Source organism: Sphingomonas desiccabilis, assembly GCF_004135605.1.
GTDB lineage: Bacteria > Pseudomonadota > Alphaproteobacteria > Sphingomonadales > Sphingomonadaceae > Sphingomonas > Sphingomonas desiccabilis.
Window position 1 is genome coordinate 1,069,547 of the sequence record NZ_SDPT01000002.1, and the last position, 56,005, is coordinate 1,125,551.

Here is a 56,005-nt window from a genome sequence, read left to right on the forward strand (position 1 = left end):
TCGTCACCCCGCTCAAGCCGCTGGAGGCGATGGCGCAGCGCCGGCTGGTTGCGGCTTCCGACGTCGGCGGCCACCGCGAGTTGATCCGGGACGGCGATACCGGCACGCTGTTCCCGGCGGACAATCCGCAGGCGCTTGCCGCACGGGTCGCCGCGCTGTTCCAAGACCGGGGAGGGTGGGACGCGATGCGCACCCGTGCCCGCGCCTTTGTCGAGCGCGAGCGTAACTGGTCGTCAAATGTTTCGCGCTACGAACCCGTATACCACGCGCTTGTCAGAGGCTTCGCAACGGACGCACCATGGACGCCACAGTCGCTCCCAGACGCTTGAGCCTGCCCGCCGCCACCGCTGCCGCCGTTCTCGGCGGGGGCGCGGTCGCGCTGATCCTGCTGCTGCTGCCCACCGCGCTCCTGGAAAGGCAGGTCGCGGCAAGCGGGCTGCCGGCCATCCTCGCCGCCGCCGCGCCGCCGCTGGGCATGACGGCGCGGCTCGCCCTGATGCTGCTCCTGGGGGGCATCGCCGCGGGGTTGATGTGGGGACTGGGCCGGATCGCGTTCGGCAAGCTGCCCCTGGTGCTGACGCTTCCGGCCGTCCGGCGGCCGGGCCGCGCCGCACCGCGGGAGATCGCTGCCATTCCCGTCCTGCGCCGCGGCGATGCGCATCCGGACGCCCCGGCGCGGGCGCCGGTGCTGGCGATGCGCGACCTCGGCACGCCCTTTTTGGAGGTGACGGCTGCGAGCACGGCCGCCGCGGTTCCGGCCGAACCGGTCGAGCAGGCGCTGCCCGAAGATCTCGACCTCCCGCTCGCCGCCTTCGACCCGGACGCCATACCGGTGCCGGTCGAGCCGCCCCGGCCGCTGTTCCACGTCGATGCGGCATCGGAGGAGCGTGCCGACGCGGTGCTGCTGACCCGCCAGATCCGGGCCGGTTTCGCCGCACCGCCCGAGCCCGAGCCCCAGCCGCCCGTTGAGGAAAGCTCGACCCGTGCCTTGCTGGTCCGTCTCGAGCGCGGGCTCGCGCGGCGCGAACGCGGGGAGGGCGCGCCCCAGCTCGCCCGCGGCAGCAGCGGAGACGAGTCGCTGCAGGCGACGCTCGCCTCGCTGCGGCGCTGGGCCACCAGCGCCTGAGGTTCAGCGTTCCTCCACCGTCAGCACTTCGATCTCGGCGCGAAGCCGCTCCCCGTCGGCCTCGCTCGACAGCATCGCCAGATCGGCGACCAGGTGCCCGCGCAGCGGCAGCTCCGCCTCGGGCAGCGTCTGAAGCCACGCCCGTAGTTCCGCTGTCGCCTTTCCCGCCAGCCTGACCCGGTGGCGCGCGCCGTTGAAGGTCGCGCTTGCCCAAGGAGTGCTTTCGATCCCGTCGATCGTGATCCCGTGCCCGCCCGCCTGGCCGGCCAGCAGCAGCCGGCGTTCCAGCAACGTCGTTGCGTCCGGCCCGCGGCTCATGCGCGACCCTCCTGCTCGGCGATATAGGTCTCGATCCGCGCCACCGTGTCGGGCCGCGGCTCGCGTCCGTTGCGCAGGTCGCCGACCAGCCGCGGGTCGTGCACCGCGTTCCGCCCGAACAGCGTCGGCGGCATGCCGCTCGCGTGCAGGAACCGGTCGATCTTCTGCAGAATTGTCACCTGACAATCTCCTGATTCGCGTCTTTCCGTTCCCGTTCTGTTCTTGCAAATCCAACTTGTCTAGGAAGATTCCTACGGCTAGGGAGGGGCGTGGAACCGGAGCAGCAACGCACGGTGCTCGCCGCTCTTGCGGCAGAGCGGGGCGAGAGCCTGGCTGCGCTGTCGCGGCTGCTCGGACGCAACGCCGCCTATCTCCAGCAATATCTGGAGCGCGGCAGCCCGCGCATGCTGCGGGAGGAGGACCGCGAGAAGCTGGCCCGCTACTTCGGCGTTCCGGAGGCGCGCCTGGGAGGTCCGGCGGTGCCGCACAGCGTCGCGGTCCCGCGCCTGGACCTTGCGGCCTCTGCCGGCCCCGGCGCCCTGGTCGAACGGGAATCCGCCGCGCCGCTGCGCCTGGACGGTGAGTTCGTCCGGCGGCTCGGCGTGCGGCCGGAGGTGCTGTCAATGATCGCCGTGCGCGGCGACTCGATGGCGCCGACGCTGGAGGATGGCGATTCGATTCTGGTCGACACCGGCGCGCGCGACGGCGGGGAGGGCGTCCAGGTCGTCCGGCACGAGGGCGTCCTGCTGGTGAAGCGCCTGCGCAAGACGAAGGAAGGCACCGCTCTCGTCAGCGACAATCCCGGATACCCGCCCATCCCGGTGCGTACGGGGGACCGGCTGGAGATCGTGGGTCGCGTCGTCTGGCTAGCCCGGCGCCTGCGTTGATCGTCAGCGGCGGTCGAGCAGCCACACCGCCAGCGCGATCGCGACGCCCGCCGCCGCTCCGACAAGAAAGCCGATCGTCGGCTGGTGGAAGCCGGCGGCCCCGAGGATCGTTCCGCCGAGCACGCCGGCCGCGATGGCGAAGCCGCCGGCAGCGGCGTTGCGGGAGGGGCGCGGTTCCATTCCCTGCCTCTGCCATGTCGCCGCGATGTGCGCCAGCCATGCGGCACCATCCGAACGGATCGCCTCGCGCGTGCGGCGCATCACCGGCCGCCGTGCCTAAACGATTGGCGAGTGCCGTGAAGTCGGTCTAGGGAACCACTATGTCGTGGCCCTCCCGCCGGCTCGTCCTGCTCGCTGCCGCCGGGTGCGTCACCGCACTCGCGCCCGCAGGCGCGCGTGCGCAGCAGGCACCTGCTGCGCCGGCCTCGCCCGACGACCTCGGCTCGACGCTCGATCCCGCCTCGCCGCTGTCCCCCATGCCCGACATCGGCGTCGACTGGCCCGACCTGTCGCCGGATCCTGCCGAGGCGGCCGCCGCCACGGACCAGGCCGTCGACCTTGCGACGGTGGAGCGCCGCTACGGCTATCGCATCGCCGGTATCGACAATATCGGCGGCGACCTGTTCCGCCAGCGCTTCGAGGAACTCTCGACGCTGCGCGCCAACGAGGCGCATCCGGCCAATGCCGCGCAGATCGATCGCCGCGCGCGCGAGGACGCAGCGCTCCTCAACGACCTGTTGCGCAACGAAGGCTATTTCGACGCGCGGGTGACGACCTCGACCGCGGCGGAGGAGGGCAGGCTGCTCGTCACGCTGCTGGTCGAGCCCGGGCCGCTCTACCGCTTCCAGCAGGTGACGCTGCCGGGCGCCGAGGACGCGGGCGCCAAGGCGCCGGCGATTGAGACTGCCCTGCGCGTGAGGCCACAGGACCCGGTGAACGGCGACGCGATCGAAGCCGGCGAGGATCGGGTGCGCACGGCGGTAGGGAGGGAGGGATTCCCCTTCGCGCGGGTGCGTCCGCCCGTCGTGGTGGTGGATCATGCGACGCGCACCGCCACGCTGGAGATGCCCGTCACCCCCGGCGGCGAGCGGCGCTTCGGCCGGATCACGACGCCCGACGCGCGCGTGTTCGACGGCGAGCATGTGCAGGAGATCGCCCGCTTCGATCCCGGCGACCCCTATGACGCGGCCGAGGTCGACGATCTGCGCCGCGCGATCGTCCAGACCGGGCTCGTCTCCTCGGTCCGCGTGCGCGAGGTGGAGGGCGTTGCCCCCGGCACGGTCGATCTCAACGTCGCGCTCGAACCCGCGCCCCCTCGCACCATCGCGGGCGAGCTCGGCTACGGCACGGGCGAGGGCGCGCGCGCAGAGGTCAGCTGGACACACCGCAATCTCTTCCCGCCCGAAGGGGCGCTGACGGTGCGCGGCGTGCTCGGCACGCGCGAGCAACTGGGCGCGCTCACCTTCCGCCGCAACAACTTCCGCGGACGCGACCGGGTGCTCACGGGCCAGATCTCGGCCTCGCACCTCGAGCGCGACGCCTATGAGGCGGATACCTTCTCCGTCTCGGGCGCGCTGGAGCGGCAGACCAACATCTTCTTCCAGAAGACCTGGACCTGGTCGCTCGGTGCCGAGTTGGTCGCCACCGACGAGCGCGACGTGATCGTCTCCACCGGTGAGCCGCGGCGGCGGACCTATTTCATCGCGGCTGCCCCCACGTCGCTCAACTACGACGGGTCGGACGACCTGCTCAATCCGACCCGCGGCTTTCGGCTGGGGGCCCGGGTGAGCCCGGAGCTGTCGCTGTCGGGCAAGGCGTTCGGCTATACCCGCGCGCAGATCGACGCCAGCGCCTACCAGCCGGTCCGCGACGGGGTGGTAGTGGCGGGCCGGGTCCGGCTGGGCTCGATCCTGGGTGCGCCGCGCGACGCGGTGGCGCCGTCCCGCCGTTTCTATGCCGGTGGCGGCGCGTCGGTGCGGGGCTATGGCTATCAGGACATCGGCCCGCGCGACCCGAACAACGACCCCATCGGCGGGCGCAGCCTCGCGGAGTTCTCGCTTGAGGCACGCGTGCGCGCCTTCGGCAATTTCGGCGTGGTGCCGTTCCTCGACGGCGGCAACATCTACACCTCGACGCTGCCGGACTTCTCCGGCTTCCGCTACGGCGCGGGGCTGGGCGTGCGCTACTATTCCAGCTTCGGGCCGATCCGCATCGACGTGGGAACGCCGCTCAACCCGCAAAAGGGAGACCCGCGCGTCGCCGTCTATGTCTCGCTGGGGCAGGCATTTTGAGCGACGAGGAAACGCCCGAAGCGCCGGCGGTCACCGTGCGTCGGCGCGGGCGCTGGGCGCGGCGGATCGCGGGCGCCCTGCTGCTGGTGCTGGGCGCGATCGCCGCGCTCCTCCTGCTGCTCGACACCGGTCCCGGCCATCGGCTGATCGCCAGCCGGGTGGCGGCGCTCCAGCCCAAGGACGGCATGCGCTACCGGATCGGCCGCATCGAGGGCTCGATCTACGGCCGCGCGCGGCTGATCGACGTGCGCGTCTACGATCCCAAGGGGCTGGTCTTCCGCGCACCCGTCGCCAACCTCGACTGGAGCCCTTTCGCCTGGTTCTCGAACCGGCTCGACATCACCCGCCTGGTCGTCCCGCGCGGCATCCTCGCGAAGCTGCCGCAGCCGCGCCCGACCGGGCGCAAGGGTCCCATCCTTCCCGGCTTCGACATCCGGATCGGTGCGCTCCGCATCGATCGGCTTGAGGTGGGGCCGGCGGTTACGGGCGTGGCGCGCGTCGGCAGGCTACAGGGCCGCGCCGACATCCGTTCCGGCCGCGCGCTGGTCGATCTCGCCGCGCGCGTCGACGGCAGCGATCTGTTGCGGGTCCATCTGGATGCGGAACCGGATCGGGATCGCTTCGACGTCGCCACCCGCGCGATCGGCCGCGCCGACGGCGTGCTTGCCCAGCTCTCGGGCATCCGGCGCCCGCTGACCCTGCGCATCGACGGCGACGGCACCTGGACCCGCTGGCAGGGCAGTGCGCTCGGGATCGCCGGCGACACGCGCGTCCTCGACCTCACTCTCGGGAACCGCGCCGGCGCCTACACGCTCGGCGGCACGCTGGCGCCGGCATCGTTGCTCAACGGCAAGCTCCAGCGGCTGTCCTCGCCGCGGGTCCTCGTCGACGGCGCCGCGACGCTTGCCAATCGCCGGCTGGAGGGAAGGCTGGGGCTTCGCTCCGGCGCGCTCGCGCTGGAGGCGGAGGGCGGACTCGACCTGGCGCGCCGCGCCTATCGCGACCTGCGCCTGCGTGCGCGACTGCTTCGGCCCGCCGCGCTGTTTCCCAACATGTCGGGCCGCAACATCGAGCTGCGGGCGATCCTGGAGGGGGAGTTCTCGACCGCGGCGTTCGACTATCGCCTCACCGCCGATCGCCTCGCGTTCGACGACACGGGCTTCGAAGTCGCCCGGGCGAGCGGCAAGGGCAGGCTTTCGCCAGCGCCCGTGACGGTGCCGATCCGAGTGACTGCTCAGCGCGTGACCGGCGTCGGCGACGTCGCGGGCGGCATCCTTCGCAACCTGTCGGTCGACGGCGCGCTGAAGGTTACGGCGCGCACGCTGACGGGCACGAATCTCCGGCTGCGCTCGGACAAGCTCAACGGCACGATCATGCTGGTGCTCGATCTGCGGAACGGCCGCTATGAAGTCGGGCTGACGGGCGGTCTCCGGCGCTATCTGATCCCGGGCCTCGGCATCGTCGACGTCCAGTCCCGCCTGACGGTGGTGCCGGGGCCGAACGGCCGGGGAACGCGGATCTTCGGGCGGGGCGCCGCGCAGATGGTGCGGCTCGACAACGGCTTCTTCCGCTCGCTCACCGAAGGCCTGCCCCGCATCACCACCGGGCTGGAGCGGGGCTCCGATGGCGTGCTCTACTTCCGCAACCTCGTGCTGACCTCGCCGGGGCTGACGCTCAGCGGCAATGGCTTGCGGCGGCGCGACGGCACCTTCCGCTTCGTCGGGCAGGGACGCCAGCGGACCTATGGCCCGGTCTCGCTCGTGCTCGACGGCCGTATCGAGAAGCCGACGCTCGACCTGCGCTTCCAGCGGCCGAACGACGCGCTGGGACTCAGCGACGTGACCGCACACCTCGATCCGACCGCCGAGGGCTTCGCCTTCACCGCACAGGGCGGCTCGCGGCTCGGCCCCTTCGCGGGCGCCGGGCGCATCCTGCTCCCACGCGGGCAGGACGCGAGCATCGCGGTCGATCGCCTGGACGTGAGCGGCACCCGCGCGAGCGGCGCGATCGCGATCGTCGAGGGCGGGTTCGACGGCCGGCTGGCATTCGGGGGCGGCGGCCTCTCGGGAGAAGTTCGCTTCGTGCCCCAGGCCGGGATCCAGCGGATCGACATCACCGCCGACGCCCGCAATTCCCAGTTGGGCGGGCAGGGGCGCGTGCGCACCGGCCGACTGGAAGCGAGCCTGCTGCTCGATCCGGACGGGACCACGATCGACGCCACCCTGACGGCGCAAGGCCTGCGGCGTGGCGCGCTCTCGATCGCGCGGCTTGCCGCCAACGCCAAGCTGCGCGATGGCGAGGGCGAGGTGCGGGCGTCCATCGCCGGGTCGCAGGGGCGCGCCTTCGCCATCCAGTCGGTCACCCGGGTCACTGCCGACGAATACCGCGTCCAGGCCCAGGGTACCCTGGACGGCCGTACGCTCCGCCTGGAGTCGGCCGCGGTGGTCCGGCGCGACCCGAACGGCGGGTGGCGGATCGCGCCGACCCGCTTCACCTTCGCCGGTGGGGAAGCGCAGGCCTCGGGACGCTTCGGTGGCGGCGACACGCAAGTTGCGCTGCAACTCACCCGCATGCCGCTGTCCGTGCTGGACATCGGCTACCCGGGCCTTGGCCTCAGCGGAAACGCATCCGGCAAGCTCGACTATGCGCTGCACGACGGCGTGCCGAGCGGACGGGTCAACATGACGGTGCGCGGCCTCTCGCGCGCCGGCCTGGTGCTCGCGTCGCGGCCGATCGACATCGGGCTCGCGGCCGTGCTCGATTCCGACAAGGTCGGCGCGCGGGCGCTGCTGGCCAGCGGCGGCAAGATTATCGGCCGCGCCCAGGCCCGGCTCGCGCCGCTGAGGGGCGGCGGGACGCTGGCGAGCCGCATCGCCAACGCCCCGCTCGCGGCGCAGCTGCGATACGACGGCCCGGCCGATACGCTGTGGCGGATCACCGGCATCGAACTGTTCGACCTTTCCGGGCCGCTGGCGATCGGCGCCGACATCGGCGGCCGGCTGGCCGACCCGCAGATCCGCGGATCGCTCCGCGCGACCAACGCCCGGATCGAAAGCGGTGCCACCGGCACGGTCCTGACGCAGGTGAACGCACAGGGGCGCTTTGGTGGATCGCGGCTGGTGATCGATCGCTTCTCGGCCAGCGACGGCCGTTCGGGGCAGGTGAGCGGCACCGGCACCTTCGATCTCGCCGCCGTCCGCGGCTTCGGCATCGACCTCGCGCTGGAGGCGCAGCGCGCCCGGCTCATCAACACCGACACGCTGGCGGCCACAGTCACCGGCCCCATCACCATCCGTTCGGACGGTTCGGGCGGCATCATCGGCGGCGAAGTGCGCCTGAACGAAGGCCGCTACCAGCTCGGCAAGGCGTCCGCGAGTGCGCCGCTGCCGCGCATCGCCATCCGCGAGATCAACCTGCCGGGCGGCGACGAGCAGGACGAGGTTCCGCGTCGTCCGTGGCGGCTGAACCTGCAGGCGCGCGCCACCAAGGGGCTTATGGTATCCGGCCTCGGCCTCACCAGCGAATGGTCCGCCGATCTCACCATCCGCGGCGAGCCCACCAATCCGTCGATCCGCGGACGTGCCGACCTCGTCCAGGGCGATGTCGAGTTCGCGGGCCGCGAGTTCGAGCTGGAGCGCGGGAACATCCGCTTCGACGGGTCGGTGCCCGCGAATCCCGCCCTCGACATCTCCGCCGATGCGGACGCCGAGGGACTGAACGCCACCATTCGCGTGACCGGCACGGCGCTGAAGCCGGAGATCGACTTTACCAGCACGCCCGCGCTGCCGCAGGACGAACTGCTATCGCGCCTGCTGTTCGGCACCTCCATCACCAACCTGTCGGCGCCCGAGGCGCTGCAGCTCGCGGCCGCGGTGGCGGCACTGCAGGATGGGGATACCGGCCTCAACCCGATCAATGCGGTGCGCCGCGCGACCGGGCTCGACCGCCTGCGCATCCTGCCGGCCGATCCGCAGACGGGCCAGGGCACGTCCGTCGCCGCAGGCAAATATCTGACGCGGCGGCTCTATGCTGAGATCGTCACCGACGGGCAGGGCTATTCGGCGACCAACGTCGAGTTCCGCGTCACCCGCTGGCTCTCGCTGCTTTCCTCCATCTCCACCATCGGCCGCCAGAGCGCTAACCTTCGCGTTTCGCGAGACTATTGATCGGCACCTCCGCCCGGGTCGGGCGTTGAGCACAGCGGAAACTGGTGCTGGGGGAATCGCTTTCGCATGACAACGCCGCAAATCCTGTCCGTCTGCGTGCTGACGGGCATGATGCTGCTCTTCATCTGGGGGAAGTTCCGCTACGACGTCACGGCGGTCATCGCCCTGCTCGCGGCGATCGCCCTGGGCCTGGTGAAGCCGGAAGACGCCTTCAGCGGCTTCTCCGACGATATCGTCGTGATCGTCGCCTCCGCCCTGGTCATCAGCGGCGCGGTGCAGCGCTCCGGCGTGATCGAACGGATGCTCCGGGTGGTGCAGAAATATGTGACCCGGCTTCCTTCTCAGCTCATGGTGCTGTGCGCCTCGGTGGGGTTCGCCTCCGCGCTGGTGAAGAACATCGGTGCGCTCGCCATGCTGATGCCCGCCGCCTTCCAGATGGCGAAGCGCTCCAAGAGCTCGCCTTCCGCGCTGCTGATGCCGATGTCGTTCGCGTCGCTGCTGGGCGGCCTCATGACCCTAGTCGGCACCTCGCCGAACATCATCGTCAGCCGCGTGCGCGAGGACATGACCGGCACGCCGTTCCGCATGTTCGACTATCTGCCGGTGGGGCTCGGCCTGACCGTGATGGGGCTGCTGTTCCTGCGCTTCGGCTACCGCCTGCTGCCGGGCGACCGCCGCGCCGCCCCGACGATGGGTGAGGCGCTCGACATCCAGGACTATGTGACCGAGGCACGCGTCGCCGAGCGGTCCGAGGCGGTGGGGGAGACCATCGCCGCCTTTGTCGCGCGCCACGGCCATGACGTCACGGTCACGCAGGTGCTGCGCGCCGGTATCCGCACGACGCCCTGGCGCGAGCTCGAGCTCCGCGCCGGCGATGTCCTCATCCTAGGCGGCGCGCCCGACACGCTCGAACAGGTCATCGCGGGTGACGGACTGGAGCTGGAGGGGCACGACCGCGCCCAGCCGCAGGGCAGCGAGCACGACGAGGTCGGCGTGATCGAAGCGGTGCTGGGCGTCGACTCGGTGCTCGTCGGCCAGACGGCCGGACGCATGCTGCTCCAGGCGCGCTATGGCGTGAACCTGATCGCGATCTCGCGCCGGGGCGAACGGCTGACGCGCCGCCTCGCCAACACCGTGCTCTGCCCCGGCGACGTGGTGGTGCTGCAGGGGCCGCTCGGGCTGCTGCCGGAGCGACTTCGCATGCTGGGCTGCCTGCCGCTCGCCGAACGCTCGCTGCGGCTGGGCAACGCGCGCAAGGGGCTTCTGCCGCTGGCGGTGCTGGCGGTCGCGATGGCCGCAACGGCCAGCGGTCTCGTCCCGGTTGCGGTCGCCTTCTTCGCTGCTGCGGCCATCGTGATCCTGACGGGATCGCTGCCGGTGCGGGACGCCTATAGCCACATAGAATGGCCGATCCTGGTGATGCTGGGCGCGCTGATCCCGGTCAGCGACACGCTGCGCACGACGGGCATGAGCGACATCATCGGCGTCTGGCTCGCGCAGACCGCTGCGTCGCTCCCCGTCTGGGGCGCGGTGGGCCTGATCCTGGTCGCCGCGATGGCGGTCACCCCGTTCCTAAACAACGCGGCCACCGTGCTAGTGATGGCGCCGATCGCCGCGACCTTCGCAGGCGATCTGGGGTATCGGCCGGAGGCGTTCCTGATGGCGACGGCGGTGGGCGCGGGCTGCGACTTCCTCACCCCGATCGGTCACCAGTGCAACACGCTGGTGATGGGCCCGGGCGGCTATCGCTTCGGCGACTATGCGCGGCTGGGTGCGCCGCTGTCGCTGCTCGTCCTGCTGCTCGGGACGCCCCTGATCCTGTGGGTGTGGCCGGTCCACTGATCCGGCGCTGCAACTGCGTCGGCGCGTCGGCCGATGGCCCGTGCGATCCTTGAAGGGCGAGGCGCACCATGGGCGCCGAAGTGCGCTCGCACAGGGGAGCGACAAGGGCTCGGAGGACGGAAAATTCTCGCGAGCGACGGGTTCAGCCGCGCATCCGCCGCGCGATCAGGATCGCGACCAATCCCGCGACGGCGGTGACGGTGCCGGTCAGCACCCAGTTGTACTGGTCGATCATGAAGCTGGAGGCCGGCCAGCGGACGATGCCCGTCCCCTGGCCGATCCAGAACAGCCCGACGATCGCGGCGATCGCGCCGGCGATCATCAGCAATCGTCGGGCGGGGCGCATCAGCGCTGGCCGATCGCGACATAGTCGCGCTGCGTCGGGCCCGTGTAGAGCTGACGCGGACGGCCGATCTTCTGGGCCGGATCCGAGATCATCTCGTTCCACTGCGCAACCCAGCCGACGGTGCGGGCGAGGGCGAACAGCACGGTGAACATTTCGGTCGGGAAGCCGATCGCCGACAGGATCACGCCCGAATAGAAGTCCACGTTCGGGTAGAGCTTCTTGTCGATGAAATACTGGTCCTTGAGCGCGATCTGCTCGAGCTCGCGGGCGGTATCCAGCACCGGATCGTTGATGCCCAGCTTGTCCAGCACCTCGGTTGCGGCCTTCGACAGCACCTTCGCGCGCGGGTCGAAGTTCTTGTAGACGCGGTGGCCGAAGCCCATCAGGCGGAACGGATCGTCCTTGTTCTTCGCGCGTGCGATATACTCGGGGATGCGATCCGGGGTGCCGATCTCGCGCAGCATGTTGAGCGCCGCTTCGTTGGCGCCGCCATGTGCCGGGCCCCAAAGGCAGGCGATGCCGGCCGCGATGCACGCGAACGGATTGGCGCCCGACGAACCCGCGAGACGCACGGTCGAGGTCGATGCGTTCTGCTCGTGATCGGCGTGGAGGATGAAGATCTTGTCCATCGCCGATTCGATGATCGGATCGACCTCATATTCCTCGGCCGGCACGCCAAAGGTCATGCGCAGGAAGTTGCCGGTGTAGGACAGCTTGTTGTCCGGGTAGAGGAACGGCTGGCCCACGGAATATTTGTACGCCATCGCCGCGATCGTCGGCATCTTGGCGATCAGGCGGTGGCTGGCGATCTGCCGCTGGACCGGATCGGTGATGTCGGTCGAGTCGTGGTAGAAGGCGGAAAGCGCGCCGACCACGCCGCACAGGATTGCCATCGGGTGGGCGTCGCGACGGAAGCCGCGATAGAAGTTCGCCAGCTGCTCGTGCACCATGGTGTGGCGCGTGATGGTGTTGGTGAACTTGTCGAGCTCGCCCTGGTTCGGCAGCTCGCCGTTCAGCAGCAGATAGCTGACTTCCATGAAGCTGGAGTTTTCGGCGAGCTGGTCGATCGGGTAGCCGCGGTGGAGCAGCACGCCCTGGTCGCCGTCGATGTAGGTCAGGCCCGACTCGCAGCTCGCGGTCGAGGTGAAGCCCGGATCGTAGGTGAAGGCGCCGGTCTGCGCATAGAGCTTGCGGATGTCGATGACGTCCGGTCCGACCGTGCCCGAAAGCACCGGATAGTCACCGTCCTTGCCCGCTACCTGCAACTTGGCGGTCTCGCTCATCGGGTGTCTTCCTTTCGTTCAGTGGTTGGCCGGAACGGCCATCTGGTCGGCGATGCGGCCGAGGCTTTCCTCGCGTCCGAGCAGTTCGAGCACGTCGAAGATGCCGGGGGAGGTGCGGCGACCGGTCAGTGCGGCGCGAAGCGGCTGTGCGACTGCACCCAGCTTCACTCCGGCTGCGTCCGCCACGCTGCGTACCGCATGTTCTGTGGTCTCCGTATCCCACCGCTCGACCGCGTCAAGCGCCGTGTGCAACTGCGAAAGCAGCGCGGGCGCATCGCCGGCCAGCAGGGGCGCGGCCGACTCTTCGATCGGCAGCGGCCGGGTGGCGAAAAGGAAGGCGGTGTTGTCTGCGAGTTCGTTCAGGTCGGCCGCGCGCGGCTTCAACGCCGGCATGGCGCGGCGCAGCAGATCGAGCCCGGCTGCGTCGGGAGCCTGGGGCAGGCGACCCGCGACAAGGCCGGCGAGTCGCGCGTCATCCGCCTCGCGGATGTAGTGGCCGTTGACGTGCGCGAGCTTCTTGAGATCGAAGCGCGCCGGCGAGCGGCCGACGCCGGCGAGGTCGAAAACCTCCACCGCGCGATCGCGGCTGAGGATCTCCTCGTCGCCATGGCCCCAGCCCAGGCGCAGCAGATAGTTGTTGAGCGCCTCGGGCAGGATGCCGAGCTCGTCGCGATAGGCGTCGACGCCCAGTGCGCCGTGGCGCTTCGACAGCTTGGCGCCGTCGGCACCGTGGATCAGCGGGACGTGCGCATAGACCGGGTCCGGCCAGCCACCCTCCACCGTATCCATCGCGCGGATCAGCGCCAGCTGGCGGAAGGCGTTGTTGAGGTGGTCGTCCCCGCGAATGACATGGGTGACGCCCATGTCATGGTCGTCGACCACCACCGCCAGCATGTAGGTGGGGGTGCCATCGGAGCGCAGCAGCACGAAATCGTCGAGCTCGGCATTGGCGACGGTGACGTCGCCCTGGACCCGGTCGGAGATCGTGACGGCGCCGTCCTTGGGTGCCTTCAGCCGCACCACGTAAGGCGCGCCTTGCGGCGCGGTGGCGGGATCGCAGTCGCGCCAGCGGCCGTCGTAGCGGATCGGCTTGCCCTCCGCCCGCTGCTGCTCGCGCAGTGCTGCGAGTTCCTCTGCCGTGGCGTAGCATTTGTACGCATGGCCGGCGGCGAGCAGCTGATGCGCGACTTCGGCGTGGCGATCGGCGCGGGAGAACTGGAACACGGCGTCGCCGTCCCAGTCCAGGCCCAGCCAGCGCATGCCGTCCAGGATCGCCTCGATCGCCGGCTCGGTCGAGCGGGCGCGGTCGGTGTCCTCGATGCGTAGCAGGAACTTGCCGCCATGGTGGCGGGCATAGAGCCAGTTGAACAGTGCGGTGCGCGCACCGCCGATGTGCAGGAACCCCGTGGGGGAAGGGGCGAAGCGGGTGACGACTACGCCTTCAGGCGAGGTTCCGGTATCCATACTTGCGCGCAACTGCGCCTGCTCCCAAGCTCGAACAATCATGGCCACATCAGCCGCGCCCGCCCCTAGCACGGCCCCTCCGAGGCTTCAAATCAACCGGCGGGTGTATTTTCTGCATGTGGTCGAGCGGTGGCTGGAAGCCGAGCGGGACCAGTTGCCGCTGTGGATGCCGGTGGCCCTGGGCACCGGCATCGCCGCCTGGTTCGTCCTCCCCAACGTTTCCTCGTGGATGGCGTTCCTGCTGGGCGCGCTCGGGGTCGGTGCGTCCGGCATCGCCTTTCCCCCCGCCGGGCGCCTGGGCCGGATCGTGGCGGGCGCCGGGCTGCTTGCCGCGCTCGGCTGCGCGCTGGTGTGGTGGCGGGCCGAGCGCGTCGCGGCGCCGGTGTTGGCGCGGGCGGGCGTTTTTGCCTTCACCGCGCGCGTGGAGCGGGTGGAGCCCTTGCCCGCACGCGAACTGGTTCGGCTCCGGCTCGCGCCCGTCGGCGCCTCCACGCTGCCGCCGCTCGTTCGGGTCAACGTGCCGCAGGATGCGGTTCCGGCCGGTGCGGGCCCCGGTGCCGTCTTGCGGCTGCGCGCGCGACTCGTGCCCCCGCCGCCGCCTGCCGTACCCGGCGCTTATGACTTCACTCGTGTCGCGTGGTTCGACCGCGTGGGCGCGACAGGCCGCGGCTTCGCGCCGATCGAGGTGCTGAGACCGGCGATTAAGGCCGGCGCCGGGCTGCGCAACCGCCTGACCGCCCACATCCAGCAGCGGGTGCCGGGCAGCGAGGGCGGAGTCGCGGCCGCGCTGGTGACTGGAGACCGCGGCGCCATCGGCGAGGCCGCGGACGAGGCGATGCGCCGCGCGGGACTGGCGCACCTCCTGTCGATCAGCGGCCTGCACGTGACGGCGGTGGTGGGCGCGACCATGTTGCTCCTGCTCCGGGTGCTGGCGCTGGTGCCGGCGCTCGCCCTCCGCGTGCGCCTGCCGCTGGTGGCGGCTTCCGGCGCCGCACTGGCGGCGATCGGCTACACCTGGCTTTCGGGCGCCGAGGTTCCGACGATCCGTTCCTGCGTCGCGGCGCTGCTGGTGCTGGCGGCGCTGGCGATGGGTCGGGAGGCGATCACCTTGCGGCTGGTCGCGACCGGGGCTTTCCTGGTCCTGCTCGTTCTCCCGGAGTCGTTGAGCGACCCCAGTTTCCAGCTGAGCTTTGCCGCCGTCACCGCGATCGTCGCCCTCCACGAGCACCCGCGGGTCCGCCGCTGGTTCCAGGCGCGCGACGAGGGGCTGCCGTGGCGGTTGCTGCGGAACCTCGGATCCCTGCTCCTCACCGGCGTCGCGGTCGAGGCCGTGCTGATGCCGATCGGCCTGTTCCACTTCCACAAGGCCGGGCTCTACGGGGCGCTCGCCAACATCGTCGCGATCCCGCTCACCACCTTTGTCGTCATGCCGGCCGAGGCGCTGGGGCTGCTGCTCGATCTCCTTGGCCTCGGCGCGCCGGCCTGGTGGGTGGTCGAGCACGCCCTGTCGCTGCTGCTGTGGCTCGCGCGCACGGTTGCGGCCGCCCCGGGTTCTGTCGCGGCATTGCCGTCGATGCCGGGCGCGGCGTTCGGGCTGATGGTCGCAGGCGGCCTGTGGCTGGCGCTCTGGCGCACGCGGGCCCGGCTGCTGGGACTGGCGCCGTTCACGGCCGGCGCGCTGTGGGCGCTCGCCACGCCCGCGCCCGACCTGCTCGTCACCAGCGACGGCCGGCACCTGGCGATCCGCACGCCCGAGGGAGGCATGGCGATCCTGCGCGACCGGGCCGGCGACTATGTGCGGGATACGCTGGGGGAGGGCGGCGGCGTCGAAGGCGAGCTGCCGCCCCTCGCCGGGCAGGCCAACGCCCGCTGCACCGCCGACGTCTGCCTGGTGGACGTCGCCGCCAGCGACCGGGTCTGGCGCGTCGTCGCGACCCGCAGCGGCTATCTGCTTCCGGTGCGCGACCTGATCGCCGCATGCCGCGACGCCGACATCGTGGTCAGCGAACGCCGCCTCCCGCGGGGCTGTACCCCACGCTGGCTGCGGCTCGACCGCCCTGTGCTGGCGCGTACCGGCGGCGTCGCTGTCCGCTTCGACCCGCCCGAGGCGCGGCGGGTGCGCGCCGCGGGGGACCAGCACCCGTGGATCGCGCCGCCGACGACGGTGCCGGTGATGGATCCCCGGCCGCGGCGCGGGAAGGGCGGCCCGCGCCGCCTCGATTCCTGACGCTTTCCTGCCGCAGCTTCTCGATCCCCCACTTTCTGCCGTCGCCCTTCTAGCGACAGTCAGCTTCTTTGCGGCTCCGACGGATTGGCTACGCAGGCTCCTGCGAAGGCAGGAGCCCAGAGTTGCGGCTGTCGCTCGTCCTCTTGCTGCTTGGCCCTAGGCCGCGGCCCCGCGGGAACATGGGATATCCGGACCTCTGCGATGATCGCGAGGGTCCCGCATGCGCGGGGTTGAGGACGGAGCGCGCGGCAGGGGCGGCGCAGCAGGGCGTGTTCACACGGGCCAGGGCCATGGCTCGTCGCACCGCCTCATCGTCTCGCCCGCAGGCGCAGCGAAGACGGGCAGGAGCCGGGTCCCGACAGACTGTTGGACGGGAGTCCCGCTAACCGAAGACCCGGCGCCTTCAGTAGCGGCGCAGCAGCCCGGCAAGCTTCCCCTGCACCCGCACCTGGTCCGGCCGATAGCGCTGCGGGTCATAGCTGCGGTTGGCCGGGTCGAGGCGGATCATCGCGCCCTCGCGGCGGAAATACTTCAGCGTCGCCTCGTTCTCGTCGATCAGCGCGACCACGATCTCGCCATCCCGCGCCGCGTCGGTGCGGCGGACCAGGGCATAGTCGCCGTCGAGGATGCCCGCCTCGACCATCGAGTCCCCCGCGACCTCCAGGGCATAATGCTCGCCCGAGCCCAGCAGCGCGGCCGGCACCGGCAGCATCTGCTGGCCTTCCATCGCCTCGATCGGGACGCCGGCGGCGATGCGGCCGTGCAGCGGGATCTCGATCACGTCGTTGGCGGGAGCGGGCGGGGCGACCGGCGCGCTCCTGGGGGCCGCCGTCTTGGCCGCAGCCTTCTTCGCCGTCTCGGGCCGGTCGGGCATCCGCAGCACTTCCAGCGCGCGGGCGCGGTTCGGCAGACGGCGGATGAACTGGCGTTCCTCCAGCGCGCTGATCAGGCGGTGCACCCCGGACTTCGACTTGAGGTCGAGCGCTTCCTTCATCTCCTCGAACGAGGGGGATACGCCGGTTTCCTTCAACCGGTCGTCGATGAAGCAGATCAGCTCGTGCTGCTTGCGCGTGAGCATGCGGTCCTCCGTCGGAACAGATATGGAACCTTTAGGAAACGGAGCCGCCCCCTGTCAACCGATATCCAGGATTTCCACCGAGTCGCCCGCTTTTGCCGCGGCCGCATGGGGCGGACGCACGATCAGGCAGTCGGCCCGGGCGAGGGTGCGCAGCATCGAACTGTCCTGCGCGGGGGCGGGGAAGGCGAGCCCGTCGCGCAGCGCCGCGCGCAGATGGTCGGCGCGCCGGTCGTTGGCGGCCAGCGGCGCGCCGAGCGGCACCAGGCGCCTGCGCGGCAGCGGATCGGCCGCGCCCGCGAGCCTGCGCACCAGCGGCAGCAGGAACAGCGTCGCCGTCACGAATGCCGACACCGGATTGCCCGGCAGGCCCAGCACGACGGCACCGCCGAGCGTGCCCGCCATCATCGGCTTGCCGGGCCGCATCGCGATGCGCCAGAAATCGATCGTGCCGCCTGCCGCCTCCAGCGCCGGCCGGACCAGATCGTGGTCGCCGACGGAGGCGCCCCCGGTCGTCACCAGCACGTCGGCATCTACCGCGGCAAAGGCGGCGGTGAGGGTAGGCAGGTCGTCCGGCAGGATGCCGAGGTCGATCCGCTCGACCGGAAGCCCGTCGAGCAGCCCGGCGAGCAGCACGCCGTTGGATTCCGGCAGTCCCGCCTCGGGCGGCGAGCCCGGCGGCACCAGCTCGTCGCCGGTGGCCGCGATCGCCACCCGCACCGGCCGCCGGACGGGGATCACGCCGTGCCCGCCGACTGCGAGCAACGCCGCCGCCGCCGGCGTGATCGGCGCGCCGGCCGGCAGTAGCCGCTCGCCCGCGGTGAAGTCCAGACCCGCGGCCCGCACACTGCTTCCCGGGCGAGGCGGGCCTTCGCCCGCAAGCGTCAGCCGGGTGCCCTCGCGCGCGGCCTCTTCCTGCACCAGCACCGTGTCGGCGCCCTCGGGCAGCGCGGCCCCCGTGAAGATGCGCGCCGCCCGTCGCGGCCCGACGCGACCGCCGAACGGCCGCCCGGCCGCGGACTCGCCGATCACCTCCCACGGTCCCGGCAGGTCGTCGAAGCGGATCGCATACCCGTCCATCGACGACAGCGCGCGCTCGGGCTGGGTCCGCAGCGCCGCCAGGTCGGCCGCCGCCCAGCGGCCGATGGCGTCGCGGATCGGCACCGTTTCCACGCCCACGGGCGGCGCGAGCCGCAATACCCGCGCCTGCGCCTCGTCGAGCGGCAGCAGGCTCACGCCTGCCAGTCTCCGGACTTCCCGCCCGACTTGGCGAGCAGGCGCACGCCCTCGATCACCATGCCGCGGTCCAGCGCCTTGGCCATGTCGTAGACGGTGAGCAGCGCGACGGAGACCGCCGTCAGCGCCTCCATCTCCACGCCGGTCTTGCCGTCCGTCGCGCAGGTCGCGGTCGCGGCGATGCCGTCGGCCTCGATCGCGAGGTCCAGCACCACGCGGGTGAGTGGCAGGGGATGGCACAGCGGCACCAGGTCGCTGGTGCGCTTGGCCGCCATGATCCCGGCGACTCGCGCCACGGCGAGCACATCGCCCTTCTTCACCAGCCCGTCCCGGATCGCCGCCAGCGCTTCGGCCGACATGGTGATCCGGCCGGTGGCGGTCGCCTGCCGCGCCGTCACCGCCTTGTCGCCCACGTCGACCATGCGGGCATGGCCCTCGGCGTCGAGGTGGGTCAGGACGCTCATCGGGTCAGCGCGCGCGTCGCCGCCTCAACATCGTCCTGCCGCATCAGCGCCTCGCCGATCAGGAAGCAGTGGATGCCGTGCTCCGCCATCGCATCCAGGTCCGCGCGGCCGGTCAGCCCGCTCTCGGCGACGAAGGTGCAGCCGGCCGGCGCATGCGAGACCAGCTCATAGGTGCGATCGAAGTTCACGGAGAAGTCGCGCAGGTCGCGATTGTTCACGCCGATCAGCCGCGTCTTGAGCTTCAGCGCCCGCTCCAGCTCGGGAAAGTCGTGCACTTCCACCAGCACGTCGAGCCTGCGCTCCAGCGCCGCCGCCTCGATTTCCGCCATCTGCCGGTCCTCCAGCGCCGCGACGATCAGCAGGATCGCGTCCGCACCCAATGCGCGCGTCTCCGCCGCCTGCCAGGGATCGATGACGAAGTCCTTGCGCAGCACCGGCAGGTCGCAGGCCGCACGTGCGGCGACCAGATAGTCGTCGGAACCCTGGAAATATTCCTCGTCGGTCAGCACCGACAGGCAGGCGGCACCGCCGGCCTGATAGGCGCGGGCATGGGCGGGCGGGTCGAAGTCGGCGCGGATCAGGCCTTTCGACGGGCTGGCCTTCTTGATCTCGGCGATGATCGCATGCCCCTGCTTGGCATCGAGCGCGGCCCGAAAGCCTCGCGGCGGCGTCTGCAGGCTCGCACGACGGTCGAGTTCCTGCACCCCCGCCAGGCTCTTGCGGGCGGCGACCTCGGTGCGCTTCGTGTCGAGGATCTTTGAAAGCATCGTGCTCATGCGTAGGCAATCCATGCGTCGAGGAGGCGCCGGGCGGCGCCGGAATCGATCGTGTTGGCGGCAAGCACCGCGCCGTCGGCCAGGTCGCTCACCTTGTCGGCGATCACCAGCGCGGCTGCCGCGTTCAGCAGCACCGCGTCGCGATAGGCGCTTTCCTCGCCCGCCAACAATCGTCGCAGGGCAAGCGCATTGTGCGCCGGATCACCCCCGCGGATGGAATCCAGCGGGCTCGCCGGCAGGCGAGCGTCGGCGGGCGTGATCCGGTCGGGCAGGGCGACAGAGCCGATGCGCACCACGCGGGTGGGGCCGGCGATCGAGATCTCGTCGAGTTCCTCCTCGCCCGAAATCACCGCCGCCGCGGTCGCGCCCAGGCTTTCCAGCGCCTCAGCATAAAGCGGCGCATAGTCTGGGCGGGCGATGCCAATCAGCTGCCGTTCGACATGCGCCGGGTTGGCGAGCGGACCCATCAGGTTGAAGATCGTGCGCCGGCCGATCTTCTGGCGGATCGGGTGGATCCGCCGGATTGCGGGATGGTGGTTGCCCGCGAAGAGGAAGGCGATGCCGATGTCCGCCAGCGTCTGCTCGGCCATCGCCCCTGCGCGCGCCATGTCCAGGCCCAGCGCTTCCAAGGTGTCGGCGGCGCCCGCCTTGCTCGATGCAGCGCGGTTGCCGTGCTTGGCGACCGGCACGCCCGCGGCCGCGACCACCAGGCTGACGGCGGTCGACACGTTGAGCGTGTGGTGCCCGTCGCCGCCGGTCCCGCAGACATCGATCGCCCCCGCCGGTGCGTCGATCGGCACCATCCGGTGGCGCATCGCGCGCGCGGCCTCGGCGATCTCGATACTGGTTTCGCCGCGTTCCGTCAGCCCGATCAGGAAGGTGATGATCGCCTCTTCGGACGCCTTGCCGTCGAGGATCGCCTCGAACGCCTCGGCCGCACTCTCATGCGACAGCGGGGACTCAGTCGACGGGAGCAAGACGGCGGTGGTCATGCGGCGCGCTGCTTCGGCGTGATCCCGGTCGTCGCCAGCCAGTTTGCCAGCATCGCATGGCCATGCTCGGTGGCGATGCTCTCCGGGTGGAACTGCACTCCATGGATCGGCAGGCTGGCGTGGCGGACGCCCATGACGCTGGCATCGCCCGCCGTGCAGTTCACCACCAGCGACTCGGGCACTTCGGTCACGATCAGCGAGTGGTAGCGGGTCGCGGTGAAGGGGCTGGGGAGCCCTTTGAACAATCCGGTGCCGTCGTGTTCCACGGGGCAGGTCTTGCCGTGCATCAGCCCGCCGCGCACCACCTTGCCGCCGAAATGCTGGCCGATCGCCTGATGGCCCAGGCACACGCCCAAGAGCGGCCGCCCGGCCTCCGCACAGGCGGCGACCAGGTCCAGCGAGACACCCGCCTCGTTCGGCGTGCAGGGGCCCGGCGAAATCAGGAAGCCGGCAGCATTGCTCGCCAGCGCCTCTGCGGCGGTGAGCGAGTCATTACGCACGACCTTCACCGGCGCGCCGAGCTCCATGAGGTAATGGACCAGGTTCCAGGTGAAGCTGTCGTAATTGTCGATGACAAGGATCATGGCTTTGCCATAGCGCCGCCGCAGTCTGGCGCAACGCTGCGCTGGACCCGATCGTTGGTCGGCCGTGTGTTTTGCGTTGAGGAGGTTGGCATGGTGCGTTGGATTCTCGTGGCGGCGCTGGCCGCGTCCCCGGCCATGGCCCAGGAAGCCGAGAAGACCAGCAACGCGCCGCCGCAGCGCACCCGCAGCGTCACCGTCTACGGCAAGGAGGAATGTCCCAAGCCTGAGACGGAGAATGAAGTCGTGGTCTGCGCCCGCAAGGACGAGAGCGAGCGCTTCCGCATTCCGAGCGAATTGCGCAACCCGCCGTCGCAGGAGGCCGCCGCGCAAAGCTGGGCGAATCGCGCCGAGACGATGATGGAGGTCAACCGCGTCGGCCTGCCCGACAGCTGCTCCCCGGTCGGCACCGGCGGCCAGACCGGCTGCAACCAGCAGCTGCTGCGTCAGTGGTACCAGCAGCGCAAGGCCCAGCAGCAGGCGGAGCAGTTCCCCCGCGCCGGGGACTGATTGCGCGACCTTTCGCTTCTTCCAATCCGTACCCCGGCGGAGGCCGGGGTCCAGTTGCGGTGACTTGGCGGTCCTCGCTGACAGGCGGCGCCGTGCCTGACTGACCTGGCGTTTGCCGGCCCTCTCCCAATCCCCTGCCGTGCTCCCGCGAAGGCGGGAGCCCAGGGTTCCGAAAGCCAGCCGTCGCTGTCCAGCTAAACTCTGGATCCCGCCTTCGCGCGGATACGAGGTGGGGGAAGGGCACCCGCTTTTCCGGCGTCCTCTGCCGGAGCGGGCGGGGATCCCGCCCCGTCTACTGCCCGAAGCGGGGGATGCTCGCCTGGGCGATCGCCTCGCGCGCGGCCGCGAGCAGCGCGCTCGCCTTGGCCTCGCACTCGCGCTGCTCATAGTCCGGGTTGCTGTCCGCGACGATGCCGGCACCGGCCTGGACGTGCATGGTGCCGTCCTTGACCACCGCGGTCCGCAGCACGATGCACGAGTCCATCGATCCGTCGGGTGAGAAATAACCGACGCCGCCCGCATAGGCGCCGCGCGTTTCCTGCTCCAGCTCGGCGATCACCTGGCAGGCGCGCACCTTGGGTGCGCCGCTGACCGTGCCCGCCGGGAAACCCGCGAACAGCGCATCCAGCGCGTCGTGATCCGGCGAGAGCCGGCCGACCACGTTCGACACGATGTGCATCACATGGCTGTAGAACTCGATGCCGTAGCTGTCGGTCACCCGCACGCTGCCCGCCTCGGCCACCCGGCCGACGTCGTTGCGGCCCAGGTCCAGCAGCATCAGATGCTCGGCGCGCTCCTTGGGATCGGCGAGCAGGCTCGCGCGGTTCTCCGCGTCCTGCACCGCCGTGCTCCCACGCGGACGGGTACCGGCGATCGGACGGATCGTGACTTCGCCGTCGCGCACCCGGACCAGGATCTCCGGGCTCGACCCGATCAGCGCAAAGCCCGGCAGGTCGAGGTGGTAGAGGAACGGCGACGGGTTGATCCGCCGCAGCGCGCGATAGAGCTCGAACGGCGGCAGCGTGAACGGCGCGGTGAAGCGCTGCGCCAGCACCACCTGAAAAATGTCGCCGGCGCTGATATATTCCTTCGCGCTTGCGACCATCTCGGCATAGCGGCCGGGCGCCAGCGCGGGGGCGAGGGCGATCTCCTGCGCCTCCTGCCGGGCGGGCTCCGGAAGTGGCGTGCGGGCGAGCCGTGCGGCCACGTCGTCGATCCGCCCGGCGGCGGCTTCGATCGCCGCACCGGCATCGCTCGCTCCCGGCCACACCGGCGCGACCAGGAACAGCGCGTCCGAAAGGCGATCGAACACCATCAGCAGCGTCGGCCGCACGAACACCATGTCGGGCAGGTCGAGCGGATTGGCCGGCGGCCGGTCGAGCGTCTCGACCAGGCCGATCGTCTCGTAGCCGAAATAGCCGACCAGGCAGGCGAGCGCGCGCGGCAGCACCTCGGGCACGTCCATCCGGCACGACGCGACAAGGGTACGCAGCGCTTCCAGCGACGGCTCGGCGCACGGCTCGAACGCCTCGCGGTCGGAAAGCCAGCTGCGGTTGATCGCCGCCTCGGCGCCGGTCGCGCGGAACACCAGGTCCGGCGCGAGCCCGATCAGGCTGTGGCGCCCGCGCACCGATCCGCCCTCGACCGATTCGAGCAGGAAGTCGCCGCGGCCGGGTTCGATAAGCTTGAGCGCGGCGGCAACGGGCGTCTCGGTATCCGCCACCAGCCGCTGCCACAGCAGTGCCGGCTTGCCGGCGGCAAGCGCTGCCTGCGCGCCCTCGCGTCCCTCGATCACGGCCTCGGTCCCCAGCGTCAGTTGGTCGCGCCGCCCTGGCCGGCCAGCGTCGAGCGGACGCGGGCGACGGCGGCGTCGTTCTTGGTCACGCCCACGTTGCGGCGGACCGCCTCGGCGAACTGCTCGGCATATTCCTGGCCGACGACCTGGCCCAGGCCGCCGCGGGTGGAGGCGACGGCGCGCTTGTCCCCGCTCGCGTCGCCGGGCGTGATGCTGTCCAGGTACACGACGAACCAGCCGCCGTTCCCCGGCGCCGCGATCAGCCGGGCCTTCTTCGGCGCCATGGCGAACATCAGCTCAACCGGCGGCGGCACGTTGCCCTGCTGGGCGGCGAGTTGCGCACGGGTGGCGGTCAGCGGCGTCGGCGCCGGCACCTTCAGCCCCGACGCGGCCACCGCCTGGGCGAGCGGCGTGCCGCCGTTCACCTTGGCGAGGATCGCCGCCGCGGTCTTGCGGGCCTCCTGCTGCGCGCGCTCAGCGACGAACGCCTTCTGCACCGTCTCGCGGACCTGCGCGAGCGGGCGGGGGGCCGCCGGCAATACCCGGTCGAGGCCGACCACGGCGAAGCTGCCATCCTCTTCGATCTGCACGATCTGCGGCGCGTCGCCCTGCTCGGCGCCGAAGCCGGCCTCGATCACGCGAGCCAGCGCCGGGTCGGCCGGGGTGTTCGGCTGGTCCGGGTTGGTGCCGGCGCTGGTGACGGGGGCGGTGCTCTGCGGGGAGAGCTTGGCCTCGCTCACAACTTCCTCGAAGGTTGCGCCGTCGTTGATCGCGCCGTCGATGCGCTCCTGCACCGCGTTGATCGCGCCCGCCGCCTTGCTGCGGCTCAGTTCCGCGACCAGCTCGGGGCGGGCCTGCTCCAGCGTCTTGCCGGCCACCTTGCTGACCTTCTCGACGCGCAGCACGTGCCAGCCGAGCGGCGAGCGGACCGGGCCGACGACGGCGCCTTCGCCTGCCGCAAAGGCGGCGGCGGCGATCGCCTGCGATGTCTGTGCGCCGAGCGCCGCCTTGTCGAGGTCGCTGAAGCTTGCCGCCTCCAGCCCGGCCGCGCGGGCGGCGGCATCGATCGCGGTGCCGCCCTTTACCTTGGCGGCGAGCTGGTTCGCAGCGTTCTGGTCGGCCAGCACCACCTGGCGGACCGTGCGGCGCTCGGTGGCGGCGAAGCGGCTGCCGGCCGCGCGGTACGCCTGGGCAATTTCCGCCTCGGTCGGCGCCGCCTGCGCGGCGACGCTGTCGGCACGCACCAGGGCATAGCGGATCACGCGCCGCTCCGGCACGGTGTAGCGCGCGCGGTTCTTGGCGTAGAAGGCGGTCAGTTCCGCGTCCGTCGGCGGATTGCCCTGCGGCACCGCGGCAGACGGAATCAGCACGATCTGTCCCGCCCGCTTCTCCAGCATCAGCGAGGCATAGGGCAGCGCGATCTGCTCGGGGAGCTGGGTCGCGCCCACGGTCGGGCTCACCAGCCACTGGGCGAGCATGTCGCGGCCGATCGCCTCGCGCAGGCCCGCAGGGGTCATGCCGCGCTGCGCGATCGCCCGCTCGAACGTCGCCTGATCGAACTTCCCGTCAAAGCCCTGAAAGGCGGGGATGCTCGCGATCTGCCCGTCGACCAGCTTGTTGTTCACGGCCATGCCGACCTTGTTCGCGAACTTCTCCAGCGCGATCGAGGTGACGAGCCGCTCAAGGATGTTCTCCACGCCGCCGGCTGCGATCAGCTGCGGCATGTCGAGATTGGGGTTGCGCTGCCGGGCGCCTTCGAGCTCCTGCTGCACCTGCTTGGTCACTTCGGTGTCATGCACCTTGTGGCCGCCGACCTTCGCGACCACGTCGCTCGAGGCGCCGCCTGGGCGCAGGCCGCTGATGTCGCCCGCGGCGAACGCCAGGGCGATCACGACCAGGAACGCGAGCGCGATCCCCTTGCCGAGAGTCGAGTGGAGAAATCGCCTGACGAATGCGAGCATCGAAGAGCTACCGATCCTGCCGGAAGAAAAGAACGGGTCGCTTTAGGGCGCACACTGCGCGGCTTCAAGCTTGTGCCGGCAGCAGGGCTTGGTATCGCCATCGCCAGACACAAAGGAGACGGGCGTGACGCGACGCAAGCTGGTGGCCGGCAACTGGAAGATGCACGGGCTGCGTGCCCAGTTGAAGGAGATCGCCGCGATCGAGGCCGCCGCCGCTGCGCATCCGCACGTCGACGTAGCCCTGTGCGTGCCCACGACGCTGATCGCCGCCGCCGTCGATCATGCGCGAGCCGTGCGGATCGGGGCACAGGACGTCCATGAGAACGAGCACGGGCCCCACACCGGATGCGTCTCCGCGGCGATGCTGGTCGAGGTGGGGGCCCAGACGGTGATCGTCGGCCATTCGGAACGCCGCGCCGACCAGAACGAGACCAGCCACGACGCCTGGGCCAAGGCCGCGGCTGCGCGCAAGCAGGGCATGGGGGTGATCCTCTGCGTCGGCGAGACCGAAGCCGAGCGCAACGCCGGGCGCGCCGAGCGGGTCGTCCAGGCTCAGATCGAGAAGTCCGTGCCGGAGGATGCCGATGGCGACTGGTTCACGCTTTCCTACGAACCCCGCTGGGCGATCGGTACCGGCCGCACTCCCACGACCGAGGAGATCGCGTCGATCCACGCAATCGCCCGCGCCAAGCTGCGCATGATGGTGAGCGATGCCGCCGATCGTATCCGCATCCTGTACGGCGGCTCCGTCACCGGGGACAACGCGGCCAAGATCCTGGCGGTGGAGAATGTCGACGGCGCGCTGGTGGGCGGTGCCAGCTTAACTGCGGAGAAGTTCGTGCCGATCATCGAGGCCGCCGCCGCGGCCTGAGCGGCGCGCGGGGTTGCCGACGTCAGGTCCCGGGCAAACAACCAGCTAATTCCGCACCCGCACCTCAGCGAAGGCTGGGGTTCAGTGCCAAATACCCCGGCGAGGCCGGGGCCCAGTTGGGATGACGGCTGAAGAGCGCGCGTTGGCGAGGCAATGCCGCGCCCTCCGCTAGAGTGCGAGGCACGTACCGCCTCCACCTCAGTCCGTATCCTCGCGAAGGCGGGGATCCAGGGCCAAGCAGAGCAACGACTTACGGTTTCGGGAACCCTGAACTCCCGCCTTCGCGGGAGCACGGTGGGATTTGGAGCGAGTGTTTGTCCGACGCGCAAAGAGCGCCAGCAAAACGGCAGAGGGCTAACCGGGCCCCGGCATTCACCGTGGTACTGGCTTCCCGTTAAAGCCGACCGGTGCCGATTAGCTTCGGCCGACCCCGGCTCCTCCCAGACTTACGCCGCAACCCCCCGCCGGCGCCGCAGCAGCAGGGCCACCAGTCCCAGCCCCGCCAGCATCAGCGCCCAGGTGCCGGGCTCGGGCACCGGCTTCGGGCCGCCGGGATCGGTCGGCGTCGTGGGCGTATAGCCGCCGGTATAGGTGCCCAGGTGGAACTCGCCGTTCTGCACCAGGCTGCCGAACACGGCCGATCCCTGGATATAGTTGCCGGTGTTCGCGGCCGCGCCGGGGGCCAGCACCGATCCGCCCCAGGCGGTGGTGAGCGACAGGTTCTTAGCGTCGGCGAAGTTCCAGATGACATGCTCGCCAAGACCCTGGGTGCCGCCCAGGAAATTGTCGTTCAGCATGATGTTCGCGCCGCTGACGTTGACGATTGCGGTGTCGGCGCCGTTCAGGTTGAACTGGATCTCGCCGATGCGGTTGAGGTCATCGGCCGTCAGGTTGAACACCGCGACACCCTTGGCATCGGGCTTCGCGTTGAAGGTCGCCCGATTGTTGGCGAAGGTGACGGTGCTGTTCGCCTCCAGCTTCGTCATGCCCTGCGACAGGTCGGTCATCCCGCTGGTCAGCAGGCTCTTCTGCTGCTGCAGCCCTTCGAGGAAGCCGGCGTTGGAGGCCAGTCCCGAATTCACCGTGTTCTGGTTGACGTTGGTGTTGGCGATGCTGCCGCCGACCTGCACCGTCTGCGGCGCGCCGTTCAGGTTGAAGCCGCTGTTCACGTTGCCGCCGACCACGGCGCCCGAACCGTTGTTGAGGTTCTTCGCGCCCCCGGTCACGTCGCCCACGACGATCAGGCCGGGCGTGTCGTAGGAGGACGGCGGCGGCGTCTTGATCTGGTAGTTGGACGAATTGCCGTCGAGGTTGCCGCCGACGAAGGTCCGCCCCTCCACCTCGGAACTGGAGGTGAGGTCCCCCAGCACGATCAGGTTCCACTCCTTCAGCGCGTCCACGCCGACCACCGGCGAGGCGGCCGCCGGAAGGGCGAGGGCGGTGGCCGAAAGGGCGGCGATGAGGAGGCGGGTTTTCATGCCCACCTGCGTAATCGTTTCGCCCGCGCACTACACGTGAAGAATTCGTTAACCCTGTCCCAAAATGCGCCGGATGTTAGCGGCCGCCATAGCGCTTGCGCAGCAACGCCCAGGCGGCGCGGAGGCCATAGGCGTCTCCACCCTTGGGCCGCCCGGGCTTAGGGGATGGCCGCCAGGCGAAGGTGTCGAGATGGGCCCAGGCGATCTCCCCCGGCACGAAGCGGCGCAGGAACAGCGCGGCCGTGATCGCCCCGGCAAAGCCGCCTTCGGGCGCATTGACCATGTCGGCGACGGTCGACTTCAGCATGTCCTCATACGCGTCCCACAGCGGCAGCCGCCAAAGCGGGTCCCCCTCGGCCGCGCCGCAGGCGAGCAGGTCCGCCGCCAGCGCCTCGTCATTGGAGAAGGTCGCGGGCAGGTCCGGACCCAGCGCGACGCGCGCGGCACCGGTAAGCGTCGCGAAGTCGATCATCAGCTCCGGCTGCGATTCGGCAGCGCGGGTGAGCGCGTCGCCCAGGATTAGCCGTCCTTCCGCATCCGTGTTGGTGTTCTCGACCGTGATGCCTTTGCGAGTGCGGAGCACGTCGCCGGGGCGAAAGGCGTCGCCGGCGATCGCATTCTCGACGGCCGGCACCAGCAGGTGCAGCCGGACCGGCAGCCGCGATTCGATCACCAGCGTGGCGAGCGCCAGCGCATGAGCGGCACCGCCCATGTCCTTCTTCATCAACGCCATGCCGCTGCCCGGCTTGATGTTCAGCCCGCCCGAATCGAAGCATACGCCCTTGCCGACGATCGCGACCCGCGGATGCGCCGGATTGCCCCACTCGATCTCGATCAGCCGCGGCTCGCGACCCTTGCCGGCCGCCTTTCCTACAGCATGGATCATCGGGTAGCCCCGTTCCAGCTCAGCACCTTTCGTCACCATCAGCGTGGCGCCATGCGCGCTGGCGAGGCTTGCCGCCTGGGCCTCCAGCTCGGCGGGGCCCAGATCGTTGGCGCCGGTGTCGACCAGGTCGCGGACCAGCAGCGTGGCCGCCGCCTGCCGCACGATGTCGTCGACCCGCGCCGGATCGCCGGTCAGCAGGATACGAGGGCCTTCGCCCCCCTCGTCCTTGCGATAGCGGGTGAAGCGGTGCTGCGCGACGAGCCAGCCGAATGCCGCCGCGGCGGGCTCGCCGCCGTCTAGGCGGTAGCTGCCGGCGGGCAGCACCTCGGCCAGCTTGGCCAGGCACCAGGGGGAGAGTTCGCTTGTGTTCGCCACCACGCCGACCACCGACCACTCCTCGGCAGCCTCGCCGGGAAGAATGGCGTGGGAAAAGCCCGTGGGCTTCAGCCGCTGCGCGGCGATCGCGGCGCGATGGCGGGGCGGCTGCTGCCCGAGCCACGCGTCGAACCCCTTGGGGTCTACCAGATGGATGGTGCGGGCAGGTTGGCCGCGATCGGCCTGAAGCAGCGAGGAAAGCTCGGACATGGAGCTGATCTAGGCTTTGGACCGGCCGAACGGAAGACCTTGCTCCGTTCCGGACACGCTACCCGGCCGCCCGTCTGTTCACGCTTTGGCCGCGCGGATAGGCAGGCGGCAGTGCCGGCGGGGGGCTGGAGGGGCGAGGGGAGGCTGGTCTGTTCGAAGACGCGCGAAAGCTCGGGAATGCGCCACTGGAGGCCGACCTCTGCATCATTGGAGCGGGCGCCGCTGGCCTAACCTTAGCCTCACCTTTCGCCGGCACGGGGGTGCGCGTGCTGCTGCTGGAGAGCGGTGGCGAGGGGATCGAGCGGGAGGTGGAGCAACTCAACAGCAATGCAACGGTCAGCGGGCTGCCCTATCCGCTGCAGGCGTCCCGTCTCCGCTACATCGGCGGGACGACCAATCACTGGTCGGGGCATTGCTACCGCTTCCTCGACCGGGACTTCGCGGCGCGGCCGGGCATTCCCAACACCGGCTGGCCGATCTCCCTCGCCGACGTCGCCGGCTATCTGCCGGAGGCGTCGAAGCGGGTGCTGTTCCGGGAGGACACCGTCGACTGGTCGCCGGAGGCCTGGCGTCGGCGCCTTGCGACGCGGGGATGGCCGCTCGACCCGCAGCTGTTCGAAACTCGGCTCACGTTCGTCGCGCCCGTCAATCCCCGGACCGGCAATCGCACCTTCGCTCGCTATGCGCCTCCCATTGCCCAGGCGCCGAATATCCGCTTCCTCCACCACGCCAACGTGACCGAGCTGGTCGGCTCGCCGGATGGCACCAGGATCGAGGAGGCGACCGTTCGCACGCTGGCCGGCAGCGAGGTGAAGGTGCGCGCCCGCGTGTTCGTTCTGGCCACGGGCGGGGTGGAGAATGCCCGAGTGCTGCTCGCCTCGCGACGGCCGTTCCCGGCTGGCCTCGGCAACGGCCACGACCAGGTCGGGCGCTACTTCACCGACCATGTCGTGATCTACCAGGACTTCGCACGCAATCCGGCCGTGCCCATGGACCGGCTGATGGCGTTCCAGGACTATCCGGGCGATACCCACACGGTGAGCCACTTCCTGCTCACGGATGCCGCGCTGAGGCGGAAGCAGATCGACGACGTATTCCTGCGGGTGACGCCCGTCTACGAGCAGCCCACCCCTGGCGGTGCCGCTGCCAAGCGGCTCCAGGACCGGATCGCCGCGGGAGAGGGCGGCAGCATCCGCGGCGAAGATCTGTCGACCGCGCTCGCCCATCCGATCGACACCGCGGGCTGGGCGGTCGATCGCGGCTATTGCCGGGCGGAGCCGACCCGCTACCGCGTCGCCGCTCGGCTGGAGCCGCGTCCGATCCCCGATAGCCGCGTGACCCTCACCGATGCGGTGGATGCAGTGGGTATGCCGATCCTCAATCTTCACTGGGCGCTGGCGGAGGAGGGCAAGCGCTCGCTCCACCGCAGCCTGGCGCTGTTCGCGGAGGAGACGGGCCGGCGGGGGCTCGGCCGGCTGCGCCTGCGCTACGATCCCGAAGCGTCCTGGCCCGACTTCCCCGAACTCGACATCGGCTATCACCACACCGGGACGACCCGCATGAGCGACGATCCGCGCCAGGGGGTGGTCGACCGCGACTGCCGGGTGCACGGGGTCGGCAACCTGTATGTCGCCGGAAGTTCGGTGTTCCCTACCGCGGGCAGCGGATCGCCCACGATGATGCTGACCGCCCTCGCCTTGCGGCTTTCCGATCATCTGAAGCAGGAGCATTTCGCATGAAGCTTTCGCGCCGCGGCTTCGCCGCCGGGGCCGGTGCGCTGCTGGCCGGCGGCGCAGCATTGGCTTTGCCACCGGTCCGCCGCACTTTGTGCGGCTCGCCCGAACAACGCTACCGCGAGGATGCGATGGCGAGCCTTGGCCGCGCCTGCGTTCGCTGTGATCCTGCGCTCTCCCGCGACGCCGTGCGTGCCGATTGGCACGCGCTCGGCAGGCCCGACGGCGAACGACTGGCGGCCCTGGTGGCGGCGGACTTCGCAGGTGGCCGTATCCGGCAGATCGACGGCTGGCTGCTCGCCTCGACCGAGGTGCTCGCCTTCGCCGCTGCGTATCACGGCGTCGCGGCATGAAGGCGTTGGGCGGATTGGGCGCCTTGCTGCTGCCGGCGGCACTCGCCGGGTGCCGCGGCGAGACGCCGCGCGCCGCACTCCCGCAACCCGCGGCCTTCGCTGCCTGCCAGACCTGCCATCGTACCACGCCGGGCGCCAGCGCACTCGGACCCAGCCTCGCGGGCCTTGCCGACCGGCGGGCCGGGAGCCTGCCCGGCTATGGCTATTCCCCTGCGCTGCAGAAGCTGGAGGGCCGCTGGGACGAGCCGCGGCTCACCGCATTCCTGCTTGACCCGACTGGCGTCATGCCCGGCACCCGCATGGCCTTTGCCGGGTTGGAGGACCGGAAGCAGGCGACCGAGGTCGCGCGCTACGTGCTCAGTCTTCCAGAAGAATGAAGCGTCGGCCTGCCACTGCTCCCGCGTGCCCGCAAGAGGAGGGAATCAGGGGCTAACAACGCCTCAAGCGCGCTACTCTGGGCGCCCGCCTGGGCGGAGCACAGGAAGGAGAAGTGCGGACCCTCGCATCGTCCTCTTGAAGGGAGCCGAGCCGGGTTCCGTTGGACCACGAGAGCGCTCCGCGCACTGGGTCAGGAAGGTCGAAGATGGCCTAGGAGCGGATTGGGCGGACTCAGGACATCCGCAAAACACCCCGACGGCGCCCGGCGTTCGCCGGACACCGTGGTGCTCGGAAGGCAGCCTGCTCTCCGCCGCCCGCAGCCAGGTGAGAACAGCCGCCGATCAGCGGCTGACCGGCACCCCGTAGAGATCGTGCTCATCGGCATCCTCGACGAGCACCGGGACGATGTCCCCCTGCGCCAGATGGCCGGAGTCGCGCAGGAACACCTCGCCGTCGATGCCGGGCGCGTCGGCCTGCGAGCGGCCGGTGGCACCCCCCTCGGCATCGACGTCGTCGATGATGACGGGGATGGTGCGGCCGACCTTCGCCTGGAGCTTGGCGGCCGAGATCGCGGCGGTCTTCTCCATCAGACGCGTGTAGCGTTCTTCCTTCACTTCCTCCGGCACCGGGTCCGGAAGCGTGTTGGCGGCCGCGCCCTCGACCGGCTCGAAGCGGAACGCGCCGACGCGGTCGAGCTGGGCCTCGTCCAGCCAGTCAAGGAGGTACTGGAAGTCCTCCTCGGTCTCGCCGGGGAAGCCGACCACGAAGGACGAGCGGATCGCGATGTCCGGGCAGATCGCCCGCCAGCCGCGCAGGCGCTCGAGCACCTTGGCGTCGTTGGCCGGGCGCTTCATCGTGCGCAGCACCTTGGGGCTGGCATGCTGGAACGGGATGTCGAGGTAGGGGACGACCAGCCCCTGCGCCATCAGCGGGATGACCTGCTCGACGTGCGGATAGGGGTAGACATAGTGCAGCCGCACCCACACCGGCTGGTCGGGCGTGCCGAGTTTGCCGAGCTCGCGGGCGAGATCGGTCATGTGCGGGCGGACTTCCTCGCCCTTCCAGAGGCGCGGCTGGTCGCGGATGTCGATGCCGTAGGCTGAGGTGTCCTGGCTGATGACCAGCAGCTCGCGGGTGCCCGCCGCAACCAGCTTTTCGGCTTCGCGCAGGATCGCGTCGGGCCGCCGCGAGGCCAGATCGCCGCGGATCGACGGGATGATGCAGAAGGAGCAGCGGTGATTGCAGCCTTCGGAGATCTTCAGATAGCTGTAGTGGCGCGGCGTGAGCTTGAGCCCCGCCTCCGGCACCAGATCGACGAAGGGCGAGGGGATCGGCGGCGCCGCCTCGTGCACGGCCTCGACGACCGATTCGTACTGGTGCGCGCCGGTGATCGCGAGGACGTTGGGGAAGCGCGCGCGGATCGCCGCGGCCTCGTCGCCCATGCAGCCGGTGACGATGACGCGGCCGTTCTCGGCGATGGCCTCGCCGATCGCCTCCAGGCTCTCCTCCTTGGCGGAGTCGAGGAAGCCGCAGGTGTTGACGAGCACCACGTCCGCGCCGGCATAGTCCGGCGACAGGCCGTAGCCGTCGCTACGCAGCTTGGTGAGGATCCGTTCGCTGTCGACGAGGTTCTTCGGACAGCCGAGCGAAACCATCCCCACTTTCGGGGCTTCGGGAAGTCTGGTTGCCATGATCGCCGGGCGACATAGTGATTTCCTGCCAAAAAGATAGAGGCAGGAATGCGTTGGCGCCGCTCAGCCGACCCTCAAGCGGCAGGCGCGCGGAACACGAACCAGGCGCCGAGCGCGATCAGCCCGAAGCCGATCAGGTGGTTCACCGTGATCTTCTGCCCCAGGTAGAGCACGGAAAAGGCGCAGAAGATCGCCAGCGTGATCACCTCCTGCATCGCCTTGAGCTGGGCAGCCGAATAGACCTGCGCGCCGATCCGGTTGGCGGGCACGGCCAAGCAATATTCGAAGAAGGCGATGCCCCAGCTGCCCAGGATGATCAGCAGCATCGGCGCGCTGCGGACCTTCAGATGCCCGTACCAGGCAAAGGTCATGAACAGGTTCGAGCAGACCAGCAGCAGGATCGGCAGCAGCCGGGTCGCGACCTCCGACATCAGGGGAGCGTCGGCCCGGAGGCCATTTTCCGGTTCGGGACGATCTCGACGATCAGGTCTCCGGCCTGGAGCGATGCCGCTTCGGCTTCGGCGAAGCTGAAAAAGCGGTCGCCGCGGTAGACGCGCACACCGAGTCCCGTCGTGATCGCCGAAAGCGGATTTCCCACCTCCTCCGGCCGGACGGGCCGCTCCGACAAGGCCACGGGCCCGCCGATGGAGGCGAGATCGTTGATATAGTCCGCCATGTGCGGTCCGCGGCAGGACCCGGCCAGCAGCAATCCGGCGAAGCTCACCGGATTGATCACCGTGGTGGCACCCGCCGCCCGGGCAGGCAGTTCGTTGTCCTCAGCCTTGACGATGATGCTGATCGGCAGACTGGGGGCGAGATGGCGCGCGGTGAGCGTAACCAGGATGGAGGTATCGTCCCGCCCGGCTGCCGCGATCATCGTCTTAGCGCTGCCAACGCGCACGTCCTGCAGCACCGTGTCGCGGGTGGCGTCGCCCTGCAGCACCGTGCATCCCACCGCTTCTGCCGCGGCGATGTTCGCCGGATCGCAATCGACGACCACGATCCGCTCGGGCTGCTCGCCGCGTGCGATCAGTTCCGCGACCGCCTCGGATCCCGTCTTTCCGAAGCCCGCGACGATCACATGGCCTTCGAGATTTCTTTGGATGCGTCCCATCAGCCATCGGTCCCAGGTGCGTCGAAGCACGAATTGATAAGTGGTGCCGATGAACAGCAGCACCACGAACACGCGGATCGGCGTGACGATCAGCGCGTCGAACAGCCGCGCGCGCTCGGACACCGGCGCGATGTCTCCATAGCCCGTCGTCGTGATCGAGATCATCGTGAAATAGATGACGTCGACGAAACTGACGACCCCATCATAATTGTCGCGCAGCCCGGCGCGGTCGAACCAATGGACGCTGATCGCGAGCCCGAGGAGCGCGAGCACTGCCAATACCCGCCAGGCGATCTGTGCCCAGATCGGAGTCTGGGAGGCTCGCCGCAGCGTGCGGTGCGAGAGTTCGCGCCGGTTCACCGTGCGGGCAGCTTGGAAAGCGGATCGACGGGCGCGCGCCCCTGGCGGATCTCGAAGTGGAGTTGCGGCCGGGCGGCATAGCCGGTCTCCCCCGAAACCGCGATCTGCTGGCCGCGCTTGACCGACTGGCCCCGCTGGACGAGCAACTCTTTCGCATGGCCATAGACGCTGGTGTAGCGGTCGCCGTGCCGGAGGATGACCACGCCCCCAAGACCCGGCACGCCGCTGCCGGCATAGGCGACGACGCCGTCCGCCGCCGCCAGGACGGGCGTGCCGAGCGGCACCGCAATCTTGATGCCGTCGTTCCGCTCGCCGCTTTCACCCGCGCCGAAGCGTTTCACGACGGTGCCGCTGGCCGGCCACTGGAACTGACCGGCGAGGCGCGCGGGCGGAGCCACCGCAGCACTGGGGGGCAGCACGCGGGCGGGCGAAGCGGTGGCTCGGGCGGGCTTGTCCTCCGGCTCGATCGCCGGCTCGCCGCCGGTCAGGATGTCGTCGATGTCGAGGCGGAAGGCGGCGGCCCGTTCGGCGACGCTCATGCCGGCCGTTGCCGCCGCGCCCGGGATCAGGATCCGCTGTCCGGTGCGGAGGATATAGGGGTCCTCCAGGCCATTAGCGGCAACGATCTTCGACCAGGGCACGCCATAGGCGCGGGCGATGGCGATGCCGGTCTGCCCCTCGCGCACCAGATGGTAGCGGCCGCCCGGAATGGCGAGCTTCTGCCCTGGATAGATGGTGAAGGGCGGGGCGAGACCGTTGGCGCGCGCGATCGCTTCCGATCCCGCGCCCGTCTTGTTCGCGATGGCGCGCAGCGTCTCCCCACGGGCTACGGTGTGCACGTCCTGCGCAACCGTTCGGGCGTCCGCCACGACGCGGTTGACCTCCCACGCGGGCGGCGCGGTCGGCGGTGCAGTCACCCCTTCCGCCTGCGTCGGCGCGCGGTCTGGCCGATCGTCCGGCGGCCCTGCAACCGTTGTGGACGGGATCTGTTGCGGGCGGCCGCCGGGAATGCAGGCACCCAGCAGCCCCAGTGCCAGCAGGGGCAGGGCGCGGCAGCAAGCGCGTCGGCCGATCATGCGTTCCCCCTCCATCCCTTGCCTGCCCCGCAAACCGGTCTTCAGCGCGTCGGCGCGAGCGTCTCCAGTCCGCCCAGATAGGGCTGCAGCACGTCCGGTACGCCGACGCTGCCGTCGCCACGCTGATAATTTTCCAACACTGCCACGAGCGTACGGCCGACGGCCAGGCCCGAGCCGTTGAGCGTGTGGACGAAGCGCGTCGCCTTTTCACCCTCCGGCCGGAAGCGTGCGTTCATCCGGCGTGCCTGGAAATCGGCGCAGGTGGAGCAGCTCGAGATTTCGCGATAGCGATCCTGGCCGGGCAGCCACACCTCCAGATCGTAGGTGCGGGCCGCCGAGAAGCCCATGTCGCCGGTGCACAGCTTCATGCGACGGAAGGGCAGGCCGAGACGCGTGAGGATGTCCTCGGCCGCCGCCGTCATGCGCTCATGCTCCGCTTCCGACTGCTCGGGCGTGGTGATCGAGACCATCTCCGCCTTTTCGAACTGGTGCTGGCGGATGAAGCCGCGCGTGTCGCGACCCGCCGCACCCGCTTCGGAGCGGAAGCAGGCGGTAAGCGCGGTAAAGCGCAACGGGAGTTCCGTTTCGCTCAGGATCTTGCCGGCAACGATGTTGGTGAGGCTCACCTCGGCAGTGGGGATCAGCCAGCGGCCGTCGGTGGTGCGGAACAGGTCCTCGGCGAACTTGGGGAGCTGCCCGGTTCCGAACACCGCCTCGTCGCGGACCAGCAGGGGCGGCACCACCTGCTCGAAGCCGTGCGCGTCGGAGAGCGTGTCGAGCATGAACTGGCCGAGCGCGCGGTGCAGCCGTGCGGCGCCCCCCCGAACCAACGTGAAGCGCGCGCCGGACAGCGCAGCGCCCGTTTCGAAGTCGAGGCCGATCGCGGGGCCGATCGCGTCGTGCTCCCGGACGGCGAAGTCGAAGTTCGGCCGCTCGCCGCGCTCGTGCACCAGGACGTTGTCTTCCTCACCCGCGCCTTCGGGCACATCCGCGAGGGGCAGGTTGGGGATCGCCGCAAGGCGGCCTGCGAGTTCCTCCCCCAGGGTGCGCTCCTCCGCCTCCAGGGCGGGCAGCCGCTCCTTGAGGACCGCCACCTCCGCCATCAGCGCCGCAGCGGTTTCCTCGTCGCGCTTCGCCTTGGCAGCACCGATCGCCTTCGACGCCTCGTTGCGGCGTGCCTGGCCCTGCTGCAGTTCGGTCACCAGCGCGCGGTGGCGCTCGCCGAGGGCGACCAGTTCGGCCGCGGTGCCGGGCAGGCCCCGGCGAGCGAGCACTGCGTCAAAAGCTGCGGGATCGTCGCGGATCAAGCGGATGTCGTGCATGGCCGCGGCTATGGCGGCGCCGTCCGCGCGGTGCAAGCCGCAAGACAAGGCGGGAAACCTGTGCCGCGAGCGGTGCGTTGGGCTGGCAACTGGAACGAGAGGAGACCCTACCATGCAGATTCCCCACGACGCCTTCGTGCTCGTCGCCGACGGCCGCAAGATGCTGTTCCTGCGCAATGAGGGTGACGCGGTGCAGCCGAACCTGCAGGTCGAGGCGAAGGAAATCCACCCCAACCCCAAGGACGGCGACCAGAAGCGCGACGCAGCCGGAGCCGCCTCGTCGACCCAGTCGGGCCCTGGGGCACCCGCGGTTGCGCGGAACGGCTCGATGCACGCGCAGGGGGGCGGTGCGCAGTTTGCACCTTCCCGCGGGACGTTCGAGGAAACCGACTTCCACCAGCTGGAGGAGGACCGATTTGCGGCAGAGACCGCAGAGATGCTGCGCAAGCGCGCGCTCAGCAACGAGTTCGACAAGCTGATCATTGTCGCGCCGCCCAAGACGCTGGGCGAACTTCGCAAGCACTACCACAAGGAAGTTAGCAGCCGGCTGGTCGGCGAACTGGACAAGGACCTGACCGGCCATCCGGTGGATCAGATCGAGCGCCTTCTGCTCGACGCCTGACGCGACCGAGCGCCGAAGGAGGGAAGGGCCGCGCGAGGCGATCGCGCGGCCTTTTCTATGCGGAGACCTCCGACACTATGCGGAGGGCTCCGATTGGGGCTTGCGGGCGAGGCGGCGGCGGGCAATCAGCGCCGCGGCGGCACCGCCGAACAGCAGCAGCATCGGCGGCGCGGGCACCGGGGCGGGTGGCCCTGGAGGGCCTGGAGGGCCCGGCGGATGGCCATGCGAGCTGCCGGAACTGGTCGAGGTCGAGCTGGACGTCGAGGAGGAACTCGATGTCGAGGACGAGGTGGAGGTCGATGACCCGCCGCTGCTTGTTGAGGTCGACGATCCGCCGGTGGACGTCGACGTCGAGGAACCGCCCGTCGACGTCGAGGATCCCCCGGTCGACGTCGAGGTGGAGGAGCCACCCGTTGAAGTGGAGGAGCCGCCGGTCGAAGTGGAGGATCCTCCGGTCGAAGTCGAGGATCCTCCAGTCGACGTCGAGCCCCCGCTCGAACTGGAACTCGTGGTCGAGGAGATGACGATGCCGCTCGAGCCGCCGGTGCCGCCCACGAAGCCACCGCCGCCGAAGAAACCACCGCCGTAGAAGCCACCGCCTCCGGTGCCGCCGACGACGACCGGCTCGCTGCTACCGCCGCTCGACGCAACCGGCGCCTCGCCGCTCGAACCCACATACACCGGCGGCGGAGACGAGGGTTCTGGCGCTCCGGCGACCGTCACCACGGGCGGCGGACAGGCGGCGGCCGTCACCACCGGATTGCGGAGCAGCCGCTTGGTCGGGCGCGGCGTTTCCTGGCGGGCGACTCGCTTCTTCGGGACGATCCGCTTGGTGATGCCGTAGCTGGTCGGGTTCTCGGCCACGTGCACGGCGCCGCCTCCGACCAACGCACCACCACAGGCGCATGCACAGAGTTTCGCCAAGGCCATACGAACCGACATAGTGCCACTCTTCATCTTTGGCAGGAGTCGCAGCCGTCGGATGACGGCCGCACCACGCTCGCACGCACCGGGTCCGGCACGCTCAGCAACGCGTCAGACCATTAACGCTTCTATAACCATATCGCGCCGGCAGATCACGTCCTTCTGCGACCCGCGAGGTCGCCTGTGTCGTTATGGCACGAACCTGGCTTGGTCCCGCTGGGGAACATTGCTGCGACGTTTGAAGTCCTCGCGCGACAGGTCGCAGAAATTCCCCGAAGTTGATCGGGATAAAAGCGAGTGTTCCTGCGATCTTGTGCGCTTGTGATGGCTTGTGCTTGTCAGTATAGGCGCGCCAGGCACAGGCGGTTCCCCCGCCAGTACGTTCGGGCGGGAGACCGGGGTGGAGAGTGGGGATGGCAAGTGTTTTCGATTTGACCGGGCAATCTGACACACCGCCCGCTGCGGCCAATGATCAGGTCGCCGACGGCTATCGTCCAACTCCGGACGAGCCGTTCATGAACCTGCGGCAGCAGGCGTATTTTCGGCAAAAGCTGCTCGCGTGGAAGGAAGCGATCCACCGCGAGGCACAGGGCACGCTTTCCCAGTTGCAGGTGGACTCTCTTCGCGAGGCGGATCTGACCGACCGCGCATCGAGCGAGACCGATTGGTCCATCGAACTGCGTACCCGCGACCGCCAGCGCAAGCTGATCGCAAAGATCGATGCGGCGCTCCGTCGCATCGAAGATGGCGAATATGGCTATTGCGAGGTCACCGGCGAGCCGATCTCGCTGGGCCGCCTCGAAGCGCGGCCGATCGCGACGATGACTGTCGAAGCGCAGGAGCGGCACGAACGGCAGGAGAAGATCTCCCGGGAGGAATAGGCTCCCGCCGGCCCAGGATTAACTTTTGGGTAAGGAGTTGCTGGTTGAGGTCTGCCGAAGCATGCGTTCGGAGTAGATAGGATCAGCGAGGACAATTCCCCCGAGGGCCGCCACAAGCGAGCCCAGGATCGCGACAGCCTCCTGCTCACCGCCACGCTGCGGCGAGTAGGGCGCGGCGATCCGGTGCCGGTGCGCATCAGGAATCTTTCGGCAGGTGGCCTGATGGCGGAGCACGGGCCGGTGCTGCCCGTGGGCGCCGAAGTCGAAATCGACCTGCGAGGCGTCGGCCTCGTGCGGGGAGTCGTGGCCTGGTCCACCGAAGGGCGCGTCGGCATCGCCTTCGTGGAGGAGATCGATCCCAAGGCGGCGCGCAAGCCAGTGGCTGTCCGTACGCCCGAGGCAAAGCCGCTCAAGCGTCCGCTCTGATCCTGCACCGCGGCGGGGAGGCGCCCACGGCTGGAGGTGCGCTTGCCCTCCGGCACGCCGGGCTCTGGCGGACGGTGGGGCGCGGACCGATCGACCCGCGCCCGAAGGCGTCACTGCGCAGTCATCTCCTGCTTGATCTGCAGCTTGCGCTTCTTGAGCGTGGCGAGTGCCTCCTGGTCCGGGGAGGGGCGCCGCGACTCGGCCAGGATCTGGCTGTCGAGCAGTGCGTGCTTCGCCTCGAGAGCGGCAAGATGGCCAGTCTGCATGGATGCAATCCTCTGCTGTTTGAGGTGGGGGAGGATCATTAGAACACGCGACTCATCGCTTGTCTCCGCACCTGTCGGGCGCTTTCGATGCGCCGTGCCGAAAGTGCAGACGGAGCGTTGCACCGTTCATCGACACAGGCAATGGTTACCGGATGCACGATCCCGAGATCACAACCCAGCTGGAGCATCTGCGCGTGGAGCATCGCGATCTGGACGATGCGATTGCCGCGCTTGTGGCACACGCCAGGCCCAATCAGTTGCAGATCGCCCGCCTGAAGCGGCGCAAGCTGCGCCTGCGCGACGAGATCGCCGCCCTCGAAGACCAACTGATACCGGACATCATCGCGTAGGAGGCGCGTTCCAGATCGGGACCGCGCCTGTGTTCTTGATCATATCGCGGCGCATCCGGCTGTGGCATTTCCATGGTCCATGGATCGCTTCGCTCCGCCTCCTTCGCTGCATCACCGGCTGATCGGGCCCCTGCATGTCGAGGCGATGCTCCTCGCCGACGAGGCGCGTGCCTATTTCGACCTGGCAGGCAAGCGTGAGCGCGGGCGGTTGGACCCGATTGCGCGGGTCGCCTTCTCCTGCGAATCGCTGAAGCTGACGACCCGGCTGATGCATGTCATCTCGTGGCTTCTGACCCAGAGGGCACGTCAGACCGGGGAGTTGGAGGGCCGACCCGTTGCCGCCGGCAGGCGTTCGCTGGGAATTTCTCCCGACACGGCCGAAGAGGTGCTTGCGCTGCTTCCGGGCACGGCCCGCGTGCTGATCGACGCCAGCATCGACCTCTATCGCCGGGTGGAGCGGCTGGATGCGGCGCAGGGGGCGATCGCGGCGAGCCCCGCGCGGTCCATGCTCGACAAGCTTTCCGCGAGCTTCTGATCGCGGCAGGGGGCGCTACAACAGCCCCGCGACCTGCCCCAGCAACACGCAGTTCAGCACGATCACCGCCGCACAGATCGTCCAGGCGGCAACCTTCATCATCGGCCCGTTGACGAAGCCGCCCATCCGCCGCCGATCGCTCGTGATCTGCACGAGCGGATAGACCGCGAAAGGAAGCTGGAGGCTGAGCACGACCTGGCTTGCCAGCAGCAGTTGCGCCGTGCCGCTCGCGCCGTACCAAGTCGCAACGACCGCTGCCGGCACGATCGCGATCAACCGGGTGATCATGCGGCGCATCCACACCGGCATCCGGAGGTCCAGAAACCCCTCCATCACGATCTGGCCGGCAAGCGTCCCCGTGAGCGTCGAATTCTGGCCCGACGCCAGCAGGGCGATACCGAACAGGATGCTCGCGATGCTCGCTCCCAGCATCGGCGTGAGCAGGGCATAGGCGTCCTGGATCTCGGCGATGTCGGTCCGCCCCGCCGTGTGGAAGGTCGCGGCGGCGAGCACCAGGATCGAGCCGTTGATGAACAGCGCCAGCATGAGCGCTACGGAACTGTCGATGGTGGCGAGCTTCACCGCCTCCTTGCGCCCCTCCAGCGAGCGATCGAAGCGCCGGGTCTGCACGATCGAGGAGTGCAGGTAGAGGTTGTGGGGCATCACCGTGGCACCCAGGATGCCGATCGCGACGTAGAGCATGGCCGGGTTGGTGACGATCTCTGGCCTGGGGATCAGCCCTGCGGCGATGCCGGCAAGGCTCGGCTGTGCCAGGAAGAGCTCAACCGCAAAGCAGCCCGCGATGATGAGCAGCAACGCCACGATGAACGCTTCGAGCTTGCGAAAGCCATATTGCTGGAGAAGCAGGATCAGCATGACGTCGACCGCCGTCAGACACACGCCAAGCGCAAGCGGAATGCCGAACAGCAGCTGTAGCGCGATCGCGGTACCGATCACTTCCGCAAGATCGCAGGCGATGATCGCCAGTTCGCAGAGCACCCACAGCATCCAGCGCACCGGCGGCGAATACTGCTCGCGACATGCTTGGGCGAGATCGAGCTCGGTCACGATGCCGAGCTTTGCGGACAGCGCCTGCAGCACCATCGCCATCATGTTGGAGATCAGGATGACCGACAGCAGCGTATAGCCGAACGCCGAACCCCCCGCGAGGTCGGTCGCCCAATTGCCCGGATCCATATAGCCGACGGCAACGAGGTAGCCGGGACCGGCGAAGGCCCCGAGTTTGCGCCAGAAGCGGCCGGCGCCTGCAGGCACGCTGATGCTGCGATTGGCGCCGGGAAGGCTGGGTGCGCGGGGTGTGCCGGCACCCCCGGCGAGCGGTGACGAACTCGCCGGAGGTGGATTCATTCTGCCATTGTTCCTCGGTATTCGATTTGTATCGCGGGTCTCAGACCGCTGCGCTCGCTTTGAGCAGGCCGTTCACGCCCTTCGGGAAAAAGCCGCCGCTGGTCGCGACCTTGTTGCCCAGATAGACGATGTTGAGAACCTGCGTCGGGGTACGCGCGAACGCGATGCCCGTTCCATCGGAAGGCACGATGTTGGACGCATTGTTCACCAGTCGTACGCCCTGGTCGATGTCGCTGCCGCCGCCATCGAGCGCGTCGCGCGCGTTCGAGATCTTGTCGGTGGCATCGAGCAGCGATGCCATGTTGACACCCTTGCGATAGAGGACCGTACGCACGAGGCCGGCATGATAGGCCTCCGACGCCTGGATGCCGGCGGTCGCGTCGATGTAGCTGGTGGTCCTTAGATACTGGATCGCGCCACGGTAGGCGGTGACGCCCACGTCCTCGAACAGGAATGCCGCGAGCAGGAAGTTCTCGTCGTTCGCGTACGGATCGAACGTCTGCCCCTTCTGGATCAGCCCCGCGGCAACCGCGGCGCTCGCAAAGGCGCTGGTGGCCGACGTACCGAGATCGATTGCAGGCTGCGCGACCGCCGAATTGCCGATCGTCCGGCGAAGAAAGGCGACATGTGCCTGCTCGTCCGCCGCGATCTCCCGTGCGTAGCGGGCCACCAGCGGATCGGTGAAGTTGACCTGGCGCCCCCCGGTCGCGGCGCCGGCAGTACCGGAGCCCGAGAGAAGGTTCGACGAAAGGCCCGCACCGGTTGCGGCGAAGGCATAGAACTGCGCCTCGAGATATTCGAGGTTCAGCGCGAAGTTGAGCACGTCCGATTCGGTCGCGGTCGGTGTCGGCGTCGGGGTGGCGGTTGCCGATCCCGTTGGCGTGGGTGTGGGGGTGGCCGCGGTGGTCACCGTACCCGCGTCGTCGTCGTCGTTGCCGCCGCATGCCGACAGCACCGCGGCACCGGCCGCGGCGATGCCGAAGCCGCCTGCATAGCGGAAGAATTCGCGGCGCTCCGCGCGACGCTTGTCGCTGGCTTCGAGCACCTGCTGAAGGGGTTCCTGCTGATCCATGGTAAGCTTCCTGCCTGTCGGTGCGTCAGTTCGCGTCGCTGGTCTTGACGGCGCCATTCACCCCGTTGGGGAAGAAGCCGCCCTTGTCCGCCGCCGCCGCGCTCAAGAAGAGGACGTTCAGCGTCTGCTTGAACGAACGACCGAGCACGAGGCCGTCGTCGTTGGTCGGCACGATGTTGCTCGCCTCACCGCGGTTGCCGATTCCCTGGTCCAGGTCACTGCTGCCGTCATAACCGTCCCGTGCGTTGGAAAGGGCGTCGGCACGCGTGATCAGCTGCGGGTTGGCCGCTCCCTTGGTATAGAGCGTCGTGCGGATCATGGCGGCGTGGTACGCCTCGACCGACATGATGCCGCTCACCACCTGCAGCAGCGTGCTGCTCTTGATGAGGGTTGCGGCACCCCGATAGGCGCTGACCCCCAGATCCTCGAACAGGAAGGCTGCCAGGAGGAAGTTCTCGTCGCTGGAATAAGGATTGAAGCTCTCACCGGTGCCGATGATGCCGGCTGCGCGGAAGATCGCAGAGAAGGCGCTGGTTGCGCTGACGCTGAGGTCGATCGCAGGCTGCGCGACCGCAGTGCTGCCGAGCGCATTACGCATGAATTCGACGTGGGCGAGCTGGTCCTGCGCGATTTCCCGCGCCATCTGCCCGACGACGTCGTCGCTGAAGGTGACCTTGGCACCGCCGGACACGCTGCCCTTCGTGCCCGTGCCGGTGAGAAGGTCGCTGTCGATCCCGGTGCCCGTGGTCGCCAGGGCATAGAACTGCGCCTGGAGATATTCGATCTGGAGCAGGAAGTTCAGGATGTCGGCATCGCTGATCCCACTCGTTGCCGAGGTTGTGGGGGTAGGCGTCGGGGTCGGTGTGGGGCTCGGGGATCCGCCGTCGTCATCATCGTCGCCGCCGCAGGCGCTGACCAGCGCCGCACCTGCCGCCGCGACGGTGAAGCCGCCCGCATAGCGCAGGAAATCACGTCGCTCGGCGCGGCGCCGCTCCTGCGTATCCAGAACCTCGTCCAGCCCCGTGTCGTCGCTCATCAACGCCTCCCAATGAACACGTCGGTCCGCCGTTCTGCGGTGTTGCCGCGCCCAGCTCCCGACGGCACGCTCCGCCCATGCGATCCGGCATGGAGGTCCGTGTCCGAACCGCTGCTGTTACCGGCGATTGCGTCGATTACCAACTGTCTTTCGGCAGTATGTCCGATGCAAGCCGCTTCGGGCGGGGACGTGCGAGCGCGAGACCGTTCCTGTCGCGGCTTCTGGACCACGCGGCGTGGGGAGCAGCCGAGGCGGTCAGTTTGGCCCGTGGAGGATCATTGCTGCCGGCCATACGCAAGGCGCGGGGGCCAGATCCTCCGCGGGATCTCGGAGGGCAGGAACGGGAAGAGGTAGGCGGGATGCGTTTCCGACCTTCCACACGCACACCTATCCTGCCGTCAGAATGTCGTACTTTTCTGAGGAGGAAGGTGGTGGACGCACTTGGGCTCGAACCAAGGACCCGCTGATTAAGAGTCAGCTGCTCTACCAACTGAGCTATGCGTCCGTCGCCTTTGGCGAGGGCGGTGGGCTAGGCCCGCCGCGTTGGAGGCGGCCAACTAGCAACGTCCCCCAAGGCTGCCAACCCCAAAAATGCAGTGCAGCGAAGTTTTTTCACCAGCACTGCTGATCCCGGTTGCCCCGGTCGATCGACATCAGAATGCCGAGCGACAGCAGCACCGTCATCTGGGCCGATCCGCCATAGCTGACGAGCGGCAAGGGGATGCCCACCACCGGCGCCAAGCCCATCACCATCATGAGGTTGATCGCCACATAGAAGAAGATGGTGGTGGCAAGCCCCGCCGCCGCGAGGCGGGCGAAGCGGGAGTTCGAGCGCACGCCCACGTTCACCCCCCAGCGGATCACGAGCAGGAAGGCCAGGATCAGCAGCACGCCGCCGATCAGGCCCCATTCCTCGGCCATGGTCGCGAAGACGAAATCCGTGTGGCCTTCCGGAAGATAGTCGAGGTGGCTCTGGGTGCCCTGGAGGAATCCCTTGCCGAAGATCCCGCCGGAGCCGATCGCGATCTTTGACTGGCTGATGTGATAGCCGGCACCCAAGGGGTCGCTCTCGGGATCCAGGAAGATCAGCACCCGCTTGCGCTGATAGTCGTGCAGGAGGAAGTTGAACGCCACCGGGACGATCACGACGAACGCGAGCGCGCCGCCGATGAACAGCCGCAGCGGCAAGCCTGCCAGGAACATCACGGTCAGGCCGCCTGCGGTGATCATCAGCGCGGTTCCGAGATCGGGCTGCAGCATCACCAGCGCGGCAGGCACGCCGATCAGGGCGAGCGCGGGCCAGATCGCACCAAACCGCCGGATCTCGGATGGGGGAAGGAGGTCGTAGAAGCGCGCAAGAGCCAGGACGATGGCGGGCTTCATCAGTTCGGAGGGCTGGAGGCGGATGATGCCGACGTCGAGCCATCGCTGGCTGCCGCCGCGCACCGCGCCCAGCAGCTCCACAAGCAGGAGCAGGACGACGATTACTGCATAGGCGGGAAGCGCGCCCTGCTGCCACACAGAGAGGCGGATGCGCGAGATCACCACCGCCGCGGCGACGAACACCAGGAAGCGGATGCCTTGGCGGAGCGCCCAGGGATTGATGCTGCCTCCAGCGGCGGAGAACAGCACGACGAGCCCGAACCCGCCGATTGCCAACACCAGCACGAGCATCCGCCACGGCAACTGCGAGAGCGCTGAGGGAACGAGGCCAAGGCCGGTCCCGGAGTTCTTGATGCGCTTCATTCGGGCCGCTTCACTCCGGACTACGGCTGGCATTGGATTGGGCGACGTCGCCCTCGGGAACGGCCTGGTTCGCGATCGCCGCGTCGACGGCGTTGCCGACGGCTTCCGGCGTGTCCACCGTCGCGGGGGCCGGGGCCACCTGCGCGGCGGCGTTCGCCGCCTGGAAGGCGGCGGCTTCCGCCCGCATGCGGGTGGCGATGTCGCCGCCCCAAGTCGGCTCGAATTCCGCCAGCGTCTTCATCGCGCGCTCCTTGTCGTAGAGATAGGTGAAGATGTCGCGGGCGATGATGGGGGTGTCGAGGTTTCGGATCAGGTGGGCATTGTGCTCAAGCACGATCCCGGCGGCGTAGCGCGGGTTGTCGGCCGAGGAGAAGCAGATGAACAGGGCGTGGTCGCGCAGCTTGAACGGCAGCTGGCCGTTCTTGAGCACGCCCGTCCGCCGTTCCGCCATGGTGATGCGGCGGACCTGGGCGCTGCCAGTCTTGCCCGCGATGGTGACGCCCGGCACCTGCATCCGCGCCGCGCCGCCGGTACCGCCGTCGTTGACCACGGCAAACATCGAATCCCGCACGATCGCCATCTGCTCGGGCGTCGCCGAGAGCAGCGGTGCGGTCGGAGCGGGGCCGTTCAGCAGCAGCCGCGGCTGAAGCGCGCGGCCGGAGGCGAGCCTGGCCGCCATCACCGCCAGTTGAAGCGGATTGGCGAGCACGTCGCCCTGGCCGATCGAGGCGTTGAGCGAATCGGCCACGGTCCAGGGCTTGCCGTACTTCTTCAGCTTCCACTTGGAGTCGGGAACGGTGCCGTAGCGCTGAGAAGGGAAAGGCAGGTCGAACGTCTGGCCGAGCCCGAGGGAACGGGCGACGGGCGCGAACATGTCGTAGCCGAAACGGCGCGCCATTTCGTAGAAGTAGATGTCGCAGCTCTGCGCTACCGCGCGGCGCATGTTGGTGGCTCCATGGCCGCCGCGCTTGTGGCAGTGGAAGACGCCGGTGCCGACGCGCATCGCGCCCGAGCAATGCACCGTCTCCTGCGGGTGCACGCCCGCCTGCAGCAGGGCCAGCGCGTTCATCGGCTTGACCGTAGAGCCAGGGGGATACAGCCCCTGGAGCACCTTGTTCATCAGGGGGATGTGATCGTTCTCCGACAGCATCTTCCATTCGAGCCGGCCGATGCCGTCGGAAAAGCTGTTGGGGTCGTAAGCGGGCATCGACACCATCGCGAGGATGTCGCCGAACAGGCAGTCGATGACGACCGCCGCGCCGGAGTTGGTGCCCAGGCGGCGCGCAGCATATTCCTGCAGCCCGGCGTCGATCGTCAGGCGGACGGTCTCGCCGGGGCGGTCGGGGCGGGTGGCGAGCTCACGCACCGGCTCGCCGCGCGCGGTGACCTCCACCCGCTTCTCTCCAGGCACGCCGCGAAGTCGAACTTCCAGCGTCTTTTCAAGACCATCCTTGCCGAGCTTGAAACCCGGTGTGATGAGCAGGCGGTCCTTTGTCTCCTGATACTGTTCGGCCGAGGCAGCGCCGACATAGCCCGTGAGGTGCGCCACCGCCGCTCCCATCGGGTAGTTGCGGGAGAAGCCGCGCGCCGGAACGACCCCCGGAAGGTCGGGCAGGCGGACGCTGAGTGCGGCATAGCGCTCCCACGGCAGGTTCTCGGCGACCTGAACCGGCTGGAGCCCGCGGCTGCGCTTCAGATCGGTTTCGATCCGCTCCATGTCCTCGGCCGGCAATGCGAGCAGATCCCGCAGCACCCCCAGGACCCGCGTAGGATCCTCGAGCCGGTCCGGAATGATGTCGACGCGGAAGTCGGTGCGGTTGTTGGCGATCGGCGCGCCGTGGCGATCGACGATCCAGCCACGGCGCGGGGGCACCAGCGTCATGTTGACGCGGTTGCTCTCGGCCATCAACTCGTAGTGCTCGTTCTCGGCGACCGCGAGCCACGCCATCCGCCCGGCAAGCAGCAGGCCCATCCCGCCCTGCATCGCCCCGAGCGCAAAGGCGCGGCGGGAAAAGGTGAAGGCCTGGGTTGCCTCGGTGACCACCCGCGAAGGGCGGCTCACCTGCCGGCGCTCCGGCGATACTGCCAGGCGCAGAGCCGGGTCATGGCCGGGAAGAGCAGCCCCGAAACTGCGGTCTGCACGAGCAAGGGGCCGTCCACGTGGGCGGGAAGCATGCCTGCGAAAACCCTGCCGAGCGCCAGGCAGAGCGCGATCGCCGCGGTGGCGATCAGCCAATCCTGCCAGAAGTCGCGCTGGACGAGGCGGGTGTCGAGGATGTCGAGCGCGATGAGGCACAGCGACCAGAGCAGCATCGCGCTGCCGAGCGGCTGGCCGCTCACGAGATCGTCGAACAGGCCGAGCGGCGCGGCCGCCCAGGCGGGCAGGGCGTTCGACCGGAACAGCCGCCATGCGAGAAGCGCGAGCAGCCCGAACGGCGGCAGGAACGGAATGGTCGCGATCACCGGCAGGATGGTGATCAGCGATCCGATCAGCACCATCGCCACTGCCGGACGCCAGTAGCGATAGGGCGGCTCGGGCACCGCAAGCTCGATCGGGACGGGCGTGCTCATGGAACCGCGTCGGGGGCGGGGGCCGGCACCGGCGACGCTGCCGGCGCCGGGAAGGCGGCGGGTGGCGGCAGCGGCGGCAGGAAGGTTCGCAGGACCAGCGCGAAATCCGAACGATCGGGCTGTGCGAAAACGCGCGAGGTCGCGGTATCGCGTGCATTCTGGAGTACGCGGGCAACCGGGATCCCGGGCGGATAGATGCCGCCGATGCCCGACGTCACGAAGATGTCGCCTGCCAGGAACGGTGCGTTGGCGACGTTCGCCGATCGTACATCCACGAATCCGTCGCCCCGGCCGCTGGCGATCGCGGGCAGCCCGTCGCGCGTACGGCGAACGGGAATGACGCTGTCCGGATCGGTCAGCAGGACCACGCGCGCCGTGTTGGCGCTCGTCTCGACGACGCGGCCCAGCAATCCCTCCGGCCCGCGGACCGGCTGGCCGGAACGCACGCCTTGATGGTAGCCGGCCGCGAGCACGGCATAGCGCCGCGTGCTCGATGCGCTCGAACTGACGAGCCGGGCCGTGGCCACGGCTTCGACCGGCAGTTCCCGCACCTCGAGCAGCCGCCGCAGTCGCGCATTCTCCCGCACCAGCAGGCGGGCGCGCTGAACCAAGGCCTCGTCCTGCTTCCGTTGCGCGAGCAGCCGTCGATTATCGCTTGCCGTCTGGAAGTGCTCGGCGACGGCCGCCGGGCCGCTCGCGAGGAAGTCGCGAACGTGGCGCAGTCCAAGGGACACGGGGGCCGTTCCCTCGCGTACGACGCCGCGCGCGGCAGCGAACCCCGCCGGATGGAACGTCGACAGCAGAAGCAGGGCAGCCGCGATCAGCGCCCCTGCCGCCGCCGCGACATAGCCCAGGAACAATCCATACTGCGCCCGGCGTGAAAAGCCCGGGCGCCGGTCGCGTTGCGGCGCCATCGCCGGCAACCCCCCATCAGACGGCGAGCAGAACGCCCCGGTAGACCTCGTCCTCGAGCGCGCGGCCGGTACCCAGTGCCACGCAGGTCAGCGGATCCTCCGCGACCGACACCGGCAGCCCGGTCTCGTCACGCAGAACCTCGTCCAGCCCGTGCAGCAGTGCGCCGCCGCCGGTGAGCACGATGCCCTGGTCGACGATGTCGGCAGCCAGTTCCGGCGCGGTGTTCTCCAGCGCGATCCGGACGCCCTCGACGATCGTGTTGACCGGCTCGGCGAGCGCCTCGGCGATCTGGCCCTGGTTGATCTGGATCTCCTTGGGCACACCATTGACGAGGTCGCGGCCCTTGATGTGGATCACCTTGCCGATGCCGTCGACCGGCGGCTTGGCCGTGCCGACTTCCTGCTTGATGCGCTCGGCCGTGGCTTCGCCGATCAGCAGGTTGTGGTTGCGGCGGACGTAGCTGACGATCGCCTCGTCCATCTTGTCGCCGCCGACGCGCACCGAGGTGGAATAGGCGAGGCCGCGCAGCGAGAGCACCGCGACTTCGGTGGTGCCGCCGCCGATGTCGACGACCATCGAGCCGATCGGCTCGGTCACCGGCATGTCGGCGCCGATCGCGGCGGCCATCGGCTCCTCGATCAGGAACACCTGGCTGGCACCGGCATTGGAGGCGGCGTCGCGGATCGCGCGGCGCTCGACCGAGGTCGAGCCCGACGGCACGCAGATCACGATCTGGGGCCAGCGGATGAAGTGCCGCTTGCCATGCACCTTCTCGATGAAGTGCTTGATCATCTGCTCGGCGACATCGATGTCCGCGATCACACCGTCGCGAAGCGGGCGAATCGCCTCGATCGAACCCGGCGTCTTGCCCATCATCAGCTTGGCGTCGTCACCGACCGCCTTCACCTTCTTGACGCCGTTGAGTGTCTCCACGGCGACCACCGACGGCTCGTTCAGCACGACCCCGCGGCCGCGCAGATAGACCACCGTGTTCGCGGTGCCGAGATCGATCGCCATGTCGTGCGACATGAATTTGAAGAAGCGGGAGAAGAGCGCCATCAGTTGTTCCGTCTATCGCCGCGTCGCCCCCGTCGCGGCTGTTCGCACCTGTTCCGGACCCGGCCGACTGGATCTCTCCGGCCGATTTTACGTGGCGGATGCGGGTCGCGGGATGGCGCCGCTTGGGCTAGAGCGGCACCCATGTCAATACGACGCTTACCCGAGCACCTCGTCAATCGCATTGCCGCAGGCGAAGTGGTGGAACGCCCCGCCAGCGCGCTGAAAGAACTGGTCGAAAACGCCATCGATGCCGGCGCTACGCGGATCGCGGTCCGGATCGCGGGCGGGGGCATCGACCTGATCGAAGTGACCGACGACGGCTGCGGCATGACTCCGTCCGACATGGCGCTGGCGCTGGAGCGGCATGCGACCTCCAAGCTTCCCGACGAGCGGATCGAGGCGGTGGAGACGCTGGGCTTCCGCGGCGAGGCGCTGCCCTCGATCGCAAGCGTAGCGCGGCTGACGATGGAAAGCCGCCCGCGCGGAAGCGTGGGCTGGATGCGCACCGTCGACAACGGCCGGGTCGAGGCGGAAGGCCCCGCCGCGGTGCCGCCGGGTACGCGGATCCGGGTCGAAGGGCTGTTTGCCCGCGTTCCCGCGCGTCGCAAGTTCCTGCGCACCCCGCGCTCGGAATTCGCGGCGTGCCTGGATGCGGTGCGCCGGCTGGCAATGGCGCGGCCGGACATTGCCTTCTCGCTCGAGCACGACGGGCGCCGCGCGCTGTCGGTGCAAGGCGGCGAGACGCAGCCGGAGCGCGTGGCCGGGCTCGTCGATCGCGCCCTGGCCGACAACAGCGTCGCCATCGACTATGTGCGCGAAGGGATGCGGCTCGGCGGCGTCGCGGGGCTCCCGACCTTCAACCGCGGCATCGCCGATCATCAATATCTGTTCGTGAACGGCCGGCCGGTGAAGGACCGGCTGCTCGCCGGCGCGGTGCGCGGCGCCTATGGCGAGATGCTGGCGCGCGACCGCCATGCGGTGGTGGCGCTGTTCCTGGACGTGCCGCCCGACCAGATCGACGTCAACGTCCACCCGGCCAAGACCGAGGTGCGCTTCCGCGACCCGGCGCTGGCGCGCGGGCTGATCGTGGGCGGGCTGCGCCGTTCGCTCGATGCGGCGGGCCACAGGAGCGTGCAGCGCCCGCAGGCGGATGCGCTGGCGGCCTGGCAGCAGGAGCCGCTTGCACCGGCGATGCCCGAGGGAGCGCTGTTCGCAGCCGCTGCGGCGGCAGGGCAGGGGAGCGCCTCCTACGTTCCCGTGCCGAGCTTCCACGAGCCGCGTACCGGCTTCTTCACGCCGCCGGCGCCGCAGGCGCGGGCGGAAGTGGCGGAGGCGCCCGTGCCCGCGACCGTGTCCCATCCGCTGGGGGTCGCCCGGGGGCAGGTGGCCCAGACCTATATCGTCGCCGAGGCGGAGGATGGATTGGTTCTGGTCGACCAGCACGCCGCGCACGAGCGGCTGGTCCTGGAACGGATGCGCCGCGCCTTGGCGGAGGGCGGCGTCGCGGCGCAGGCGCTGCTGCTGCCCGAAGTGGTCGAACTCGACGAGCCCGCGTGCGATCGGTTGGAGGAGCGCAGCGCCGAGCTCGCCGAATTCGGGCTGGAACTGGAGCGTTTCGGTCCGCGCGCCATGCTGGTGCGCGCAACTCCGGCGATGCTGGGCAAGAGCGACATCGCCGGGCTGGTCACCGACCTCGCCGATGAACTGGCGGCGCACGACACGGCGTTCAGCCTGAAGGAACGGATCGACCATGTCGCCGCCACTATGGCCTGCCACGGATCGGTGCGGGCGGGGCGGGTGCTGTCGGTCGCGGAAATGAACGCGCTGCTCCGCGAGATGGAGGTCACGCCGCATTCCGGCCAGTGCAACCATGGACGGCCGACGTGGGTGAAACTGTCCATGCTCGACGTGGAGAAGCTGTTCGGGCGGAAGTAGCTCCGGAGGGGCGCTCAGCAGTACCGGTCCGTGAACCTCCTCTGCTCGGCCGGATGGAGACCATTCCACCGCCGCACGATGAAGTCGGCGGCCGCAAAACACTGCCGGTAGAAGTCCCTCCCGTTCTCTTCCGCCGTTCTTGCGGAGGCGAGGCAAAGACGCGCCGTCTCCTCGGCCGAGAAGATCTCGGCGACGAAGGGACCGGGCACGCCCCTGCTGGGGAGCGCGACCAGCAGGTCCGATTTGAAGCGCTCGACGCCGGAGGCATCTTTCGCCCAGGAGGGAAGCGCGGCAACCGGTTTGGCTACCGAGCGCTGGGGGCTTCCTTCAGCCGCACGCGGCGTCGGTGCAGGCTGCCGCTCCGGGACCGCTCTGTCCGTCCATGCTCGCAACGCGAGCGCGCCGATGACCGGGAGAAACGACAAGCCGTAGGTTGGGATCGCGAGCAGAAGCGCAACGAAAAGCAACATCCACACGGTTGGCGCCCCCTGCCGGCGAGCAGCCTTCCATCTATGCACCCCCATGTGCCGGATCAGCTGATTGCCACTTCCCGCTCCTACTTCGAGAACCCTAACAATCCGTAGCGAACCGACGGAGCCCCCCTCCGGGGGGCCTCCGCGCGCTTACGCCGCCGCGCGCCGCCGTTCCGCCATCTCCGCGTTCAGCATCTCGGCCAGCAGGAATGCCAGCTCCAGGCTCTGCCCGGCGTTCAGCCGCGGATCGCAGTAGGTGTGGTAACGATCGGCGAGCGCCTGCTCGGTCACCGCCACCGCGCCGCCGGTGCATTCGGTGACGTTCTGCCCGGTCATCTCGGCATGGATGCCGCCCGCGAAGCTGCCCTCCGCGCGATGCACGGCAAAGAAGCCGCGGACCTCGGCCAGGATCCGTTCGAACGGACGCGTCTTGTAGCCGTTGGCCGCCTTGATGACGTTGCCGTGCATCGGGTCGCAGCTCCACACCACCGGATGCCCCTCCCGCTGAACGGCGCGGACCAGCGTCGGCAGGTGCTTCTCGATCTTGTCGTGGCCGTAGCGGGTGATGAGCGTCATCCGGCCGGGCACGCGTCCCGGATTGAGCACGTCGAGCAGCCGCAGCAGCGCGTCCGGCTCCAGGCTCGGCCCGCACTTCATGCCGATCGGGTTGCGGATGCCGCGCAGGTACTCGACGTGCGCCGATCCCTCGAACCGGGTGCGGTCGCCGATCCACAGGAAGTGGGCGGAGGTGTCGTACCAGTCGCCGGTCAGCGAATCCTGCCGGGTCAGCGCCTGCTCGTAGGGAAGCAGCAGCGCCTCGTGGCTGGTGTAGAAGCTGGTTGCCTTCAGCTGCGGCACGCTGTCCGCGTCGATGCCGCAGGCGGACATGAAATCGAGTGCCTCGCTGATGCGATCGGCGATGTCGGCGTATTTCTGCGCGAGTGGGCCGCGCCCCATGAAGTCGTGCGTCCAGCGGTGAACCTGGTGCAGGTTCGCATAGCCGCCAGTTGCGAACGCACGCAGCAGGTTCAGCGTCGCTGCCGATTGCGAATAGCCGCGGATCATCCGCTGCGGATCGGGAACGCGGGAGTCCGGCGTGAAGGCGATGTCGTTGATGATGTCGCCGCGGTAGCTCGGCAGCTCCACCCCGTCCTGCGCCTCCATCGGCGCCGAACGCGGCTTGGCGAACTGGCCGGCCATGCGGCCGAGCTTCACGGTCGGCAGCTTGGACGCAAAGGTCAGTACCACCGCCATCTGCAGCAGCACGCGGAAGGTGTCGCGGATGTTGTTGGCGCTGTGCTCTGCAAAGCTCTCCGCGCAGTCGCCGCCCTGGAGCAGGAAGGCGCGACCCGCCGCGACCTCGGCAAGCTCCGCCGTGAGGTTGCGCGCCTCGCCCGCGAACACCAGCGGCGGAAAGCTCGCCAGCTGCGCGGTGGCGGCATCGAGTGCATCCGCGTCCGGATAGTCGGGGAGCTGGCGGGCCTCGGCCCGCTTCCAGCTGTCGGGGGCCCAGTTCGCTGCCATGGCATTCTCCAGAGAGGGAGCCGGGATGAACCAGTCGGCGTGATGCGCGATGCCGTTGGCTGCAATCTGGTTCACCACCTTCGCATTGGCGCGCTTGCCGTCTTCTTCCCAGCCTTGGACGGTGCTGCCGGGCGTGTCGTACCACGCCCCGAACCCCGCACGGGTGAGCGCGCGTTCTTCGCGAAAACGTCGGATCTTGGCACCGGCTAGCGTCGTCATGCTTCCGCGTTACCCGATCCGGGTAATGCTGAGCAACTGCTTTGTGGTTTAGCCAGCCCCTCTCCGATGTTTACCCGTCGCCGTTTGTCTCGAGCAGGGATTGAGCTTGTCGAGGGCCCGTGTTGAGAGAGCCGCGGCCAGTTCTCGATACGCCATCTCGACAAGCTCGATGGATACTCAAACCCAACGGAGTGGAGGCGGGGGCAGCTACTCGCACTAAACGGGTCTGGAGGGGCGGCTCGTCTTAGAACGCCGGCTTCCAATCCCAGCCGAGCGGGTCGCCGTCCATTACCTCGATACCTGCAACGGCAAGCTCGTCACGGATCGCGTCGGAGCGGGCGAAGTCCTTGTCGGCGCGGGCCTGCCTGCGTTCGGCAAGGCGCGCCTCGACGTCTTCGGCAGCAATCGTGGCGCCGGCCGGCCGCACGCGCAGCGCGGCGCGCTCCAGGCGGAGCAGGTCGAGGCCAAGCACCGCGTCGAACTCGGCGAGGGCGGCAAGCCGGTCGGCCGGCGACAGCTTCTTGTCGGCGAGCAGTTCGTCCAGCACCGGCAACGCGCGCGGGGTGGCGAGGTCGTCTGATACAGCCTCGTCCAGCCGCGTGAGATAGGCCGCGGCCTTGTCGGTGCTGCCCTCCGCGTCGCCGGCGCGGGCCTTGAGCGCCGACACCGTCATCACCAGCCGCTTGAGCCGGGTGAGCGCGGCGACCAGGTTCTCGCCCGAGAACTCCAGCTCGCTGCGATAATGCGCCGACAGGCACATCAGCCGATAGGCGAGCGGGTGGACGCCCGCGCCGATCAGGGTCTGGAGCGTGGTGAAGCCGCCCTTGGACTTGGACATCTTGCCCGATCGCTCGACCAGGAAGTTGTTGTGCATCCAGAAGCGCGCGCCGGTGAAG

General features: G+C 69.3%; 53 protein-coding genes and 1 tRNA gene (2 of these 54 cut by a window edge). 20 read left to right on the plus strand and 34 right to left on the minus strand.

Annotated features, from left to right (window positions below; genetic code table 11):
* Positions 1–329, plus strand: partial view of a TIGR04063 family PEP-CTERM/XrtA system glycosyltransferase gene (locus EO081_RS13230; RefSeq protein ID WP_129342346.1) — the 3' portion only. 910 nt of this gene lie to the left of the window's left edge; the window shows 329 of its 1,239 coding nt (coding positions 911–1,239); its start codon lies off the left edge, out of view; its stop codon occupies positions 327–329.
* Positions 299–1,126: a hypothetical protein gene (locus EO081_RS13235; RefSeq protein ID WP_129342347.1), complete on the plus strand. Its 828-nt coding sequence runs from the start codon at positions 299–301 to the stop codon at positions 1,124–1,126. The genes EO081_RS13230 and EO081_RS13235 overlap by 31 nt, the downstream gene beginning before the upstream one ends.
* Positions 1,127–1,129: 3 nt before the next feature.
* Here EO081_RS13235 and EO081_RS13240 read toward each other — a convergent pair whose 3' ends face one another.
* Complete coding sequence (locus tag EO081_RS13240; protein WP_183947906.1) at positions 1,130–1,444, minus strand: hypothetical protein; 315 nt, start codon at positions 1,442–1,444, stop codon at positions 1,130–1,132.
* Complete coding sequence (locus EO081_RS13245) at positions 1,441–1,623, minus strand: hypothetical protein (RefSeq protein WP_125960534.1); 183 nt, start codon at positions 1,621–1,623, stop codon at positions 1,441–1,443. The genes EO081_RS13240 and EO081_RS13245 overlap by 4 nt, the downstream gene beginning before the upstream one ends.
* Before the next feature lie 90 nt (positions 1,624–1,713).
* Between EO081_RS13245 and EO081_RS13250 the strand changes: the two genes are divergently transcribed.
* Positions 1,714–2,331: a LexA family transcriptional regulator gene (locus tag EO081_RS13250; RefSeq protein WP_129342348.1), complete on the plus strand. Its 618-nt coding sequence runs from the start codon at positions 1,714–1,716 to the stop codon at positions 2,329–2,331.
* Between the two features lie 3 nt (positions 2,332–2,334).
* Here the strand turns inward: EO081_RS13250 and EO081_RS13255 are convergent, their stop codons facing one another.
* A complete protein-coding gene (locus EO081_RS13255; RefSeq protein ID WP_129342349.1) occupies positions 2,335–2,592 on the minus strand; it encodes a hypothetical protein in 258 nt (85 codons plus the stop codon).
* Between the two features lie 59 nt (positions 2,593–2,651).
* On the opposite strand from EO081_RS13255, the gene EO081_RS13260 reads away from it, so the two are divergent.
* From EO081_RS13260 to EO081_RS13270, 3 genes are all read left to right on the plus strand, one after another.
* Entirely contained in the window at positions 2,652–4,622 is a 1,971-nt protein-coding gene (locus tag EO081_RS13260; protein ID WP_129342350.1) for an autotransporter assembly complex protein TamA, read from the plus strand.
* The gene (locus EO081_RS13265) at positions 4,619–8,788 is read left to right on the plus strand and encodes a translocation/assembly module TamB domain-containing protein (protein ID WP_183947904.1); all 4,170 of its coding nucleotides are present in this window, start codon (positions 4,619–4,621) and stop codon (positions 8,786–8,788) included. The genes EO081_RS13260 and EO081_RS13265 overlap by 4 nt, the downstream gene beginning before the upstream one ends.
* A gap of 66 nt (positions 8,789–8,854) precedes the next feature.
* Complete coding sequence (locus EO081_RS13270; RefSeq protein WP_129342351.1) at positions 8,855–10,630, plus strand: SLC13 family permease; 1,776 nt, start codon at positions 8,855–8,857, stop codon at positions 10,628–10,630.
* A gap of 142 nt (positions 10,631–10,772) precedes the next feature.
* On the opposite strand, the gene EO081_RS13275 is transcribed toward EO081_RS13270, so the two are convergent.
* From EO081_RS13275 to gltX, 3 genes are read right to left on the minus strand one after another with little or no spacing between them, the layout of a single operon-like run.
* A complete protein-coding gene (locus EO081_RS13275; RefSeq protein ID WP_240697668.1) occupies positions 10,773–10,952 on the minus strand; it encodes a hypothetical protein in 180 nt (59 codons plus the stop codon).
* 23 nt (positions 10,953–10,975) lie between these two features.
* The gene (locus EO081_RS13280) at positions 10,976–12,259 is read right to left on the minus strand and encodes a citrate synthase (protein WP_129342353.1); all 1,284 of its coding nucleotides are present in this window, start codon (positions 12,257–12,259) and stop codon (positions 10,976–10,978) included.
* An 18-nt stretch (positions 12,260–12,277) separates the two neighbouring features.
* Positions 12,278–13,723 (minus strand): glutamate--tRNA ligase, encoded by a 1,446-nt coding sequence (gene gltX / locus EO081_RS13285; protein ID WP_129342354.1) that lies wholly within the window; start codon positions 13,721–13,723, stop codon positions 12,278–12,280.
* 166 nt (positions 13,724–13,889) lie between these two features.
* On the opposite strand from gltX, the gene EO081_RS13290 reads away from it, so the two are divergent.
* Positions 13,890–15,950: a ComEC/Rec2 family competence protein gene (locus EO081_RS13290; protein WP_240697686.1), complete on the plus strand. Its 2,061-nt coding sequence runs from the start codon at positions 13,890–13,892 to the stop codon at positions 15,948–15,950.
* A gap of 403 nt (positions 15,951–16,353) precedes the next feature.
* Here the strand turns inward: EO081_RS13290 and lexA are convergent, their stop codons facing one another.
* The 6 genes from lexA to EO081_RS13320 are packed head-to-tail and all read right to left on the minus strand — an operon-like array spanning position 16,354 to position 21,077.
* Positions 16,354–17,028, minus strand: coding sequence for a transcriptional repressor LexA (lexA, locus tag EO081_RS13295; protein WP_129342356.1), 675 nt, complete (start codon positions 17,026–17,028; stop codon positions 16,354–16,356).
* Between the two features lie 54 nt (positions 17,029–17,082).
* Positions 17,083–18,261, minus strand: coding sequence for a molybdopterin molybdotransferase MoeA (locus EO081_RS13300; RefSeq protein WP_129342357.1), 1,179 nt, complete (start codon positions 18,259–18,261; stop codon positions 17,083–17,085).
* Positions 18,258–18,725, minus strand: a complete 468-nt coding sequence (gene moaC / locus EO081_RS13305) for a cyclic pyranopterin monophosphate synthase MoaC (protein ID WP_129342358.1) — start codon at positions 18,723–18,725, stop codon at positions 18,258–18,260. The genes EO081_RS13300 and moaC overlap by 4 nt, the downstream gene beginning before the upstream one ends.
* Positions 18,722–19,501 carry an indole-3-glycerol phosphate synthase TrpC gene (gene trpC / locus EO081_RS13310; protein WP_129342359.1) on the minus strand — a complete coding sequence of 260 codons (780 nt, stop codon included), beginning with the start codon at positions 19,499–19,501 and terminating at the stop codon, positions 18,722–18,724. The genes moaC and trpC overlap by 4 nt, the downstream gene beginning before the upstream one ends.
* Complete coding sequence (trpD, locus tag EO081_RS13315; protein WP_129342360.1) at positions 19,498–20,493, minus strand: anthranilate phosphoribosyltransferase; 996 nt, start codon at positions 20,491–20,493, stop codon at positions 19,498–19,500. Before trpD ends, trpC begins: the two co-directional genes overlap by 4 nt.
* Positions 20,490–21,077, minus strand: a complete 588-nt coding sequence (locus tag EO081_RS13320) for an anthranilate synthase component II (protein ID WP_129342361.1) — start codon at positions 21,075–21,077, stop codon at positions 20,490–20,492. Before EO081_RS13320 ends, trpD begins: the two co-directional genes overlap by 4 nt.
* Before the next feature lie 90 nt (positions 21,078–21,167).
* Here EO081_RS13320 and EO081_RS13325 point away from each other — a divergent pair, with 90 nt between their 5' ends.
* Positions 21,168–21,584, plus strand: coding sequence for a hypothetical protein (locus EO081_RS13325; protein ID WP_129342362.1), 417 nt, complete (start codon positions 21,168–21,170; stop codon positions 21,582–21,584).
* A 292-nt stretch (positions 21,585–21,876) separates the two neighbouring features.
* Here EO081_RS13325 and trpE read toward each other — a convergent pair whose 3' ends face one another.
* Together trpE and EO081_RS13335 are read right to left on the minus strand one after the other, a co-directional pair.
* On the minus strand, positions 21,877–23,376 hold the full coding sequence (gene trpE / locus EO081_RS13330; RefSeq protein ID WP_183947957.1) for an anthranilate synthase component I: 1,500 nt from the start codon (positions 23,374–23,376) through the stop codon (positions 21,877–21,879).
* A gap of 20 nt (positions 23,377–23,396) precedes the next feature.
* A complete protein-coding gene (locus tag EO081_RS13335; protein ID WP_129342364.1) occupies positions 23,397–25,340 on the minus strand; it encodes a peptidylprolyl isomerase in 1,944 nt (647 codons plus the stop codon).
* Between the two features lie 124 nt (positions 25,341–25,464).
* Here EO081_RS13335 and tpiA point away from each other — a divergent pair, with 124 nt between their 5' ends.
* A complete protein-coding gene (gene tpiA, locus EO081_RS13340; protein ID WP_129342365.1) occupies positions 25,465–26,211 on the plus strand; it encodes a triose-phosphate isomerase in 747 nt (248 codons plus the stop codon).
* A gap of 446 nt (positions 26,212–26,657) precedes the next feature.
* Here the strand turns inward: tpiA and EO081_RS13345 are convergent, their stop codons facing one another.
* A complete protein-coding gene (locus EO081_RS13345) occupies positions 26,658–27,689 on the minus strand; it encodes a choice-of-anchor A family protein (RefSeq protein ID WP_129342366.1) in 1,032 nt (343 codons plus the stop codon).
* 76 nt (positions 27,690–27,765) lie between these two features.
* Positions 27,766–29,160: a leucyl aminopeptidase family protein gene (locus tag EO081_RS13350; protein WP_129342367.1), complete on the minus strand. Its 1,395-nt coding sequence runs from the start codon at positions 29,158–29,160 to the stop codon at positions 27,766–27,768.
* A 266-nt stretch (positions 29,161–29,426) separates the two neighbouring features.
* Here EO081_RS13350 and EO081_RS13355 point away from each other — a divergent pair, with 266 nt between their 5' ends.
* Genes EO081_RS13355 through EO081_RS13365 form a run of 3 tightly spaced genes read left to right on the plus strand, consistent with a single transcriptional unit; the run spans position 29,427 to position 31,623 of the window.
* Positions 29,427–30,899, plus strand: coding sequence for a GMC oxidoreductase (locus EO081_RS13355; protein WP_129342368.1), 1,473 nt, complete (start codon positions 29,427–29,429; stop codon positions 30,897–30,899).
* Positions 30,896–31,246, plus strand: a complete 351-nt coding sequence (locus tag EO081_RS13360) for a hypothetical protein (RefSeq protein WP_129342369.1) — start codon at positions 30,896–30,898, stop codon at positions 31,244–31,246. Before EO081_RS13355 ends, EO081_RS13360 begins: the two co-directional genes overlap by 4 nt.
* Positions 31,243–31,623, plus strand: coding sequence for a c-type cytochrome (locus tag EO081_RS13365; RefSeq protein ID WP_129342370.1), 381 nt, complete (start codon positions 31,243–31,245; stop codon positions 31,621–31,623). Before EO081_RS13360 ends, EO081_RS13365 begins: the two co-directional genes overlap by 4 nt.
* A gap of 342 nt (positions 31,624–31,965) precedes the next feature.
* On the opposite strand, the gene rimO is transcribed toward EO081_RS13365, so the two are convergent.
* From rimO to serS, 5 genes are all read right to left on the minus strand, one after another.
* Positions 31,966–33,315, minus strand: coding sequence for a 30S ribosomal protein S12 methylthiotransferase RimO (gene rimO, locus EO081_RS13370; RefSeq protein ID WP_129342371.1), 1,350 nt, complete (start codon positions 33,313–33,315; stop codon positions 31,966–31,968).
* A 74-nt stretch (positions 33,316–33,389) separates the two neighbouring features.
* A complete protein-coding gene (locus EO081_RS13375) occupies positions 33,390–33,746 on the minus strand; it encodes a DMT family protein (protein ID WP_129342372.1) in 357 nt (118 codons plus the stop codon).
* Entirely contained in the window at positions 33,746–34,789 is a 1,044-nt protein-coding gene (locus EO081_RS13380) for a potassium channel family protein (RefSeq protein WP_240697669.1), read from the minus strand. The genes EO081_RS13375 and EO081_RS13380 overlap by 1 nt, the downstream gene beginning before the upstream one ends.
* Positions 34,786–35,865 (minus strand): LysM peptidoglycan-binding domain-containing M23 family metallopeptidase, encoded by a 1,080-nt coding sequence (locus tag EO081_RS13385; RefSeq protein ID WP_183947902.1) that lies wholly within the window; start codon positions 35,863–35,865, stop codon positions 34,786–34,788. Before EO081_RS13385 ends, EO081_RS13380 begins: the two co-directional genes overlap by 4 nt.
* Before the next feature lie 41 nt (positions 35,866–35,906).
* Positions 35,907–37,187, minus strand: a complete 1,281-nt coding sequence (gene serS / locus EO081_RS13390) for a serine--tRNA ligase (RefSeq protein WP_129342374.1) — start codon at positions 37,185–37,187, stop codon at positions 35,907–35,909.
* A gap of 112 nt (positions 37,188–37,299) precedes the next feature.
* Here serS and EO081_RS13395 point away from each other — a divergent pair, with 112 nt between their 5' ends.
* The 5 genes from EO081_RS13395 (at position 37,300) to EO081_RS13410 (ending at position 40,040) form a co-directional block, all read left to right on the plus strand.
* Positions 37,300–37,809, plus strand: coding sequence for a host attachment family protein (locus tag EO081_RS13395; protein ID WP_129342375.1), 510 nt, complete (start codon positions 37,300–37,302; stop codon positions 37,807–37,809).
* Between the two features lie 100 nt (positions 37,810–37,909).
* A complete protein-coding gene (locus EO081_RS16905) occupies positions 37,910–38,398 on the plus strand; it encodes a hypothetical protein (protein ID WP_165284638.1) in 489 nt (162 codons plus the stop codon).
* A 15-nt stretch (positions 38,399–38,413) separates the two neighbouring features.
* Positions 38,414–38,653, plus strand: coding sequence for a hypothetical protein (locus EO081_RS16910; protein WP_165284639.1), 240 nt, complete (start codon positions 38,414–38,416; stop codon positions 38,651–38,653).
* Between the two features lie 493 nt (positions 38,654–39,146).
* Positions 39,147–39,614 carry an RNA polymerase-binding protein DksA gene (gene dksA / locus EO081_RS13405; protein WP_129342568.1) on the plus strand — a complete coding sequence of 156 codons (468 nt, stop codon included), beginning with the start codon at positions 39,147–39,149 and terminating at the stop codon, positions 39,612–39,614.
* Between the two features lie 81 nt (positions 39,615–39,695).
* On the plus strand, positions 39,696–40,040 hold the full coding sequence (locus tag EO081_RS13410) for a PilZ domain-containing protein (protein WP_129342377.1): 345 nt from the start codon (positions 39,696–39,698) through the stop codon (positions 40,038–40,040).
* A 110-nt stretch (positions 40,041–40,150) separates the two neighbouring features.
* On the opposite strand, the gene EO081_RS13415 is transcribed toward EO081_RS13410, so the two are convergent.
* On the minus strand, positions 40,151–40,306 hold the full coding sequence (locus EO081_RS13415; RefSeq protein WP_129342378.1) for a YdcH family protein: 156 nt from the start codon (positions 40,304–40,306) through the stop codon (positions 40,151–40,153).
* Between the two features lie 152 nt (positions 40,307–40,458).
* On the opposite strand from EO081_RS13415, the gene EO081_RS13420 reads away from it, so the two are divergent.
* Positions 40,459–40,656, plus strand: a complete 198-nt coding sequence (locus EO081_RS13420) for a YdcH family protein (RefSeq protein WP_129342379.1) — start codon at positions 40,459–40,461, stop codon at positions 40,654–40,656.
* A gap of 79 nt (positions 40,657–40,735) precedes the next feature.
* Positions 40,736–41,191 carry a DUF1465 family protein gene (locus EO081_RS13425; protein ID WP_129342380.1) on the plus strand — a complete coding sequence of 152 codons (456 nt, stop codon included), beginning with the start codon at positions 40,736–40,738 and terminating at the stop codon, positions 41,189–41,191.
* Positions 41,192–41,206: 15 nt separating this feature from the next.
* Here EO081_RS13425 and EO081_RS13430 read toward each other — a convergent pair whose 3' ends face one another.
* From EO081_RS13430 to EO081_RS13470, 9 genes are all read right to left on the minus strand, one after another.
* Positions 41,207–42,559 (minus strand): Nramp family divalent metal transporter, encoded by a 1,353-nt coding sequence (locus EO081_RS13430; protein ID WP_129342381.1) that lies wholly within the window; start codon positions 42,557–42,559, stop codon positions 41,207–41,209.
* Between the two features lie 40 nt (positions 42,560–42,599).
* Positions 42,600–43,631 carry a ferritin-like domain-containing protein gene (locus EO081_RS13435; RefSeq protein ID WP_129342382.1) on the minus strand — a complete coding sequence of 344 codons (1,032 nt, stop codon included), beginning with the start codon at positions 43,629–43,631 and terminating at the stop codon, positions 42,600–42,602.
* Positions 43,632–43,656: 25 nt separating this feature from the next.
* Positions 43,657–44,667: a ferritin-like domain-containing protein gene (locus EO081_RS13440; RefSeq protein WP_129342383.1), complete on the minus strand. Its 1,011-nt coding sequence runs from the start codon at positions 44,665–44,667 to the stop codon at positions 43,657–43,659.
* Positions 44,668–45,096: 429 nt separating this feature from the next.
* Positions 45,097–45,172, minus strand: a tRNA-Lys gene (locus EO081_RS13445).
* A 107-nt stretch (positions 45,173–45,279) separates the two neighbouring features.
* Positions 45,280–46,413, minus strand: coding sequence for a rod shape-determining protein RodA (rodA, locus tag EO081_RS13450; protein WP_129342384.1), 1,134 nt, complete (start codon positions 46,411–46,413; stop codon positions 45,280–45,282).
* A gap of 10 nt (positions 46,414–46,423) precedes the next feature.
* Positions 46,424–48,475, minus strand: coding sequence for a penicillin-binding protein 2 (gene mrdA, locus EO081_RS13455; protein WP_129342385.1), 2,052 nt, complete (start codon positions 48,473–48,475; stop codon positions 46,424–46,426).
* Positions 48,472–48,984 carry a rod shape-determining protein MreD gene (gene mreD / locus EO081_RS13460; protein WP_129342386.1) on the minus strand — a complete coding sequence of 171 codons (513 nt, stop codon included), beginning with the start codon at positions 48,982–48,984 and terminating at the stop codon, positions 48,472–48,474. The genes mrdA and mreD overlap by 4 nt, the downstream gene beginning before the upstream one ends.
* Entirely contained in the window at positions 48,981–49,898 is a 918-nt protein-coding gene (locus EO081_RS13465; RefSeq protein ID WP_129342387.1) for a rod shape-determining protein MreC, read from the minus strand. Before EO081_RS13465 ends, mreD begins: the two co-directional genes overlap by 4 nt.
* A 16-nt stretch (positions 49,899–49,914) precedes the next feature.
* Positions 49,915–50,958, minus strand: a complete 1,044-nt coding sequence (locus EO081_RS13470; RefSeq protein ID WP_129342388.1) for a rod shape-determining protein — start codon at positions 50,956–50,958, stop codon at positions 49,915–49,917.
* A gap of 141 nt (positions 50,959–51,099) precedes the next feature.
* Between EO081_RS13470 and mutL the strand changes: the two genes are divergently transcribed.
* Positions 51,100–52,893, plus strand: coding sequence for a DNA mismatch repair endonuclease MutL (gene mutL / locus EO081_RS13475; protein WP_129342389.1), 1,794 nt, complete (start codon positions 51,100–51,102; stop codon positions 52,891–52,893).
* A gap of 14 nt (positions 52,894–52,907) precedes the next feature.
* On the opposite strand, the gene EO081_RS13480 is transcribed toward mutL, so the two are convergent.
* The 3 genes from EO081_RS13480 to cysS all read right to left on the minus strand — a co-directional run.
* Entirely contained in the window at positions 52,908–53,363 is a 456-nt protein-coding gene (locus EO081_RS13480; RefSeq protein ID WP_129342390.1) for a hypothetical protein, read from the minus strand.
* Between the two features lie 153 nt (positions 53,364–53,516).
* Positions 53,517–54,890, minus strand: coding sequence for a class II 3-deoxy-7-phosphoheptulonate synthase (locus EO081_RS13485; protein ID WP_183947953.1), 1,374 nt, complete (start codon positions 54,888–54,890; stop codon positions 53,517–53,519).
* 463 nt (positions 54,891–55,353) lie between these two features.
* On the minus strand, positions 55,354–56,005 hold the end of the coding sequence (gene cysS, locus EO081_RS13490) for a cysteine--tRNA ligase (protein WP_129342392.1). 806 nt of this gene lie beyond the right edge of the window; only the last 652 of its 1,458 coding nucleotides appear in the window; its start codon lies beyond the right edge, outside the window — the gene reads right to left on this strand; its stop codon occupies positions 55,354–55,356.

Bases quoted from the DNA above. Each gene is read 5' to 3' on its own strand.
- EO081_RS13235 (WP_129342347.1), top strand. From the start codon at position 299: ATGGACGCCACAGTCGCTCCCAGACGCTTGAGCCTGCCCGCCGCCACC.
- EO081_RS13280 (WP_129342353.1), bottom strand. From the start codon at position 12,259: ATGAGCGAGACCGCCAAGTTGCAGGTAGCGGGCAAGGACGGTGACTAT.
- EO081_RS13420 (WP_129342379.1), top strand. From the start codon at position 40,459: ATGCACGATCCCGAGATCACAACCCAGCTGGAGCATCTGCGCGTGGAG.
- EO081_RS13395 (WP_129342375.1), top strand. From the start codon at position 37,300: ATGCAGATTCCCCACGACGCCTTCGTGCTCGTCGCCGACGGCCGCAAG.
- mreD (WP_129342386.1), bottom strand. From the start codon at position 48,984: ATGAGCACGCCCGTCCCGATCGAGCTTGCGGTGCCCGAGCCGCCCTAT.
- EO081_RS13240 (WP_183947906.1), bottom strand. From the start codon at position 1,444: ATGAGCCGCGGGCCGGACGCAACGACGTTGCTGGAACGCCGGCTGCTG.
- EO081_RS13465 (WP_129342387.1), bottom strand. From the start codon at position 49,898: ATGGCGCCGCAACGCGACCGGCGCCCGGGCTTTTCACGCCGGGCGCAG.
- EO081_RS13360 (WP_129342369.1), top strand. From the start codon at position 30,896: ATGAAGCTTTCGCGCCGCGGCTTCGCCGCCGGGGCCGGTGCGCTGCTG.
- EO081_RS13425 (WP_129342380.1), top strand. From the start codon at position 40,736: ATGGATCGCTTCGCTCCGCCTCCTTCGCTGCATCACCGGCTGATCGGG.
- EO081_RS13335 (WP_129342364.1), bottom strand. From the start codon at position 25,340: ATGCTCGCATTCGTCAGGCGATTTCTCCACTCGACTCTCGGCAAGGGG.
- EO081_RS13325 (WP_129342362.1), top strand. From the start codon at position 21,168: ATGGTGCGTTGGATTCTCGTGGCGGCGCTGGCCGCGTCCCCGGCCATG.
- EO081_RS13270 (WP_129342351.1), top strand. From the start codon at position 8,855: ATGACAACGCCGCAAATCCTGTCCGTCTGCGTGCTGACGGGCATGATG.
- EO081_RS13290 (WP_240697686.1), top strand. From the start codon at position 13,890: ATGCCGGTGGCCCTGGGCACCGGCATCGCCGCCTGGTTCGTCCTCCCC.
- EO081_RS13255 (WP_129342349.1), bottom strand. From the start codon at position 2,592: ATGCGCCGCACGCGCGAGGCGATCCGTTCGGATGGTGCCGCATGGCTG.
- dksA (WP_129342568.1), top strand. From the start codon at position 39,147: ATGGCAAGTGTTTTCGATTTGACCGGGCAATCTGACACACCGCCCGCT.
- lexA (WP_129342356.1), bottom strand. From the start codon at position 17,028: ATGCTCACGCGCAAGCAGCACGAGCTGATCTGCTTCATCGACGACCGG.
- EO081_RS13480 (WP_129342390.1), bottom strand. From the start codon at position 53,363: ATGTTGCTTTTCGTTGCGCTTCTGCTCGCGATCCCAACCTACGGCTTG.
- EO081_RS13485 (WP_183947953.1), bottom strand. From the start codon at position 54,890: ATGGCAGCGAACTGGGCCCCCGACAGCTGGAAGCGGGCCGAGGCCCGC.
- EO081_RS13385 (WP_183947902.1), bottom strand. From the start codon at position 35,865: ATGATCGGCCGACGCGCTTGCTGCCGCGCCCTGCCCCTGCTGGCACTG.
- EO081_RS13345 (WP_129342366.1), bottom strand. From the start codon at position 27,689: ATGAAAACCCGCCTCCTCATCGCCGCCCTTTCGGCCACCGCCCTCGCC.
- EO081_RS13260 (WP_129342350.1), top strand. From the start codon at position 2,652: ATGTCGTGGCCCTCCCGCCGGCTCGTCCTGCTCGCTGCCGCCGGGTGC.
- serS (WP_129342374.1), bottom strand. From the start codon at position 37,187: ATGCACGACATCCGCTTGATCCGCGACGATCCCGCAGCTTTTGACGCA.
- mutL (WP_129342389.1), top strand. From the start codon at position 51,100: ATGTCAATACGACGCTTACCCGAGCACCTCGTCAATCGCATTGCCGCA.
- trpC (WP_129342359.1), bottom strand. From the start codon at position 19,501: ATGAGCACGATGCTTTCAAAGATCCTCGACACGAAGCGCACCGAGGTC.
- EO081_RS13430 (WP_129342381.1), bottom strand. From the start codon at position 42,559: ATGAATCCACCTCCGGCGAGTTCGTCACCGCTCGCCGGGGGTGCCGGC.
- trpD (WP_129342360.1), bottom strand. From the start codon at position 20,493: ATGACCACCGCCGTCTTGCTCCCGTCGACTGAGTCCCCGCTGTCGCAT.
- rimO (WP_129342371.1), bottom strand. From the start codon at position 33,315: ATGGCAACCAGACTTCCCGAAGCCCCGAAAGTGGGGATGGTTTCGCTC.
- moaC (WP_129342358.1), bottom strand. From the start codon at position 18,725: ATGAGCGTCCTGACCCACCTCGACGCCGAGGGCCATGCCCGCATGGTC.
- EO081_RS13275 (WP_240697668.1), bottom strand. From the start codon at position 10,952: ATGATCGCCGGCGCGATCGCCGCGATCGTCGGGCTGTTCTGGATCGGC.
- EO081_RS13440 (WP_129342383.1), bottom strand. From the start codon at position 44,667: ATGAGCGACGACACGGGGCTGGACGAGGTTCTGGATACGCAGGAGCGG.
- EO081_RS13470 (WP_129342388.1), bottom strand. From the start codon at position 50,958: ATGGCGCTCTTCTCCCGCTTCTTCAAATTCATGTCGCACGACATGGCG.
- rodA (WP_129342384.1), bottom strand. From the start codon at position 46,413: ATGAAGCGCATCAAGAACTCCGGGACCGGCCTTGGCCTCGTTCCCTCA.
- EO081_RS13365 (WP_129342370.1), top strand. From the start codon at position 31,243: ATGAAGGCGTTGGGCGGATTGGGCGCCTTGCTGCTGCCGGCGGCACTC.
- EO081_RS13435 (WP_129342382.1), bottom strand. From the start codon at position 43,631: ATGGATCAGCAGGAACCCCTTCAGCAGGTGCTCGAAGCCAGCGACAAG.
- gltX (WP_129342354.1), bottom strand. From the start codon at position 13,723: ATGGATACCGGAACCTCGCCTGAAGGCGTAGTCGTCACCCGCTTCGCC.
- EO081_RS13350 (WP_129342367.1), bottom strand. From the start codon at position 29,160: ATGTCCGAGCTTTCCTCGCTGCTTCAGGCCGATCGCGGCCAACCTGCC.
- EO081_RS13320 (WP_129342361.1), bottom strand. From the start codon at position 21,077: ATGATCCTTGTCATCGACAATTACGACAGCTTCACCTGGAACCTGGTC.
- EO081_RS13415 (WP_129342378.1), bottom strand. From the start codon at position 40,306: ATGCAGACTGGCCATCTTGCCGCTCTCGAGGCGAAGCACGCACTGCTC.
- EO081_RS13375 (WP_129342372.1), bottom strand. From the start codon at position 33,746: ATGTCGGAGGTCGCGACCCGGCTGCTGCCGATCCTGCTGCTGGTCTGC.